The sequence below is a fragment of the Streptomyces sp. NPDC001068 genome (genome assembly GCF_042897315.1).
GTDB lineage: Bacteria > Actinomycetota > Actinomycetes > Streptomycetales > Streptomycetaceae > Streptomyces.
The window spans coordinates 1-56,864 of record NZ_JBIAYD010000024.1; the positions used below are offsets into that span (position 1 = coordinate 1).

Annotated in this window: 52 protein-coding genes and 1 pseudogene (1 of these 53 running past the window's edge); 22 read left to right on the forward strand and 31 right to left on the reverse strand. The window is 69.6% G+C overall.

What is annotated here, in order from left to right; all coding sequences use genetic code 11:
• Positions 1-123 (forward strand): LuxR C-terminal-related transcriptional regulator (locus tag ACFY3I_RS41245; RefSeq protein WP_390866153.1); only part of this gene is annotated, 123 nt, incomplete at its 5' end.
• 24 nt (positions 124-147) lie between these two features.
• On the opposite strand, the gene ACFY3I_RS41250 is transcribed toward ACFY3I_RS41245, so the two are convergent.
• A complete protein-coding gene (locus tag ACFY3I_RS41250) occupies positions 148-945 on the reverse strand; it encodes an alpha/beta hydrolase (protein ID WP_390866099.1) in 798 nt (265 codons plus the stop codon).
• Positions 946-1,267: 322 nt separating this feature from the next.
• Here ACFY3I_RS41250 and ACFY3I_RS41255 point away from each other — a divergent pair, with 322 nt between their 5' ends.
• The gene (locus tag ACFY3I_RS41255; RefSeq protein ID WP_390866100.1) at positions 1,268-1,738 is read left to right on the forward strand and encodes an SsgA family sporulation/cell division regulator; all 471 of its coding nucleotides are present in this window, start codon (positions 1,268-1,270) and stop codon (positions 1,736-1,738) included.
• A gap of 139 nt (positions 1,739-1,877) precedes the next feature.
• On the opposite strand, the gene ACFY3I_RS41260 is transcribed toward ACFY3I_RS41255, so the two are convergent.
• The 3 genes from ACFY3I_RS41260 to ACFY3I_RS41270 form a co-directional block, all read right to left on the reverse strand.
• The gene (locus ACFY3I_RS41260) at positions 1,878-2,837 is read right to left on the reverse strand and encodes a class I SAM-dependent methyltransferase (RefSeq protein WP_390866101.1); all 960 of its coding nucleotides are present in this window, start codon (positions 2,835-2,837) and stop codon (positions 1,878-1,880) included.
• A gap of 132 nt (positions 2,838-2,969) precedes the next feature.
• Complete coding sequence (locus tag ACFY3I_RS41265; RefSeq protein ID WP_390866102.1) at positions 2,970-3,995, reverse strand: M28 family peptidase; 1,026 nt, start codon at positions 3,993-3,995, stop codon at positions 2,970-2,972.
• 739 nt (positions 3,996-4,734) lie between these two features.
• Positions 4,735-5,349: a hypothetical protein gene (locus ACFY3I_RS41270; protein WP_390866103.1), complete on the reverse strand. Its 615-nt coding sequence runs from the start codon at positions 5,347-5,349 to the stop codon at positions 4,735-4,737.
• A gap of 954 nt (positions 5,350-6,303) precedes the next feature.
• Here ACFY3I_RS41270 and ACFY3I_RS41275 point away from each other — a divergent pair.
• Positions 6,304-8,391 (forward strand): BTAD domain-containing putative transcriptional regulator, encoded by a 2,088-nt coding sequence (locus ACFY3I_RS41275; protein WP_390866104.1) that lies wholly within the window; start codon positions 6,304-6,306, stop codon positions 8,389-8,391.
• A gap of 52 nt (positions 8,392-8,443) precedes the next feature.
• Here ACFY3I_RS41275 and ACFY3I_RS41280 read toward each other — a convergent pair whose 3' ends face one another.
• The 4 genes from ACFY3I_RS41280 to ACFY3I_RS41295 form a co-directional block, all read right to left on the reverse strand.
• Positions 8,444-9,139 (reverse strand): hypothetical protein, encoded by a 696-nt coding sequence (locus ACFY3I_RS41280; protein ID WP_390866105.1) that lies wholly within the window; start codon positions 9,137-9,139, stop codon positions 8,444-8,446.
• 58 nt (positions 9,140-9,197) lie between these two features.
• Entirely contained in the window at positions 9,198-9,683 is a 486-nt protein-coding gene (locus ACFY3I_RS41285) for a hypothetical protein (protein WP_390866106.1), read from the reverse strand.
• Positions 9,684-9,692: 9 nt separating this feature from the next.
• Positions 9,693-10,169 carry a hypothetical protein gene (locus tag ACFY3I_RS41290; RefSeq protein ID WP_390866107.1) on the reverse strand — a complete coding sequence of 159 codons (477 nt, stop codon included), beginning with the start codon at positions 10,167-10,169 and terminating at the stop codon, positions 9,693-9,695.
• 265 nt (positions 10,170-10,434) lie between these two features.
• Complete coding sequence (locus ACFY3I_RS41295) at positions 10,435-10,932, reverse strand: sigma-70 family RNA polymerase sigma factor (protein WP_390866108.1); 498 nt, start codon at positions 10,930-10,932, stop codon at positions 10,435-10,437.
• A 679-nt stretch (positions 10,933-11,611) separates the two neighbouring features.
• Here ACFY3I_RS41295 and ACFY3I_RS41300 point away from each other — a divergent pair.
• Positions 11,612-15,706 carry a discoidin domain-containing protein gene (locus ACFY3I_RS41300; protein WP_390866109.1) on the forward strand — a complete coding sequence of 1,365 codons (4,095 nt, stop codon included), beginning with the start codon at positions 11,612-11,614 and terminating at the stop codon, positions 15,704-15,706.
• 62 nt (positions 15,707-15,768) lie between these two features.
• Here ACFY3I_RS41300 and ACFY3I_RS41305 read toward each other — a convergent pair whose 3' ends face one another.
• Positions 15,769-16,167 (reverse strand): 6-pyruvoyl tetrahydropterin synthase family protein, encoded by a 399-nt coding sequence (locus ACFY3I_RS41305; protein WP_390866110.1) that lies wholly within the window; start codon positions 16,165-16,167, stop codon positions 15,769-15,771.
• A 443-nt stretch (positions 16,168-16,610) separates the two neighbouring features.
• Here ACFY3I_RS41305 and ACFY3I_RS41310 point away from each other — a divergent pair, with 443 nt between their 5' ends.
• The 3 genes from ACFY3I_RS41310 (at position 16,611) to ACFY3I_RS41320 (ending at position 19,192) form a co-directional block, all read left to right on the forward strand.
• A complete protein-coding gene (locus ACFY3I_RS41310; protein WP_390866111.1) occupies positions 16,611-17,339 on the forward strand; it encodes a YbaB/EbfC family nucleoid-associated protein in 729 nt (242 codons plus the stop codon).
• 260 nt (positions 17,340-17,599) lie between these two features.
• Positions 17,600-18,364 carry an MBL fold metallo-hydrolase gene (locus ACFY3I_RS41315; protein ID WP_390866112.1) on the forward strand — a complete coding sequence of 255 codons (765 nt, stop codon included), beginning with the start codon at positions 17,600-17,602 and terminating at the stop codon, positions 18,362-18,364.
• 285 nt (positions 18,365-18,649) lie between these two features.
• Positions 18,650-19,192 carry a hypothetical protein gene (locus ACFY3I_RS41320; protein ID WP_390866113.1) on the forward strand — a complete coding sequence of 181 codons (543 nt, stop codon included), beginning with the start codon at positions 18,650-18,652 and terminating at the stop codon, positions 19,190-19,192.
• 142 nt (positions 19,193-19,334) lie between these two features.
• On the opposite strand, the gene ACFY3I_RS41325 is transcribed toward ACFY3I_RS41320, so the two are convergent.
• The 5 genes from ACFY3I_RS41325 to ACFY3I_RS41345 all read right to left on the reverse strand — a co-directional run bounded on the left by ACFY3I_RS41325 (position 19,335) and on the right by ACFY3I_RS41345 (position 24,214).
• On the reverse strand, positions 19,335-20,189 hold the full coding sequence (locus ACFY3I_RS41325; protein WP_390866114.1) for an LLM class flavin-dependent oxidoreductase: 855 nt from the start codon (positions 20,187-20,189) through the stop codon (positions 19,335-19,337).
• A gap of 113 nt (positions 20,190-20,302) precedes the next feature.
• Entirely contained in the window at positions 20,303-21,349 is a 1,047-nt protein-coding gene (locus ACFY3I_RS41330) for a hypothetical protein (RefSeq protein ID WP_390866115.1), read from the reverse strand.
• A gap of 240 nt (positions 21,350-21,589) precedes the next feature.
• Positions 21,590-22,192: a GPP34 family phosphoprotein gene (locus ACFY3I_RS41335; RefSeq protein WP_390866116.1), complete on the reverse strand. Its 603-nt coding sequence runs from the start codon at positions 22,190-22,192 to the stop codon at positions 21,590-21,592.
• Positions 22,189-23,634: a dihydrolipoyl dehydrogenase family protein gene (locus ACFY3I_RS41340; RefSeq protein WP_390866117.1), complete on the reverse strand. Its 1,446-nt coding sequence runs from the start codon at positions 23,632-23,634 to the stop codon at positions 22,189-22,191. Before ACFY3I_RS41340 ends, ACFY3I_RS41335 begins: the two co-directional genes overlap by 4 nt.
• A 133-nt stretch (positions 23,635-23,767) precedes the next feature.
• Positions 23,768-24,214, reverse strand: a complete 447-nt coding sequence (locus ACFY3I_RS41345) for a VOC family protein (RefSeq protein WP_390866118.1) — start codon at positions 24,212-24,214, stop codon at positions 23,768-23,770.
• A gap of 321 nt (positions 24,215-24,535) precedes the next feature.
• On the opposite strand from ACFY3I_RS41345, the gene ACFY3I_RS41350 reads away from it, so the two are divergent.
• A complete protein-coding gene (locus ACFY3I_RS41350) occupies positions 24,536-25,447 on the forward strand; it encodes an SGNH/GDSL hydrolase family protein (protein ID WP_390866119.1) in 912 nt (303 codons plus the stop codon).
• A gap of 116 nt (positions 25,448-25,563) precedes the next feature.
• Here the strand turns inward: ACFY3I_RS41350 and ACFY3I_RS41355 are convergent, their stop codons facing one another.
• From ACFY3I_RS41355 to ACFY3I_RS41380, 6 genes are all read right to left on the reverse strand, one after another.
• The gene (locus tag ACFY3I_RS41355; protein WP_390866120.1) at positions 25,564-25,758 is read right to left on the reverse strand and encodes a hypothetical protein; all 195 of its coding nucleotides are present in this window, start codon (positions 25,756-25,758) and stop codon (positions 25,564-25,566) included.
• A gap of 29 nt (positions 25,759-25,787) precedes the next feature.
• Complete coding sequence (locus ACFY3I_RS41360) at positions 25,788-26,213, reverse strand: Ohr family peroxiredoxin (protein ID WP_390866121.1); 426 nt, start codon at positions 26,211-26,213, stop codon at positions 25,788-25,790.
• 874 nt (positions 26,214-27,087) lie between these two features.
• Positions 27,088-27,399: a replication initiation protein, RepL2 gene (locus tag ACFY3I_RS41365; RefSeq protein WP_046730236.1), complete on the reverse strand. Its 312-nt coding sequence runs from the start codon at positions 27,397-27,399 to the stop codon at positions 27,088-27,090.
• Positions 27,396-27,848, reverse strand: a complete 453-nt coding sequence (locus ACFY3I_RS41370; RefSeq protein ID WP_390866122.1) for a MarR family transcriptional regulator — start codon at positions 27,846-27,848, stop codon at positions 27,396-27,398. Before ACFY3I_RS41370 ends, ACFY3I_RS41365 begins: the two co-directional genes overlap by 4 nt.
• 746 nt (positions 27,849-28,594) lie before the next feature.
• Positions 28,595-29,800: a ParB/RepB/Spo0J family partition protein gene (locus tag ACFY3I_RS41375; RefSeq protein ID WP_390866123.1), complete on the reverse strand. Its 1,206-nt coding sequence runs from the start codon at positions 29,798-29,800 to the stop codon at positions 28,595-28,597.
• Positions 29,797-31,062, reverse strand: coding sequence for an AAA family ATPase (locus ACFY3I_RS41380; RefSeq protein WP_390866124.1), 1,266 nt, complete (start codon positions 31,060-31,062; stop codon positions 29,797-29,799). The genes ACFY3I_RS41375 and ACFY3I_RS41380 overlap by 4 nt, the downstream gene beginning before the upstream one ends.
• A 910-nt stretch (positions 31,063-31,972) precedes the next feature.
• On the opposite strand from ACFY3I_RS41380, the gene ACFY3I_RS41385 reads away from it, so the two are divergent.
• The 3 genes and pseudogenes from ACFY3I_RS41385 to ACFY3I_RS41395 all read left to right on the forward strand — a co-directional run.
• Entirely contained in the window at positions 31,973-32,584 is a 612-nt protein-coding gene (locus ACFY3I_RS41385) for a transposase family protein (RefSeq protein WP_390866125.1), read from the forward strand.
• A complete protein-coding gene (locus ACFY3I_RS41390) occupies positions 32,509-32,826 on the forward strand; it encodes a hypothetical protein (RefSeq protein ID WP_390866126.1) in 318 nt (105 codons plus the stop codon). The genes ACFY3I_RS41385 and ACFY3I_RS41390 overlap by 76 nt, the downstream gene beginning before the upstream one ends.
• Positions 32,827-32,860: 34 nt before the next feature.
• Positions 32,861-33,409, forward strand: a pseudogene (locus ACFY3I_RS41395) (transposase); the annotation flags it as partial.
• 186 nt (positions 33,410-33,595) lie between these two features.
• Here ACFY3I_RS41395 and ACFY3I_RS41400 read toward each other — a convergent pair.
• Entirely contained in the window at positions 33,596-34,417 is an 822-nt protein-coding gene (locus ACFY3I_RS41400) for a hypothetical protein (RefSeq protein WP_390866127.1), read from the reverse strand.
• Positions 34,418-34,894: 477 nt separating this feature from the next.
• Here ACFY3I_RS41400 and ACFY3I_RS41405 point away from each other — a divergent pair, with 477 nt between their 5' ends.
• A complete protein-coding gene (locus tag ACFY3I_RS41405) occupies positions 34,895-35,440 on the forward strand; it encodes a hypothetical protein (protein WP_390866128.1) in 546 nt (181 codons plus the stop codon).
• 463 nt (positions 35,441-35,903) lie between these two features.
• Positions 35,904-36,119 carry a hypothetical protein gene (locus tag ACFY3I_RS41410; protein ID WP_390866129.1) on the forward strand — a complete coding sequence of 72 codons (216 nt, stop codon included), beginning with the start codon at positions 35,904-35,906 and terminating at the stop codon, positions 36,117-36,119.
• A 109-nt stretch (positions 36,120-36,228) separates the two neighbouring features.
• Here the strand turns inward: ACFY3I_RS41410 and ACFY3I_RS41415 are convergent, their stop codons facing one another.
• The 3 genes from ACFY3I_RS41415 to ACFY3I_RS41425 form a co-directional block, all read right to left on the reverse strand.
• Positions 36,229-36,411, reverse strand: coding sequence for a hypothetical protein (locus ACFY3I_RS41415; protein WP_390866130.1), 183 nt, complete (start codon positions 36,409-36,411; stop codon positions 36,229-36,231).
• A 61-nt stretch (positions 36,412-36,472) separates the two neighbouring features.
• Complete coding sequence (locus ACFY3I_RS41420) at positions 36,473-36,646, reverse strand: hypothetical protein (RefSeq protein WP_390866131.1); 174 nt, start codon at positions 36,644-36,646, stop codon at positions 36,473-36,475.
• Positions 36,647-36,740: 94 nt separating this feature from the next.
• A complete protein-coding gene (locus ACFY3I_RS41425; protein WP_390866132.1) occupies positions 36,741-36,923 on the reverse strand; it encodes a hypothetical protein in 183 nt (60 codons plus the stop codon).
• Between the two features lie 998 nt (positions 36,924-37,921).
• On the opposite strand from ACFY3I_RS41425, the gene ACFY3I_RS41430 reads away from it, so the two are divergent.
• The 3 genes from ACFY3I_RS41430 to ACFY3I_RS41440 all read left to right on the forward strand — a co-directional run bounded on the left by ACFY3I_RS41430 (position 37,922) and on the right by ACFY3I_RS41440 (position 41,074).
• Positions 37,922-38,941, forward strand: a complete 1,020-nt coding sequence (locus ACFY3I_RS41430) for a bifunctional DNA primase/polymerase (protein ID WP_390866154.1) — start codon at positions 37,922-37,924, stop codon at positions 38,939-38,941.
• A complete protein-coding gene (locus ACFY3I_RS41435) occupies positions 38,938-40,491 on the forward strand; it encodes a phage/plasmid primase, P4 family (protein ID WP_390866133.1) in 1,554 nt (517 codons plus the stop codon). The genes ACFY3I_RS41430 and ACFY3I_RS41435 overlap by 4 nt, the downstream gene beginning before the upstream one ends.
• Before the next feature lie 202 nt (positions 40,492-40,693).
• A complete protein-coding gene (locus ACFY3I_RS41440) occupies positions 40,694-41,074 on the forward strand; it encodes a DUF6009 family protein (RefSeq protein ID WP_390866134.1) in 381 nt (126 codons plus the stop codon).
• 169 nt (positions 41,075-41,243) lie between these two features.
• On the opposite strand, the gene ACFY3I_RS41445 is transcribed toward ACFY3I_RS41440, so the two are convergent.
• From ACFY3I_RS41445 to ACFY3I_RS41455, 3 genes are all read right to left on the reverse strand, one after another.
• On the reverse strand, positions 41,244-42,164 hold the full coding sequence (locus tag ACFY3I_RS41445; RefSeq protein ID WP_390866135.1) for an alpha/beta fold hydrolase: 921 nt from the start codon (positions 42,162-42,164) through the stop codon (positions 41,244-41,246).
• A 125-nt stretch (positions 42,165-42,289) separates the two neighbouring features.
• A complete protein-coding gene (locus ACFY3I_RS41450) occupies positions 42,290-43,240 on the reverse strand; it encodes an RNA polymerase sigma factor (protein WP_390866136.1) in 951 nt (316 codons plus the stop codon).
• A gap of 43 nt (positions 43,241-43,283) precedes the next feature.
• The gene (locus ACFY3I_RS41455) at positions 43,284-43,976 is read right to left on the reverse strand and encodes a lytic transglycosylase domain-containing protein (protein WP_390866137.1); all 693 of its coding nucleotides are present in this window, start codon (positions 43,974-43,976) and stop codon (positions 43,284-43,286) included.
• A 296-nt stretch (positions 43,977-44,272) separates the two neighbouring features.
• Between ACFY3I_RS41455 and ACFY3I_RS41460 the strand changes: the two genes are divergently transcribed.
• Positions 44,273-44,959, forward strand: a complete 687-nt coding sequence (locus tag ACFY3I_RS41460; protein ID WP_390866138.1) for a hemerythrin domain-containing protein — start codon at positions 44,273-44,275, stop codon at positions 44,957-44,959.
• Between the two features lie 38 nt (positions 44,960-44,997).
• Here the strand turns inward: ACFY3I_RS41460 and ACFY3I_RS41465 are convergent, their stop codons facing one another.
• The 3 genes from ACFY3I_RS41465 to abc-f all read right to left on the reverse strand — a co-directional run bounded on the left by ACFY3I_RS41465 (position 44,998) and on the right by abc-f (position 49,033).
• Positions 44,998-45,561, reverse strand: a complete 564-nt coding sequence (locus tag ACFY3I_RS41465) for a CGNR zinc finger domain-containing protein (protein WP_390866139.1) — start codon at positions 45,559-45,561, stop codon at positions 44,998-45,000.
• 117 nt (positions 45,562-45,678) lie between these two features.
• Positions 45,679-47,319, reverse strand: coding sequence for an ABC-F family ATP-binding cassette domain-containing protein (locus ACFY3I_RS41470; RefSeq protein WP_390866140.1), 1,641 nt, complete (start codon positions 47,317-47,319; stop codon positions 45,679-45,681).
• Positions 47,320-47,398: 79 nt separating this feature from the next.
• A complete protein-coding gene (abc-f, locus tag ACFY3I_RS41475) occupies positions 47,399-49,033 on the reverse strand; it encodes a ribosomal protection-like ABC-F family protein (protein ID WP_390866141.1) in 1,635 nt (544 codons plus the stop codon).
• 428 nt (positions 49,034-49,461) lie between these two features.
• Here abc-f and ACFY3I_RS41480 point away from each other — a divergent pair, with 428 nt between their 5' ends.
• From ACFY3I_RS41480 to ACFY3I_RS41500, 5 genes are all read left to right on the forward strand, one after another.
• Positions 49,462-50,184, forward strand: a complete 723-nt coding sequence (locus ACFY3I_RS41480) for a molybdopterin-dependent oxidoreductase (RefSeq protein ID WP_390866142.1) — start codon at positions 49,462-49,464, stop codon at positions 50,182-50,184.
• Complete coding sequence (locus ACFY3I_RS41485) at positions 50,132-50,824, forward strand: cytochrome b/b6 domain-containing protein (protein WP_390866143.1); 693 nt, start codon at positions 50,132-50,134, stop codon at positions 50,822-50,824. The genes ACFY3I_RS41480 and ACFY3I_RS41485 overlap by 53 nt, the downstream gene beginning before the upstream one ends.
• A 40-nt stretch (positions 50,825-50,864) precedes the next feature.
• A complete protein-coding gene (locus ACFY3I_RS41490; RefSeq protein WP_390866145.1) occupies positions 50,865-53,180 on the forward strand; it encodes a SpoIIE family protein phosphatase in 2,316 nt (771 codons plus the stop codon).
• 338 nt (positions 53,181-53,518) lie between these two features.
• Positions 53,519-55,132, forward strand: coding sequence for a tannase/feruloyl esterase family alpha/beta hydrolase (locus tag ACFY3I_RS41495; RefSeq protein WP_390866146.1), 1,614 nt, complete (start codon positions 53,519-53,521; stop codon positions 55,130-55,132).
• Positions 55,133-55,176: 44 nt separating this feature from the next.
• The gene (locus ACFY3I_RS41500; protein WP_390866147.1) at positions 55,177-55,761 is read left to right on the forward strand and encodes a DUF308 domain-containing protein; all 585 of its coding nucleotides are present in this window, start codon (positions 55,177-55,179) and stop codon (positions 55,759-55,761) included.
• 95 nt (positions 55,762-55,856) lie between these two features.
• On the opposite strand, the gene ACFY3I_RS41505 is transcribed toward ACFY3I_RS41500, so the two are convergent.
• Positions 55,857-56,864 carry the 3' portion of a cytochrome P450 gene (locus ACFY3I_RS41505; protein ID WP_390866148.1) on the reverse strand. The gene runs 225 nt beyond the window's last position, so the window shows 1,008 of its 1,233 coding nt (coding positions 226-1,233); its start codon lies beyond the right edge, outside the window; the stop codon is at positions 55,857-55,859.

Sequence of the window (56,864 nt, forward strand, 5' to 3'; positions counted from 1 at the left end):
ATGCACCTGTCCCCCCGCACCGTCAGCTCACACCTGTACCGGGTCTTCCCCAAACTCGGCATCACCTCACGCGCCGCCCTGCGCGACGCACTGGGGAAGGCTCCCGGCGACCTGACCGCGTGACGGTGCGGGCCGGCGGGTCGCGGCCTACTCCGAATGGGCGCGCAGGCCGCGTTCGTCCAGCCAGCCGAGCACGTAGTCGGCGACGTACCGCCATCCCGCGTCGATGACCAGGGAGTGCGCGCGGTCCGCGAACTGCTTCAGATCGGTCACGGCCGTGGAGTCGCCGTACTGCTTGTACACGGCGCGTGTCACGGCGTCGGGTACGAGCAGGTCTTCCTGGCCGGAGATCAGGAGCAGCGGGCCACGGTCCGCGTTCCCGACGTCCACCGCGGCGCGTGTGCTGCGTACGCCGCGCCCGCAGCCGAGGTCGGCGAGCAGCCGTCGGGGGGCGGGCACGGCGTAGCGGTCGAAGAGCCGCGTGGCCTCGGTCTTCCCGACGGTGTTGGCGAAGCACTGCTCGAACCGGGCCGGGGACAGGGCGGCCAGTGCGCCGCCGTCCCGGCCGGGGGTCCACAGCGGGTCGGGGGAGGCCGGCAGCGGGACGTCGTTGACCGGGGCGGGGGCGATGGCCACCGCGGCCCGTCCGATGTTGGCGCCGATCAGGTGCTGGGCGATCAGCCCGCCCACGGAGTGGCCGACGATCACCGGCGCGATGTCGAAGGAGCGCACGATGTCGGCGTAGTGGTCCGTCAGCATGTCCAGGCCGATGCCCGCGAACATCCCGGAGGGAGAGGTCCGGACCTCCTGGACGGCGGCGGCCTCCCCCGGCCATCCCGGTGTGAAGGCGAGAAAGCCGCGGCTGGCGAAGCGCTCGGCCCAGGACTCCCAGGAAAGCGCGTGCAGCCACGCACCATGGATGAAGACGACGGGAGTACGGTTCACGGCTGGCTCCTCCGGACATGACGGCCACCCGGCACCGGCACACGGGCGACGGTTTCAGGATGGTTCAGGCACGGTTCGGGGGGCGACAGTCGAATTACTTAATGTTGGCCGCCCGAGGCCGCCGAGGACCGCCGGAGCCGTGTCCGGCACCGCGCCGCACAGGCGGCTCCGAGGTGGACAGCGGTCCGCCTGCCGGGCTCCGGTCGTCCCCTGCACGTCGACGACCGTGATGTTGGACGGTCAAGTTACTTATGTACGACTGCGGCGCGGGGACGAGAGTAAGTCGGGCCAGCATCCGCCGGAGAGTAAGGACTCACTCGTCATGAGCGGCAACCGACCGGACGTACAGGCCCGCCGGGCAGGGTCGTACGACAGCCTTGAGCTGACCTTGGACATCGAGCGCGTGCTGGACGTCTCCGCCCGCCAGCCCATCAGGGCGGAGTTCCGGTTCGACCCGGGATCCCCGCTGGTCGTGTGCGTGGAGTTCCTCGTCGAGAACGGCCCGCGTGTCCTGTGGCGGATCGGCCGCGACCTGCTCCAGCAGGGGCTCTACTCGGTGAGCGGCCTCGGCGACGTCCAGATCTGGCCGTCGCACCCGGAGGACCGGGCGACCGTGCTGCTCCAGCTGGCCTCCCGGGACATGGCGGCCCTGTTCGAGCTGCCCGTGCCGCCGCTGTCGCAGTGGCTGGAACACACCTACGAGGTGGTGCCCGCCGGTCACGAGCTCGCGGAGATCGACTGGGATGTCGCCACCGCGGACCTGCTTCAGGGGCCCAGGGCGCAGTCCGACTGACGGCGCACGGACCGTGCCATGTCCGCCGCGCCGGGCCCGAGGACGTCCGCTGTTCCCGGTTCCCGCCCTGGTCCTGTCCCGCGGGACAACCGGGCGGGCGGCTGTCCCGCGGGACAACCGGGCGGGCGATGCCTCCGGCTCAGCGCTCGGGGCGCCGGACCGCGACGAGCACCGGACCGCCCGGAACCGTCGGGAAGGTATGGGACTCCACCAGCCCGAGGGCCGCCAGCTCCTCACCCATCCGCACCGTGTCGAAGGAGTTGCCGCCACCGCGCACCGCCGTCCACCGGCCGACGGAGCGGCGCAGCGCGTCCTCGGGGACCGGGTTGGTCCCCGCCACCAGCCACGCTCCCGGCGCCAGCGCCTCGGCGAGGCGGGGCAGAGCCGCTCGCAGCGCCTCCTCCGACAGGAACGGCGCCGGCAGCCAGATCAACTGGTAGGTCTTCTTCTCCGACACGTCCGCCGCGTTCCGCAGCCGCAGGAGGACCCGGTCGGCCACGACCGGATTCGCCGCGGCCAGTTCGGTCCGTCCGAGGTCCAGCGCCCGCTCCAGTACGTCGATGCCCTCCACCCGCGCGCCGGGGAAGGCCTCGGCGAGCGCCAGGGCCAGGGCGCCGACACCGGTGCCCACGTCGAGCACGCGGCTGCCCTCGGCCGCCAGTGACTCGGCGCACCCGGTGAGCCGCGGCACGATCTTCCCGGCGAGCGCGCGTCCGGTCGCCGCGGAGGCCCGCCCCTGGTTGAGGAGCACCTCGTCGCTCTGCGCGCCCCAGCCGCCCTCCGAGGTGTCCGTGTCGGCGGCTGCGGAGACGGCCTGCCTCAGCGAGCTGAGCTTCGCCTCCACCGCGCTGCGTGCCGTCGCCGCGTCCGGACGGCCGAGCGAGGGATGGGTGACGTATCCGTCGGGACCCCGGCGGACCAGACCCACGCTCTCCAGTACGGCTGTGCGCTGCGAGTCCCGCCGGAGCACGTCCTCCAGAGGCTCGGACAGGGCCTGCCGCTGGGTGCTCACGAACGCGGCCATCGCCCAGACGGCGGCGTCCAGAACGGCCACGGGATCGTCACCGAGCGGCAGAACGGGCTCGGCGGAAGACGTCACGGGTTCGGACGATGCGGACATGAGGGCCTCCGGCGGAGCGCTGCTACGACATATGTGTCGTACTTGTACACACACATGTTGCCACAGGTAGGTGTGAGTCCGGTCCGCACGGTCGGCCTCGGCCGTACCCGATCACGGCGTGGCCCCGGTGTCGGGCCAGGTCACGGCGGTCACGGCAGTGGCCGCCGTGACCGAGGCCAGACGTTGGTAGTCGAGCGTGTCCGGCAGGTCCGTGGACCGGTGGTAGTGCGGGTTGCGGAAGTTCGCCGTGTCCGTGAGCATCAGCGCGGGGATCCCCCGGTTCCAGTACGGCGCGTGGTCACTGCGTCCCAGATGGCCGGCGGGCGGCACGGCCAGCCCGATGAGCAGGCCCAGCGGACCGTCGGGCCGAGGATCCCGCAACAGCAGACCCGTCATCGTGGCCGCCGCTGCGGCCCGCCGCCAGGCTTCGGCGGCGTCGGCCGAGGAGCGCCGGTGCACGACGAGGGTGAAGTCGCCCCGGCCGCCGTCGGCCCGCACCGCGGCCGACGCCTCCGGGAAGAGTTTCTCGAAACCGGCGGGGAGCCGCTGGGTACCTGGGAGGTCCGAGAAGTATCCGACGGACTCCAGGCAGATCATGCCCCGCACACCCGGGTTCCGGCTCAGTTCGCCGGCCGCCTGACGGGCACCGATCAGTCCGAGTTCCTCCATGTCGAACACGGCGAGGACGACACCTGGGGGCGTGGGCGCCCCGGCCAGCAGACGCGCCGTCTCCAGGACGACCGCCACCCCGGAGGCGTTGTCGTCCGCCCCGGGACTGCCGCTGACGCTGTCCAGATGGGCTCCCACCACGACGACCGGGCCGGTGGGGGCGCCGGGCAGCGAGGCGATGAGATTCGCGCCGCGCAGCCGCCGGTGGAGGCGGGGTTTGAGGGCGAGCGCCCGGTGCCCGTGCCGGTCCGTCGAGCCGATCTGCCAGCGCGCGTCGAAGGGCTGCCGTCGCACGAGCCAGCCCGCGGCGGTCAGTTCGTCCCGGACGTACGCCTCGGCACGCTCCATCGCCGCCGGTGCCCGGAGCCGGCCGCGTGGCTCACGGGCGAGGAACTCCACGTGCCTCCGCAGCCGGGCGGCGTCCGGAAGGATTTCTCGACCAGGCTCCGCCGTCGGGCCGTTCGTCATTCGAGACTCCGGTCTGCGCGGGTGTGGGAACGTCGGACAACCTAACAGGCCTCTCACCTCGACGGATGGGACGGGATGCGGGGTGGCGGCCAGGTCCCGGCCCGGCCCGGCCCGGCCCGGCGCATGGTGGCCGCGCATCCGGCGCGATTGCCGGTGTCGATCCGTGAACCCGCCATGCCCCCAGACCCGTTGCCCCAGAGAAGACTCCTGCGTCCAGTGTGTTCATTGGCTGGCCTGGTCGCAGGACGGGACGGCCGTCCTCATACTCTTCCCCGATGTGAGGACGGCCGTTCCACCTATCGCAGGGGCCGGGCCCGGTTCGCTGGGCGGCGCGGTCCCCCGTGGGCCTGCCGGCCTCCCACTTCGCTGTGACGCCCCGCGGTCCGCCTCCGTCACAGGGATACGGAAGCGGACCGCGACCGGCCGGGCCCCGGGGCAGGTGGGGCCTCCCCGCGACGAGCCGTCTCATGGCCGGCGCCGCGGCGCGGACTCCAGTGCGGACCGGCGCCCCGGGTGCACTCGGCCGCCGGTCCGGGGACGGGACTCGACCACTCGCGGTGTGGCTGGACTCCGAATCCCGTCACGGCTCCGCCGCCCGCGTGTCCGACGGCGAAGCCTTCCAACCGGACAAGCACATCCGAGAGGTTCATCACCACCCGCGCGCCGGCCCGTCCGGAGCCGGTCGCGGCACCGGAGATCACGGAGACACATGTCCCGCCGCGGGTTCGGAGGCACGGGGCTAGAGATACATGGCGCGATGGCTGCGGAAGGCGAACGGGTCGCCCGAGCTCAGGATGGCCACGAACTGCTCGCAGAACTCCCAGTACTCCGCCTCCTGTCGCTCCGAAAGGGTCACGGAGACGACGTGGTCCTGAGGCACGACATGCCTCAGGGCGTCCAGCAGGTCCTGCGGCGGCGGCAGCAGCAGCACTTCCATGACCCGCCGGAAGCCGTCGGCGAGGTCCTGTTCCTCCGACGGCTCGGCACCGGCCGCTGCGCGCCGGACTCGCCCCGCCTCCACGAACAGATCGAGGCAAGCCGTCAGGTGCCCCAGGTCGGTCGCGGCCAGCTCGGTCGGGTACAGGCTCGTCAGCTGCCCGCCCTGCGCGCCGTACAGGGCGTACCGGGGCCGGTCGGCCGCGAGATCGACGGACGTGTCGCCGTTGTGCCAACGGGACCACAGCGGCAGCGTCAGAAGCACCTGCACCCAGCTGTCGTAGGCATCCGAGATGACCCGCTCGTCGTCGGAGTCGAGCCCTTCGCGGTGCAGCCGGTACAGGTGACGGAGGAGGGGTTCTTCCAGCGTCTGGAATTTCGCGAAGAACACCGGATCGTCGGGGACCAGGACGTACAAGGGGGTCTCCTCCTCTCACCGGTAAGGCGGCCCGTGCCCGTTGGCCGTCGGCCGGACCGTTGTCACCCGGCCGGGTGCGCGCCGGGGCCCGGCCCGGCGTCCCCCGTCCGCTCTCTGCGGGGCATCGCCCGCGAACCGGCCCGCCGGTGAGGCGGATGCTCGCTCCGTACGGCCGGCCGGCGAAGGCGCTCATGAGGATGAACGGAACGGGCCACGACGGGGTTCACCATCCCCGGGTGAGACACCTGTGCCGGTTCCGGTGGCCGGGGCTCCGGTGACGTGTCACCAGCTCGTTGTCCCCCACCCGGCCGTACTGGTGGACATCGGCATGGGCCCGGCAGAGGTCGGCACCAGCCTTCCGAGTAACCCTCTTGACTGGTGACGCTCCATCGTGAAATGGTCTCGCTGAACGTCACCTGTTGAATCGGTTACTCGCGTGATGAGGAGAGATACATGTCGTGTGCGCGGCACGTATCAACTCGACCGTCATATGACTCATCGCGAACGCGAACTCGGCAGATGTGCCAAGTCAGCGAACCGATTCCGGGATGTCCACCGGCTGACAGCCTGGTGGCCGTGCCCGGAACGACCGGGCGCCGGGTCGGCGGTCCCGGCACGGAGCCGGTCCCCCGGCAGCCGCGTATCGGTCCCGTCGGCCCTGCACGCACCCCGAGACACCCCACAAGCCCGTGAGGTCCATGACATGTCACCCCGTGCCAAGTGCATGCCTGACATCGGCGACGCCCCTCCAGGGACACCGCTCGGCTGCGGAGACATGTCACCCGACATGACTACACTTCCCCGTCTTGGCAACAAGCTCCTCGGCAGGAGACGGCCTGGCCCCCCACCGACGCTGTGATGACAGACCGGACGGGCAACCAGCAGCACCAGATGAGAATCAGCGAGGCCAGCCGCGAGATGGACGCGACAGTGCGCTACTCAATCCTCGGTACCGTGCGTGCGATACGTGGGCACACCGAGATCGACCTGGGGCCCCCGAAACGGCTCGCCCTGCTCGCCCTGCTGCTCCTGCGCGCCCCTGGCCCGCTCACCCTGAGTGAGGCGGTCGACATCCTGTGGGACGACGAACCGCCGACCAGCGCCGTCAACGTGGTGCACCGGCACATCGGCGCGCTGCGCAGGACACTCGAACCCGAGCTGCGCAGCCGGACCCACGCGGAACACCTGGTCCGCGCCGCCGACGGGTACCGCCTGCTGGTCGACACCTCGACCTCCGACCTGCTGCGTTTTCGCGATCTGCGGGCCCAGGCACAGCTCGCGGTCAAGGGCGGCGCCCCGGCCGAGGCAGCGCAGGACTTCGTGGAGGCCCTGAGGCTGTGGCGCGGACCCGTCGTCGCCGCCGGCACCTCGGTCGCCCGCCACCCGGTCTTCACCTCGGTCGGCCACGAGTTCGTCGCGGTGGTGAAGGAAGCCGCCGACACCGTCCTGACCGCGGCACCCTCGCTGACGGAGGAGGTACTCACGATCCTGCGGCAGGCCGTGGACAGCCACCCCTTCGACGAGGCACTGCACTCCCGGTTAATCGCCGCACTCGCCGTGACCGGCCGCCAGGCCGAAGCCCTGCATCAGTTCGAGAGCATCCGCGCCGCCCTCGCCGAGGAACTCGGCGTCGAGCCCGGTCCCGAACTGCGTGCCGCCCAGCGACATCTCCTGCAGCGCAGGGTCCCCCGGGACCCGGTGGCTCCGGCGTCCCTGCCCGGGGAGGCCGGAAGGCCCGCCCAACTGCCCGCGGACTGCCTCTCCTTCACCGGCCGCCAGCACCCGCTCAGCCAGTGCCTGGAACTGCTGCCCATGCAGGGCGAGAGCCAGCCGCCGACGATGACCGCGGCCATCTGCGGCATGGCGGGCGTCGGCAAGACGACGCTTGCCGTGCACTGGGGGCATCGGGTCGCCGACCACTTCCCCGACGGACAGATCTACGTCGACCTCCAGGGCCACCACGCTTCCCGGTCCCCGCTCGAACCGGCCGAAGCCATCGCCGAGGTGCTCGGCGCTCTGGGTGTGAAGACCGACTGTTCGCACTCCAGTGCCGCCGCACTCGCCGCCGCCTATCGCACCGCGCTGGGCGGGCGTCGGCTGCTGCTCGTCCTGGACGACGCGGAGGACTGCGAACAGGTACGTCCACTGCTGCCCGCCACGCCGGGCTGTCTGGCCATCGTCACGAGCCGACGGCAGATGGACGGTCTGGCGGTCACGGACAACGCACGGATCATCACGCTGGAGCCGATGTCCCGTGAGGAAGGACTCGACCTGCTCGACCGCCGCCTGGGCACCGACCGGACCAGAGCCGAGTACGCCGCGGCGGTGGAGATCGTGGAGCTGTGCGGAGGGCTCCCGCTGGCCCTGGCGGTCGCCGCCACCCGTAGCCTGCTGCAGCCCCGTTTTCCTCTGGCCTCGCTGGCGGCCCGCCTCAAAGACCCCGACGACTGTCTGGACGCCCTGTCGGGCCACGACGCCCGTACGAACACCCGCAGCGCTTTCCACGGCTCCTATGAGGTGCTGAGCAGCAGCGCCGCGCGGCTGTTCCGGCTGCTCAGCCTGCACCCCTCACACGACATCGCCATGCCGGCCGCCGCCAGTCTGGCGGGCAGCGACCTGCGCAGGACCCGCCAGGACGTGGCCGAGCTGATGGACCACTGCCTGCTCGTCGAACTGTCCGCGGGCAGGTACACCTGTCACGAGCTGTTGCGTACCTATGCGAGGGAACTCAGTGCGCTCCTCGACTCTCCCAGCGCGCGGTCGGAAGCCCTGTCCCGGATGTTCGAGCACTACCTGTACAGTGCCGACGCCGCCACGGCATTGCTGGCCCCGCACCGGTCCACGGTGATCCTGCCGCCGCCGAGGCCGGGGGTGCGGCCGCAGCGGTTCGGTGGCCGCGCGGATGCCGCCGAGTGGATCGTCGCCGAGCAGTATCTGTTGCCGGAACTCGTCCGCTCGATCAGCCACCACCCTCGTGGTGAGCCCTTCCGGCGTCAGCTGACGTCGGCACTGGAGACGTGCCTGAACTCGACCGGCTTCTGACCGGGGCCGATCCGGGCCCCGGGAGGCCGGCGCGTCCCGCTCCTCGTCCGCGTCACGGACCGGTCAGCTGTCTGTAGGCCCCTTCCCCCAGGTCGTCCGGGGACAGGTCGAGGAAACTCTCACCGGGCCCCGGAGAGTCGGCGTCCGGGGACAGGTCCAGGAAACTCTCGTAGGGACCTGGGGAGCCGCGGCCGAGACCGAGAGGGCCTTCGTCCGTGAAGTGGCTGTCCGCGGACCCCGGCAACGGGGGCACGGGAGTCGAGGTGGTCGTTCCCTGGGCGGACCTGGACGGCTCATGAAGCGTCGCCAGACAGTGGTCGAGGAACTCCTCCGCATGCTCCGCGGGTGAGAGCGCGAAGCGCCCCGCGGGGTTGTGGGCGTTGTGACGAGCCCCCCAGACGGCGTTGAAGGAGCCGTTGGCCGCACCCGCGACCCAGTCCCCCGACAGACCGTAGACGCTGTCCTGAGCCGCGGCCTCCGCCATACCCGTGAGTGCCCAGTAACCGGCGTTGAAGGCGACCACCGTGCCGAACCGGGTGAGGGACTGGGTGTTCTTCGACAGGCCGGCGAAGGCGGGTTTCGCGGCGAGTTTCCTGAGCCCGCCCATGGCGGCGCCGCCGATCAGCCCCATGCCGAAACCGACGGGCGCGCCGACCGCGCCGTTGATGGCGGCGACCTCCAGTTCGTGCCCGTCGACCGAGTGCCGGTGGCCCTCGCCCAGTTCGATGATCTGGGCGAGCAGAGCCATGCCGACCATCGCGATCACGGATTCGGTCAGGCCGTGTCACCACGTGTGCCGCGGCCTGTCACACGAAGGCGAGGCACAGCACCCTGGTCGCCACGATGTCGGCCGCTGCCTTCTCCGCTCCGCCGAACAGCCACAGCGCCGAGTCGATGGCGAGCTGGAGGAACAGCACCACCAGCGCGCCGATGATCTCTATGCGCAGCGTCTCGATCTGGAGTGCCTCCTCCTCCAGCGCCTCCGCCGCCGCTTCGGCGGCCTCGATCAGCAACGGCAGCACGGCGTCCTGGGACCGCGCATCGGCACCGCCGCCCGCCAGCCGGGCCAGATACGTGTCGGCGGCTCGGGCCACGTCACCGGCGACGGCCCGGTCCATCAGCGCCCTGATCGTCTCGACGTGCTCGACGAGGGATTCGAGCTCCTCCTTGGTCTGACGGCAGGCCTCCGCCTCGGCTCGGAGCGCGGCCTCGTCCCCGGTCGGCCAGCGGTTGCCGGTAGTGATCAGCAGCAGATTCTGGAGGGCGGGCGGAACGTGATGGGCGTCTGCCATGGCGCGCGGTCAGTCCTGCACGGGCTCGGCCTGCGGCCCTACGGCTGCGACGCGGGTGAGTGTCTCCTCCTGGGCGCCGTGGAAACCGGAGTTCGTTTCGGCGAGTTTCCCGGCGATGTTCTCGAACACGTGGGGCAGTGCCGAGACGGATCGGACCAGCACGTCACGTGATCCGGAGAAGGCCTCACCGAAGGGAAGGCCGAGCGCGGGATCGTCTCCCCAGGGGGCCGGCCCGGACCGGCGGACCGCACTCGTCAGTATGGCGGAAGCACGGGCCGCGACCTCGACGGCGTTCCCGGCTTCCTCTATCGCACGGTTCAGCATCGGAAAGTCGACGGCGGTGATGTCACCGTCGGGGAAGGCGTCGTCGCGAGTGCCGGGAACATGGAGGTCCGGTTCGGGCGCTGCTACCGGTACGTTGCGGTAGCCGTCCGGAAGGGACGGTACGGAGACGCCCTCACCTGGCGACGGCGGTGTGTTGGACATGGCTTCGGTCCTTCGTTGGATGCGCCTCCGCGCAGGAGACGGTTCATGCCATCACGGACCGAAGTGGTGGGTGTGTGCTCGTTCACGACTTCTCGACGTCGCGAAGCCGCTTGCTGACGCGAAGTTGACGGAGGCACATGTGTTTCCCTCGCCGAACGGGCGGACCGACGCAGGAGCGATCCGGGCGTACGACCTGAGAGTTGACGCTCGCCCGTCACCGCCCGCTGTCCACCGGCGGCACCTGAACGCGACGGAAAGCCGCAGGCTAGGCGGCCTCCGGCCGGACGGCGTTACGGAGCTTGCGCAGGGCGTTGTGCTGACGGCTCTTGACCGTGCCCGCGGGTACGCCCAGGATGCCGGCGGTCTCCTGGATGCTCCGGTCGCACAGGTATATGTGGACCAGCACGGCCCGGTGTTCCGGCGAAAGCTGACGCAACAGCGGCCGTGCCACCAGTGCGTCGTGCACTGCCTCGGTGCTGTCGATGCCGACGACGGGATCGCTGTAGGTGACTCCGACGACCTCCCTGCGCGCATGGGGCTTGCGTACCCAGTCGATGACCAGGTGCCGGGTCACGGTGAAGAGCCAGCCCCGGACCGACCCCTCCATCCCGAGCAGACGGTCGATGTTCCGCCACGCCCGGATGATGGCCTCCTGGACGATGTCTTCGGCGAGTCCGCGGTCACCCAGCATCTTCTCGGCATACGAGACGAGACCGTCCCGGTGCTCCCTCATGATCGTGCCGAGTAGATCGGTTCGGGACATGGCTGTGAGGGGGGTAGCCATAGTGTTCTGGACCATCCTGGTTCTCTTGGAGCGGCGACCGGAGGCCGGATGCAACCTCCGCGTTCGCACTGTAGGCAGCGCCGGGTGCCGGAAAGATGCTGCAATTGTGCCGCCCTAGTGCCGCGCCCCGGCACAGTGAGCACATATGCCGGTGATCCGGTCAGGCGGAACCGGGAAACCCACTCTCACCTGGGAGTTGTGGTTCTACGGCGTCGATTCCCCGCCTTGACAGGATCCAAACAGTCGCCGAGATGTGAGTTGTATGTCACACGTGCCGAGCCGCCATGCGTTCGCCGGCGGCGTGCACCCCAAGAGAACACATGTGATGGTCGTGGAGCAAATGCGCGAAGCATGTGTATGCCGGAGCGGACAGAGGCAGTCACGAGTCACATGTTTCTTCGTCCGGTACGCGGGACAGTCCTGGGTGTGACCACGCGGAGACGGTGGTCCGCGCCGTCCGGGCGCCAACGGCCCCGCCGTTCCCGGCAGTCGGCGCACGAGGGCTCCGGGATGGGTCGGGGCTTCGGCCCCGCCGCGAGCCTTGACAGGGAAGCACTCGCCGCAACAGCCTATGGCAACGTTGTCAGATGACGGGAGCCGCTCGTACCCGGCAACGCACCGCTTCCCACCCACCCGCCTGTGATTGGACGACTCACCCATGGCCGATCAGCCGAGTCCATCGCACCTTCCTTCCCGGCGTACCGTCGTCGCCACCGGTTCGACACTGCTGGCCGGGTTCGGCCTCGGCTCCGTGTTCGCACCGGCGGCCGACGCGGCCGGGAGCACCGCGGGCACGACCGGTCACGCCTCTTCCGCCCCGGTCGAGATCGCCGCCTACCGCCCGGTCCGGGTCTCCTCGCAGGCCTACGCCCCGGCCCCCGCCGAGTTCGCCGTGGACGCGCTCCCCTCGCGCGGCGTCCGCGGCACCGGCTGGAGGGCCGGGGCGGGCGACCCACAGTGGATCGAGGTCGACCTGGAGGCGGACTGCCGCCTCGACCGGATCCGCCTGACGTTCGAGACGCAGGCGGGCGACCCGGTGTTCACCCCGCCGGACAGCGGGAACCCGCGCCAGGACACCACCGGCCAGGAGCTGTTGTCGAGCTACGCGACCGAGTTCGTCGTCGAGACGTCCCGTGACCGGCACTCCTGGAGCAGCGTGTACCGCACCACCGCCGGAACCGGCGGGGTGGTGGACATCCAACCGTCCGAGCCCGTCACGGCCCGCTGGGTCCGGATGACGGCCCAGCGGCGTTCCAGCCCCAACCCCCTCGGTCTCAACGGCTTCGAGGTGTACGGCGTCGCGCCGGGCCGCCGTCCGCAGGCCACCGGCTGGACCGACTGGGGCACCCGTCACGACGCGGCCCCGCGCCTCGCCGTGGCCGCCGACGGCACGGTGCCGCTGGAGTCGGGCTGGACGCTCACGCTGGACGACTGGGCGGACGGCGATGGCGCCGCCCTGTCTCAGGCGGGTGTGGACACCAGCCGCTGGCTGCCGGCGACCGTGCCGGGCACCGTGCTGGGCTCTCTCGTCGACCAGGGCAGGCTGCCCGACCCGGTCGCGGGCCTGAACAACCTGCGCGTCCCGGAGGCGCTGTCCCGGCACTCCTGGTGGTACAGGCGGGACTTCGCGCTGCCCAGCGGTCTGGGCACCGGCAAGGGACGGCACGTCTGGCTGGAGTTCGACGGCGTCAACCACCGGGCCGAGATCTGGCTCAACGGACACGGAGTGGGCGAGGTGACGTTTCCCTTCGCCCGCTCCGCCCACGACGTCACCGGCTTCCTGACCGCCGACGGCGGAGGCAACGCGCTCGCCGTCCGCATATCCCCCATGCCGATACCCGGCAGCCCCGGTGACAAGGGCCCGGCGGGCGAGTCGTGGGTGGACGCGGGCGCCAACACCATGAACCGCAACTCACCGACGTACCTGGCCTCCTCGGGCTGGGACTGGATGCCGGCCGTCCGTGACCGCGCCGCCGGCATCTGGAATCACGTGCGGCTGAGATCGACCGGCCACATCGTGATCGGCGATCCGCGGGTGGACACGGTGCTGCCGGGGCTGCCGGATCTGTCGGTGGCCGAACTGACCGTGACGGTCCCGGTGCGCAACGCCGACTCCGCCGGCCACGAGGCCACCGTCTCCGCCGCCTTCGGCGACGTCCGAGTCTCCCGCACGGTCACCGTCCCGGCGGGCGGGGACGTCGACGTCGTCTTCTCCCCCGGCGCGTTCGGCGCCCTGCGGGTGCGCGACCCCGCGCTGTGGTGGCCGAACGGTATGGGAGAGGCCGCCCTGCACGACCTCACCCTGACCGCGGTGAGCGGCGGCACGGAGAGCGACCGGCGCACCACCCGGTTCGGGATCCGGCAGTTCGGCTACGAGTACGACACCCCGCTGGCCTTCACCCCGTCCTCGGACGCGTACACCCAGAACGTGCCGCTCGGTGACCGGCAGGCCCGGTACGTGCGGGTGCGCTGTCTCACCCGGGCCACCGGCTGGGGCAGTTCGCTGTGGGGGCTGTCGGTCTTCGACAGCACCCGGCCGGGTACCGACCTCGCCCTGCACGCGACGGCCGACGCGTCCAGCAGCGACGAGGACGACCACGGCGCGGCCAACGTCACCGACGGCGACCCGAACACCCGCTGGTCCTCCGCATACGAGGACGACCAGTGGATCCAGGTCGACCTCGGTTCGGCGCAGTCCTTCGACCGGGTCGACCTGGTGTGGGAGCAGGCCTACGCGCGCACGTTCGTCGTCCAGGTCTCGGCGGACGGCGAAGGGTGGACGGACGCCGCGTCCGTGGACAACACGGCCGTGCCGCTGCCGTTCAACAGCGGTGACGCGAGCCTGCGGGTGACCGACTTCGAACCCCGCACCGCGCGCTACGTCCGCCTGTCCTGCGGGATCCGCAACACCAGCTGGGGCAATTCGCTGTGGTCGCTCGCGGTCGTGGACAACGCCGAGCCGGGCACCGACCTCGCCCTGCGCCGGACGGCCACCGCCTCCAGCACGGAGGACGGCCACCCGGCCGGGCACGCCACCGACGGCGACCCGAACACCCGCTGGTCCTCCGCATACGAGGACGACCAGTGGATCCAGGTCGATCTCGGGGAGGCCCGGCGCTTCGACCGGGTGGCGGTGCTCTGGGAGCAGGCGTACCCGAAGACGTACACGATCCAGGTGTCCGACGACGGCGACGCCTGGACGGACGTCACGACCGTCTCCAACACGCCCGATCCGCTGAAGATCAGCGTCAACGGCGTACGGGTGCTGGTGCGCGGCGGCAACTGGGGCTGGGACGAACTGCTGCGCCGGATGCCGGCCGAGCGAATGGACGCGGCGGTGCGGATGCATCGCGGCATGAACTTCACGATGATCCGCAACTGGGTCGGCAGCAGCAACCGCGAGGAGTTCTACGCCGCCTGCGACGCCCACGGCATCCTGGTGTGGAACGACTTCCCCAACGCCTGGAGCATGGATCCGCCGGACCACGAGGCGTTCCTGTCCGTGGCGCGCGACACCGTGCTGCGCTACCGGATCCACCCGAGTGTGGCGGTGTGGTGCGGTGCCAACGAGGGCAATCCGCCCGCCGCGGTCGACGACGGCATGCGCGAGGCGGTCGAGAGCCAGGTGCCGGGGGTGCTGTACCAGAACAACTCGGCGAGCGGCATCGTCACCGGCGGCGGCCCCTACGGCTGGGTGGAGCCGGAGCGTTACTTCGACCCGTCGACGTACGGCAGCAAGGACTTCGGCTTCCACACCGAGATCGGCATGCCGGTGGTCTCCACCGCCGCGAGCACCCGTGCCATGGTCGGCACGGACGGGCCGGAGTGGCCGATCGGCGGCGCCTGGTACCACCACGACTGGAGCGAGCACGGCAACCAGGCACCGCAGAACTACAAGGCCGCCGTCGAGACCCGGCTGGGCACCGCCCGTGACCTGGACGACTTCACCCGCAAGGCGCAGTTCGTCAACTACGAGAACTTCCGCGCCATGTTCGAGGCCTGGAACGCCCATCTGTGGGACAACGCCAGCGGTCTGATGCTGTGGATGTCCCACCCCGCCTGGCACAGCACGGTCTGGCAGACCTACGACTACGACTTCGACGTCAACGGCGCCTACTTCGGCTGCCGCACCGCCTGCGAGCCGCTGCACGTCCAGGCCGACCCGGTGAAGTGGGAGGTCATCGCGGTCAACCACACCCCCACGGCGCTCAAGGGCGCAACGGTCACCGCCGAGGTGTACGACCTGTCCGGCCGACGGCTCGAAGGCACCCGGCACGCGCGCGTGGACGTGGACCCCGCGTCCTCGGCCAGGGCCTTCGCCGCGGCCCCTGCGGACGACCTGCCTGACCTGCATCTGCTGCGGCTGACCCTCACGGACGGGCGCGGGGGCGTGCTGTCGCGCAACACCTACTGGCGGTGCCGCACTCCCGAGGCGCTGCGCGCCCTCGACCAGGTACGGCAGGCCGGGCTGTCGGCCTCCCTGACGCGGGTGACGCGGGAGGGGAACCGTTGCGTGTCGACGGCCACGGTGCGCAACCGCGGCTCCATGGTCGCGGTGATGGTCCGGCTCTCGCTGCTCGGCGAGGATGGTGCCCGTGTCCTGCCGACCTTGTACGACGACAACTACCTGTGGCTGCTGCCCGGTGAGACCCGCACCGTGACGCTGTCGTGGCCCGCTTCCGCGCTGCTCTCGGGGCGACCGCGGCTGCGGGTGGAGGGATACAACTCCGCTCCGGTCACCGTGCGCGGCTGAGCCGGGTCCGGACGGAGCCCGGTGTCCGCGTCGCCCGGTCGGGCGACGCGGACACTCGTATGTCAGACGCCTCGCTCGTAACTCGCCCAGGCGATGTGCGACTCGTGGAGGGTCACGGCCACCTCGCGGATCCCCCGGGCGCCCTCTCCGAGCGTTCCCGCGTGGATCGCGTCCACCAGCCGGTCGGCGATCACCTTGGCCAGGTACTCCGTGGAGGTGTTGATCTGCTCGAACTGCTTCTCGTCGTCGAGGTTGCGGTAGTTGAAGTCGCCGATCACCTTGCCGAGCTCCGTGGTCGCCAGACCGATGTCGACGACGATGTTGTCGTCGTCCAACTCCGGCCGCTGGAACGTCGCGTCCACCACGAACGTGGCTCCGTGGAGCCGCTGGGCGGGCCCGAACACCTCGCCGCGGAAGCTGTGGGCGACCATCATATGGTCACGTACCGTGATGCTGAACAAGAGTCCTCCAGGTGGGGGCGGTGCGGCGCGACGACCGAATGCGATCCACGAACCGCACGGCAGCGCGCGACGGCCAGGACACAGCCGCAGTGGCGTGGGGCCCGGCACGGAGCATACCCGGCACAGGTGTGCGGGAGACGGCACGCTGCGTGGCACCGGATCCGGTGTTCGTGGTTGGCCGGCACGTGAACCAAACAAGGGGTCCGCTCGTGTCCTTCATGTAGCGGAAGCACCTCATGTGCGGGCCTGCTCCTGACACAGGCATCTGCATTCCCTCCGGTCACATACGGCGAGTATGTGGGACGGGCGAGGCGGACGCCGGAAGACGGGGATCGCGCGAGCCGGACGCGAGCGGAAGCCATGAGGGGTCCGGGAGAGGGTCAGCCCGTTCGGCCGACCTGAGGCATGCCGTGTGCGGGTGGGTTCGGCGGCAGAGGAGGACGATGAACACGCCACCGGGAAGCCGTCTGGAGAGGGCTCTTGCCGATTTCGCCGAGCAGCAAGGAGTTCTGGCCAGGGCGCGGGAGCAGATGAGGGTGTTGTCGGTGACGGCACGTTCCAGGGACGGCGTCGTGGAAGTCACCGTGGACGCGGAAGGCCACCTCGTCGGGATCAGTTTCGTCGACGGGAGGTTCCGGGAGTTGAAGGCCCCGCGGCTCGGCGACAGCGTGCTGGAGGCCGTGACGACGGCCCGTGCCGAGCTCGCGGCCCGTGCGACCGCGGTGATGCTGGCCGCGGACCTCAGGCCGCCGTCGTCCGCACGCGCGCACCCGGAGGAAGCGGTCGAGCGCGAAGCGGCCGGTGACACCCCGTCGGTGTGCTGGCGCCGTCTGGTGCGCGAGGCACACGTGGTGGCTGCGGGTCCGGCACCCGTGCGTGAACTCGGCGTGGTGAGGGCCGACGGCGCGGTGGACCCATGGGAGGCCTCGCCGGGAGTGCTGGAGACGGCGAGGCCACGGCCGCAGGGGCCGCTGTGGGGCCGCAGCCGGCCCGGTGTGCGGTCTCCCGCACCGCACACCCCGCTGTCCGCGGAGCTGTTCGATGCCGTCATGGCACTGCGGGCAGCCGTGTGCGGCGCCGTGAGCGACGCCTGCCTGCCTTCGGCTTGCGGGTACGTGAGCGCGCTGGAACGGCCGAGGGCGGGCGTGGACGCGGCCGCCAAGCCCGCCTGACGGCGCCGCGGGGCCCGGAGGCCGTCGGCCGTGTTCCGGCGCGGACACAGGCACACACGGAATCTCCGAGGACGTGTGTCACATTGGGTGAAGGCATCCTACAGTGAAATAGATATCACACCCATCACACCTGTCTCGTGAGCCTCATGTGCTGTGGGTGGCGGTCCGGCACGCCCAGGTGTGATCAAAGTGTCCTTACATGTGTCGGGCGATCCTCAGGTAGGTTTCGTGACACCCACTTCGAGAGGATGGCGACAGCCATGCCCAGGCTTCTGCGCGATGACGGCATCGTCCGTGTCCGGGACGACGTCTATGCCGTGACCGGCTCCAACACCAACTGGGTCATCGTGCAGGACGGCGACAGCTGCACCCTGGTCGACACCGGTTACCCCGGCGACCGCGACGCCGTGCTGGCCTCGCTGCAGGCGGTCGGCCTCGGGCCGCATTCCGTGGCGGCCGTCCTGATCACGCACGCGCACAACGACCACATCGGCGCGGCCGAACATCTCAGGACCACGTACGGCGTGCCCGTCCTGATGCACCGGGAGGAGGTGCCGCATGCCCGCCGCGACTTCCTCGACCAGGTGTCCGTCGGGCAGGTGCTCGGACAGGCCTGGCGGCCCGGTGTGCTGCCATGGGCCGTCCACGCACTCCGGGCAGGCGGAACCACCCACGTCCCCGTCGACGAACCGCGGGCCTTCCCTGTCGAGGGCGCCCTCGACCTGCCCGGAGCTCCCGTTCCGGTACACACACCAGGACACACCAGGGGTCACTGTGCCTACCACCTGCCCGGAAGCGGCATCCTGGTCACCGGGGACGCGCTGGTGACCGCGCATCCCACGTCCCGGATCGACGGACCCCAGCTGCTGCCCGGGATGTTCCACACCGACAGGGACCGGGCTCTCGACTCCCTGAGCGCGCTCGAAGGCCTGGACGCAGACCTTCTTCTGCCTGGTCACGGCCCCGTGCACCAGGGCCTCGTGAAGGAGGCCCTGGAAACAGCTCGTCGGCATGCCGCCCGGTGACGGAGCCGCTCCACGTACACACGTCCGGCAGCCCGCAAGCGACAGCCGGGCGGTTCACCGAGACACTTACCGGGCAGTATTTTTGGGGAGCTCTCGCCCTCCGTGGCGTCATCGGCCTTGGAGGGCTGAAGAAAAGCCAGCGCACTCTGCGTGTGCGGGCACATTAGCGCTTATCGTGAAGGGTGAACATGCCCGACGAACCGTCTGGCGTCGACACTTATCCGCAGGGCACCCTCGGCGTGGGTACCATGCGCAGCGTCATCCATATCGAGGGAGTGAACGGTTGTGACCAGCCAGTCAGCCGCCACGCTCCGATCGCGGTACGTAGAACAAGCCGCATCGGACCTGGAAGAGAACCGCCGACGACAGCAGGAGCTGACGGAGCGGATCACGGCGTTGAAGCAGGAGGAGTCCCTCCTGGCGGACATCCTGAACCTTGCCGAGCAGTACGAGGGTTTCGCGGATGCTTCCCGCCTGCCCGAGCAGTTGCAGGACGAGCCTGTCGTGGCGAAGGCGAAGAAGGCCACTGCCGGTACGACCACGCGGCGCTCGACGGCGGCCGGGAGCACTGCGGCGGACACCTCGGCGAAGGCCGGCGCGAAGGGGAAGTCGCGTCAGCCTCTGCTCGGGGATCTGCTGGCGGACATGCTCGGCACGTCCGACGAGCCACGTCTGGCGAAGGAACTGCGGGACGAGCTCCTGGAGAAGTTCCCGGACCGCAACCCCACACCGCAGGTGGTGCGCAACACCCTTGAGTCCCTGGTTGCCAAGGGGCGCATCCAGCGGCACAAGCAGCAGCGCTCCGTCATGTACACCCTGGTGAAGTAGCGGGCGCCGGGCACCCACGGCTGACCTCTGCACTCGTCCCGGGCGCGGGGGTCCGGCCGGACCCCGGTGTGCGCCGTGCGCGGCACAATGCGCCATGCCGGACGGCTGGGACACCTCGGACCGGTGTGCCGGGAGGCTCTGCTTACAAGACCGCATCTGCCAGCCGGACCACCTCGTCGCGATCGTCCACGGTCGGATTGAACACGAGTTCGTCGACGCCGAGTTCCTCGAAGGCCCGGGCCGTGGCACGCACGGCAGCGGCTCCCCCGCTCGTCTCGGCCGCCCTCGCCCGGGCCCCCTCCGGTCCGGCGGGACGGTAGTAGTCGTACACGTTGGCCCGGCCCCGGTCCTCGTCGCCCAGGACGAAGTAGGCGAGAGCGACGAGGTACGGGGTGCCCTCGCGTCCCGCCGCTGTCCAGGCCGTACGGGCGCGCTCGAAGGCCGGCCCGAGGGCCGCGGGCGGCGCGGACGGTCCGATGTACCCCCGGCCCTTCCGGGCGGCCCGGTCGAACGACGCCTGCGCCGTCCCCCCGAAGAGCATCGGCACCTCACGGGTACCGGCGGGCACGGCCGGGTTCTCGCAGCCGGGCAGGGCCTCCCCGCGCCATACGGCTCGATAGGTCTCGATGTCCTGGTCCAGCCGCTTCCCGGTGCCCCGCGGGCCGCACCCCTCCACCACGAAGTCGTCGGCCCTGCCACCCAGTCCGAGGCCGAGGGTGAGCCGCCCGCCCGAGACCGCGTCGATGCCGGCCACCTCCTTGGCCAGCAGCACCGCGGGCCAGACCGGTGCGAGCAGCAGGGTGCTGATCAGAGCGATCTCACGGGTGGCGCCCGCCGCCGCCGCGAGGGCGACGGTGTCCATGACGCCGGGGTAGGCGATGCGGCCCAGTGAGGCGAGCGAGCTGAATCCGGCTTCCTCCGCCGTCCTGGCCCAGACCGGAACGGTGCCGGGCCGGACATCGCGGACCTGGTTGGGGAGCCCGATGCCGATCTTCACAAGCGTGACCTCTCCTGACGACGGCCCGACGGGCACCCCTGTTGTCCCCGGGCTTCCTGCGTTCCCCCTCCCCCTTGACGGTCCTGCGGGGGAAAAAGGTTCACGCAGAGGCGTCAGCGCGTCCGGAGGAGCCGGCGGTCGATCAGGCGCCGGGTGGTGCCATAAGTAGCCCGGCCGGCGAGGCGGCGCAGTTCCGCCGTCGCGGCGGAACTGCCGAAGCGCCCCAGCGCGGCCACAGCGGCGTTGGCGACCTTGGCGCTGCGCGGACCCACCTGACGTGAGGCCGTGTACAGGCAGGTGTCGACGAGCCGCCCCAGCGCCGGGACCGTCTCCTCCACGGAGCCGGTCAGGGAGAGCATCAGCACGAGCCCCCGCAGGAATCCCGCGTTGAACGGATCGAGATGACCGTCGGCACCGCCCGGCCCACCGCGCACCCGACCGGTCAGCGGGAGGGTCCTTTCCAGTCCGACCAGGGGCAGCCAGGACAGGATCCGTCGATGCGCTTCGGCCTCACCCAGCCGGGCGAGGAGTTCACCACCTACCCGGTCCCATCCGCTCGTGGGCCGGCCGGACCGCACGGTCCCGGCGTGCGTCACCAGAGCCTGCCAGTCCGGGCCGAGGACACCCAGCTCGGCCAGGACCTCGTCCGCCCACCGCTCCCCCACGTTGAGGAGGGGGTTCGTCAGCGGTGCGGCCAGGGCTGCCCAGCCGGGATCCGAGGTCAGCTTCGCGGACCGGCGTACCGTGGCGACGACCTCGGCCGGCAGGGCCCGGCCGGTGGCGAGTTCGGTGCGGACGAGATACAGCCGGGTGTGGTCCTTCACCGCCCAGCGGTCCCCGAGCGCGAGGATCGTCTCCCTTCGTTCGGCGGCCAGGACATCGAGCGGCAGCCCTTGTCCCAGGATCGCCGCGAGGTGCAACAGCCCAAGCCTGAGCCCGGATCCGACGGGCGCGCACGCGTGGCGGCCGGGCAGCGTCCGCAGCAGGGCCTCGCGCGTCGCGGCGGGCTGTCGGCCCAGATACTGCACCACCCCGCCCCACACCGCCAGCAGGTCGCCGGCGCTCGCCTCGTACGCGGCCACCGCCACGTCCAGAACGGCCTGCGGATCACCGCTCCGCAGGCCGGCGTCCACCCGGTGCCGATAACTCAGTCCGGCCATCCGTCCTTCTCCAGTGGATAGGTATGAGCACTTCACTCACACGTGTTTTGATCCTACCCACCCGTTACGACACGTTCGGCGACTGGTGTCCACAGGTGTCCCCGCCGTGGCGTGTGTCCGGCGCCGCATGTGCCGGCATACCCATGTGCCGCCGGCACATGCCGGTCCGCCTCGTGACGGCCGGGTCCGCGGGCTGTGAGCACGGACTGGCGGCCAGGTCCTGCGCCAGCCCGATGTTCCCTAGGCCCGCCAGATGTTGTCGAACGCGGCGTGCTCGACGTCCCGGCGCAGCCGGACCGCCTCCAGTTCCGTCACCGCGTTCCCGACGGCGGCCAGCACGGTCGTGACAGCTTCCTCCGCCGGTTCTTCGGCGTCCGGGGGTGCGTCCCAGGCTTCCAGGACTCCCGTCAGGGCGGTGAGGACGGGCTCGCCCGACACGAGCCTGTTCTCGGCTCGCCGACGCTCCGGGGTGTCGGCGAGCACGGTCTCGGTGACCCGCATCGCCGGCCTGCGGCCCCGGTGCGGGCGGACGGCGGCCCCGGCCCGTGCCAGCTCCTCCATGTAGGCCGCGGCAAGTTCCTGCCCTCGCCGCCACAGCCAGTCCTCGACCGTCTCGTACGGCTCGTGCCGGACGAGCGCGGCGGCCGCGGCGTCCAGCAGCGGGTCCCCCGTCGGTGCCCGGGTACCCGGCACCATGCGGTCGCCGTCCAGGGTCAGCGCCCCGGCCGCCAGGAGATCGACAGCCTCGGCCCCGGCCAGGGCCAGCGACAGATCGCCCTGCTCGACGATCCGTCCGGGTGGCAGCCCGAGGACGACGAGCACCAGGTCGCGCGCGGTGGTCATGAGTCCCTCCTCGTCTCCAGCAGGCGCAGCCACACCTCGCTGATGGTCGGAAAGGCGGGCACGGCGTGCCACAGGCGTTCCACGGGCACCTCGCCGGCAATCGCCACGGTGGCCGAGTACAGCAGTTCGCCGACGCCCGGTCCGACGAACGTCGCGCCCACGACGACCCGACGGTCCCGGTCGATGAGGATCCGGGCCCTGCCGCGGTAGTCGGTGCGGTACTGGAGGGCGCCGGCAAGGTGGCCTATCTCGTAGTCGACGACCTGGACGGCGCGGCCGGTGCGCTCGGCCTCGGCGGTGGTGAGCCCCACGGCGGCCACCTCGGGGTCGGTGAAGACGACACCGGGGACGGCCTCGATGTCGGCCGTGGTGCTGTGTGCGGCCCAGCGGCCGGTGTCGAGTTCCGCACCCCGGGCGCGGGCGGTGATGACGGCACCGGCGACTCGGGCCTGGTACTTGCCCTGATGGGTGAAGAGCGCCCGGCGGTTGACGTCGCCGACGGCGTACAGCCACTCTCCCGGTACCGCGGTGACGGTCAGAGTGTCGTCGGTGGTGAGCCACTGACCCGGGGTGAGCCCGACGGTGTCGAGCCCGACGTCCGCCGAGTTCGGCGCGCGGCCGGTCGCGAACAGGATCTCGTCGGCGACGAGTTCACCACCGTCCCCGAGCGTGACCCGCACCTCCCCCGGTCCCTCGCCGTCCCGGCGGACGGCGACCACCTCGGTGCCGAACCGTACGTCGGCCCCCGCCTCTCGCAGCCGTTCGGTGACGAGTTCGCCGGCGAACGGCTCCATGCGGGGCAGTAGTCCGTGCTCACGGGCGAGCAGGGTCACCTGGCTGCCCAGGCCCTGCCACGCGGTGGCCATCTCTACACCCACCACGCCCGCACCGACGACCACCAGTCGCCGCGGCGGCTCCTGGGCACTGGTCGCCTCCCGGCTGGTCCAGGGCCGCACCGTGTCGATCCCGGGCAGACTCGGCAGGGCGGCACGGCTGCCGGTGCAGAGGGCGACGGCGTGCCGGGCGCGCAGCCGGACGGTGTCGCCCTCGGGTGTCCGCACGGTCACCTCCCGCTCCCCCGCCAGCCGTCCGTGCCCGCGCACCAGCTCGATGCCGGCCGACGCGAGCCATTCGACCTGGCCGTCGTCCTTCCAGTCCGCGGACATCCGGTCGCGGTGCGCCAGGACGGCCTTGGTGTCCAGCGGGTTCGCGACGGCGGGATCGAAACCGGGCACGTGCACGGCGTCAGCTCGGAACAGAACGGGGCGCAGCAGTGCCTTGCTGGGTTCACAGGCCCAGTACGAGCATTCGCCACCGACCAGTTCGCTCTCCACGATGACGGTGCTCAGGCCTGCGGCGACGGTACGGTCCGCCACGTTCTCGCCGACCGGCCCGGCGCCGATCACGATGACGTCGTAGGTGCGGGTGTCGTCGGTCGTCATGTGTCCTCCGGTGGATGGATTGCGGCCGGACGGCCGGACGGCGGCCGGATGGACGCCGGTGGGACGGGGGTGACCCGGCTGGCGGGTACGGTCCCGGCGCGGCGGGGGGGGGCGACCGTGCCGGGACCGGGTCTCAGCGGCCGGGCGCGCGCTCGGTGACCTCCTGGAGGAACCACTCGTTGCCGTCGAGGTCCTTGAAGGAAGCGAAGGTGCCGTAGCTGGCGCGCTCGGGGTGCGCTCCGGGCACCCGATGGGTGCCGTCCGCGTGGTGGAAGGCACCGGTCTCGTCACGGAAGGGGCCGTCGACCTCGACGCCGTGGGACTCCAGTTCCTTCTGCGCCCCGACGATGTCGGTGACGGTGAGCTGAAGGCCGTGCAGCGTGCCCGGTTCCTGTCCGGTGAGCCCCTGCCCGAAGATGATGGAGCACTCGGAGCCGGGCGGGGTCACCTGCACGATCCGGTAGCCGTCGTTGATAGGGAAGTCGGCGTCGAGGCGCCAGCCGAGCCGCTCCACGTAGAAGCCCTTGGCACGGTCCACGTCGGACACCGGGAGAATGACGACTTCGAGCTTCATGTCCATGGCGATGCTCTCGCTTTCGTTGGTTCGTTCGTTCAGTCCTGGGCCTTGGCCCACCCTCGGGCTCGGGTGACACGTCCGGCATCAGTCACCTGACGGTGTGTTTCCGGGACCCGGGGCCCGGGGGCCCGGGGGCCTTGAGCAGGATTCACCGATTCGTTACCGGCACCTTCGGCACCGGAACGACTTGGGATACGTGTGAAGGATGGGTGCTCTGAGTCAACTGGCTCTCGGTGTACGGCAGTCCGGGCATCGGCACACCTGCCGGGCCACCACGCAGCCGCTCCGAGCAGAGCCCCTCGACCGATCACGGAAGGACAGATCTTGAGGAAACTGCTTCCCGCCTCCCGCGCCGGACGCGCACTTACGGTGGGCGCCGCACTCCTCTCCGCCGGTGCGGTGCTCGCCCCGGCCGGAACGGCAGCGGCGAGCACGACCACGGAGAGCCGGAGCCGGGTGGACTACGTCGCCCTGGGCGACTCCTACGCCTCCGCCCCGCTCGTACCCACCCAGGTCGACGCGACCTGCCTGCGTTCCAGCCAGAACTACCCCTCGCTGGTGGCACAGTCGCGGGGCGCGACGCTGACGGACGTCAGCTGCTCGGGTGCGACGACCGCCGACATGCGGTCTTCCCAGACCGACGGTGTCGCGGCTCAGCTTGATGCCCTCGGACGGGGAACCGACCTGGTCACCGTCACCGTCGGCGGCAACGACATCGGTTTCTCGACCGTGCTGGGCACGTGTGCCCAGCTGACGGCCACCGACCCGACCGGCACCCCCTGCCAGACCCACTACACGGGTACCGGGGCGGACCAGATCTCGGACGCGATCGACCAGACCGCGCCCAAGGTCGCGCGGGTGCTGCGCGGCATCAAGCACCGCGCCCCGCACGCCGAGGTCGTCGTTGTCGGTTACCCCGACCTCTTCCCCGACGACGGCGTGGGCTGCACCAGCAAGACCGTGCCGCTGGCCATGGGCGACTTCGCCTGGGTCCGCGACAAGGAGAAGGAGCTCAACGCGATGCTGGCCGGCCAGGCCCGTAAGAGCGGAGCGCGGTACGTGAACACGTACACGCCGACGATCGGTCACGACCTCTGCAAGCCCACCGGCGAGCGTTGGATCGAGACCTTCGCCCCCGAGACGCCGGCCGCGCCGGTGCACCCCAACGCCGCGGGTGAGAGCGCGATGGCCACCGCCGTCGAGAGCGCTCTCGCACGTCACACCTGGCACCGCTGACCTTCCTGGCGCAGCGCGAGCGCCTGGTACCCGGGCCGGTCCGGCACGTTCCCGTGCCGGGTCGGCCCTCTCGCGTGTCCGCGACAGGCGGGGCGCCCCTTCCGGCCCGGGACGGGTCAGAGAAAGCGGGCCGGCCCTGGGCCGTAGCCCGAGAGCACCACGCTCTCCGCCCAGTTCCACACCTGGGCGTCGGTGGGTACCCGAGTGTCGGTGGACCGGTCCCGCTCCGCGTGGCTCCAGGTCTCCCCGGAGGCCTGCTCCTCGGATACGGCTTGGACACGGCCGGATTTCCGTACGTGGGTGTGTGTCATGGCGGCCATGTCCTGTGTTCGTTCCGTGCTCAGGCGGCGCTGGCGTTGATGACGACCGGGATGTTGTCGCGCGTGGCCTTGGAGTACGGGCAGATCTGGTGGGCCGCGTGCGCCAGCTCCTCGGCGGTGGCCTGGTCGACGCCGCCGAGAACGGGGTTGAGTACCGCGGAGAGCGAGAACTCGCCGTCGTCACCGTGGGTGAGAGTGATCTCGGCCGTGATCGTGGTGCTGGTCAGCCGCACCTTGCGAAGGGCGGCAGCACGGCGGAGGGCACCGAGGAAGCAGGCCGCCCAACCCGCGGCAAGGAGCTGCTCGGGGTTGGTCGCGGTGCCCGCGCCGCCGAGTTCCTTCGGGAGGGCGAGGCCGGTCTCCAGCAGACCGTCGGAGGAACGGGCGTGACCGCCGTTCCGGCCTTCTCCGTCGACGTCGACAACGGCGGTGTAGCTGACTGCCATGGCTGTGCTCCCCTTCGGAATCAAATGATCTTGGACCCCTCCCACCGTGCATTTCACATGTCACCGGTTGAGGTGGTGATGAGATCATGGCAGCAGCATCCGTCACCCGTCAAGGTGGTGATTAATTTCTGCACGGATCGGCCCGGCCGGATCACGTCCGGCCGCCGCACCCTGAATGGCGAACGGCCGCACCGGGGTTGTGCCCCGATGCGGCCGGAGGTCCCGCGCGGGAACGCGGGTGCCCGGCTCCTACTACGGCAGCGGGAATCCGAGTTGTCCGGCGGCCAAGGCCGGCCCGTCGGAGCCGCCCCACCGTTCGTCTGGCCTTCCGGGGCGTGGGCAACATGTGATGACAGGCACACGTTACGCGATCTGTGCTGCCGCTCACACCTACGCAAGAAACACACGTTTTCGAGGTGACCCCAGAAAACATGTGTCTGGTGTACGGTACTGATGGGTCAGGCGCCGAAGAGGTGCGCCACACGCGCCGCGAGTAGGCAAGGGACCGAAGGGACCGTAGTTCAGGAACATCGCCGCCCTCGGCGCTTCCCTGGCGTTCCTTCGTGGCTCACCGGGGGCTCCGGGAGCCGCTCGTGCGACGTTCAGATGTTCATATCGCCTTGGTGCCGCAGAGCCGGCTTCCGGGAGAATCGTTCTGAGCGAAGAATCGAACTGTTCGAACAGGCGCTAGATATAGCGTAGATGTCTGATTCGTTCCATTCCGTTGAGCAGTGACCTCCTCACGCCAGCAGAAGGTTCAACCTCCGCAGGGACGCCCCACTTGCCGGGAGTCATGACCCGGGTGGCAAGCATGGCGTCTCATGGATCGCCCCTCATTGACCTGACGTACATGAGGGGCGATCAGCAGGACGCGTCAGGTGGCCCGACGGAGAGGGACGACGACCCGCTCCCCCAGGCGTCCCGGGGTCAGTCGGTAGTATCTGATGTGCCCGATCTTCTCGGACTCCTCCAGCCAGCCGAGCCCGATGACCTGTTTGCGGGTTCTGGAGAAGACGGGCGGCGCCATGCCGACCAGTTTGGCCAGTTGAGCCGCCGTCTCCAGAACGGCACCCGAGCGGTCAGTCGGGTGCAGAGCGTAGAGCATGACGACGAGACGCTGATTGGCCGTCATCCCGGCCGTGGCCTCCAGCAGCCTCAGGTTCTGCTGCTTGTCGTCACTGGTCACTTTGCCTCCCACCGTGCTGGGGTGTTCTCGTCAAAGCCCGGGATGTCCGGTGGATTACATGCTTTCACCGCTTCACGCTGTTCCAAGCCTGTTCCATGGAACGCGATGTAGGGGCTGATGCGATAGAGGTTGTAGTTCCCGATACGTCCACGGACAACCAGAACCCGGTGCTTGGTCAGCTTCCTGTTGATCTTCCCGACGGCGTCGGTCGACATGCCCACCCTTCTGGCCATGTCGGCTCCGGTGGCCCGCAACGGTTCCATCCCCTCCGGGGACACCCCGATCCACCAGAGGACGAGGAACTTCTGGCTGGGGGTGAAGGCTTTCGACTCGGTGATGGCTTCCACCCTGGCCTTGTCCACCTGAGTGTGCCTACCGGAGAAGGCGTACGGGGCATAGGGAACCGGCTCACCCGTGTCGGCGTCGACCAGTCTGCGTACTGCTCCCAACAGGCCCTCCGTGCATGGTTGTTGCCGCACTGTTCCTTGGGGACGGTCATTGAGCCACCTTGATGAACTTAACGTACATGAGCAGGAAGTCAATGAACTCCGCCTGTCGGCCGTGTCGCGTGCCGTCAGAAGCATCGGCGAGCCCTGACGGGCCGTAGCAGTGTCCCGGGGAAAAGGGGATCGCCACCCGGGAAAGACATGTACGTGACGTCAATGTACCGCTGTCGTAGAACAGTGGTACTCAGTCCTCTCGGACTGAGTACCGGGTTCCTGGGATCTGCCTCCGCTGCCACAGAAACTGCCTGGCAGTTCTGCCGAACTGGGTCACGACTCCTGTTTCCGCAGGTCAGAGACGCTTTCACGCTGTCGCTCTCTTACCCTTCCCACAGCGCCGTCCCGGGCTCTCCGTGCTGCCTCGGCTCGCTGTTCCCCCCGATGCATGCCCCTTCGACGACTCCCTCTCCCCCACGGCTCCCGCACCACAGAAAGCCCGCCACGACGTGCCGGCACGGAGGCACGGGGCGCGCGTGTGCCTCGGTCAGCCCCCAGGGAGCCCAGCCACGTCTCTTGCTTGTCATCGCCCAGCGGGAGCGGCGGCCGCTGCAGCCCTGAGTCGCGCGTCGGGGCGCCGGAACCTCGCCAGCGCGGAGAGACGTGCGTACGAGAACGCCTGTGGCCGACGCGAGCCATCGCTCGCGTCGGCCACAGGTGCACGGTTCAGTACCCGGTAATGGGCTACGGCTGAGTCAGGGAGTCGTTGTCTGCGATCCTCGACGCTCGCTCTGGTGCTTGTTGAGGATGCTCAGCATCTTGTCGAACTCGGTGTCGTTCATCTTCTTGATGAGATGCATCGCGATGTACCAGCCGTCGTCATAGGGAAGTTGCCGGGCAATCCGTGACTGTCCCTGGCTCTGCTCGGTGTCCGCTGACGGCGGCGAATCATGCGATGCCGACTCGGCCGTCTCCGGGGTCTCGACCGCGGAGACGGGGACACCGGAGGACCGAGGGGGCGCTTCACGTTCGGGCGCGCGGGTCGGCGGCACCGAGACCTCAGGGCGTGGAGTAACCGGGAGAACCGGGGAGACCTCCAGCTCAGGGGAATCGGGGAAGTCGATCCCCTCCCCCAGCTCCCGGGCCAGGTTCTCCTCGGGAACGCTTTCCTGAACCGGAGGCTCCTGAACCGGGTTGCGGTCCGGTGCGGACTCATCGTCGGGAGCAGCGGGCACGGGAGGCCGCCGCTCGGCTTCCTTGCGCGCCCGTTCGGCCTTGAGTTCCTGAAGGCCGGATTCCTGAAGGTCCTGGGGGAGCTTCGCGATCGAGCGCAGGAGCTCAACGGGCTCTTCTCCGACCACGGCCTGGAGTTCGGGTGCCAGGTTGAGCAGGGCAATACGCTGCGAGACCCATCCCTGGGACTTGCGGAGCCGCTTGGCCAGCTTGACCTGGGAGCCATGAATGGCGAGTAGCCGTTGCAGAGCGCGCGCCTCGTCCAGGGGGTCGAGGTCATTACGGTGAATATTCGCGACGAGCGCGGATTCGAGGATGGCGTCGCCGTCACTCCCCTGCTCGTCGTCGACCATGACGTTGAGATGGGTGAGACCCGCCTCGCGCGCGGCTGCCAGTCGGCTGCTGCCGTCCACCACCACATGGGTGGTGTCGGGTTCGAGGTCACCCGCACGGCTCGGGTTGGCCCTGAGGTAGGCGTCACGGTTCATCACCGTGATGGCCGCCTTCTGACCGTGCTCCTGGAGGCTGCCAACGAGTTCAGTGAGATCGCCCGTGCTGGTGCGTGGGTTCTCGGGATTGGGACTGATCCGCTTGACCGGCAGCCGAGTCGGAGGAGCCACCCCGTCGGTGGGAACCCCGGTCGCGGCACCGATGGCAGCCCGTCGGGCACTGACGGGTCGAGCACCTCCTCCGAAGCGTCCGGCTCCCAACTGGTCGGCCTTGCTCATGAAATCTCCCGGGCCAGTGCGCGCATGGCTACAGCCTGCTGTGAGGAGGGCGCGTAACTCAGCAGAGGCTGCTTCATGCGAACGGCCTCCTTCTGCTCCTTGAGGTCGCTGATGAGACCGACGACCTTCGGATCCTTTATGTCGACCCAGCCCTGCAAGGACGACGTGGCGATGTAGCCGCGACGGCTGTCGTAGAGGTTGACGACGATGCCCAGGTAGTCGATGTCGAGGGCCAGGTCGTTCCGGAGATCCTCTATCTGGTTCGTGAGCAGGTCGTAGGCATCCGCGGAACTGTCCTCCGCTTGAACGACGATGAGGGCTCCGGACTGCCCCGGCCCCTCGCTTTCGCGTCGCCGGCCGTAGTAGGCAGCCGCGTCCATGCTCAAGCCGAGGCTCGGCGGGCAGTCCACGATGATGACGTCGTAATCGGCTTCGAGCGGCAACAGAGCCCGCTCCAGCGCGCTCTCGCGAGCACGTACCGCCGACAGACGGACGTCGAGAAGAAAGGCGTCGTGGCAGGCGGGCAGGAGGTGCAGTCGTCCACCGAAGTGCTCTTCGTCGACGGAGACGATGAGCTCGCGCAGTTCGCCTTTGGCCTCGCCGGCCATGTGATTGGTGAGGCTGTCACCATGCATCGCCAGGGGAGCGGCACCCAGTTGGTTGGTGAGGTGACACTGGGGGTCGAAGTCGACGAGAAGGACGCGCAGTCCGTGTCCGGGCAGCTTCTCGACATCGAGCGGATCGTTGTCCGTCTCGACCGTGCCGTTCTGGCTCTCGCTGTCGCGAATCGCTGCGGTCAGAGCCTTGGCTACGCGGACCGGAAACAGTCGGTGGGGGTCTTCGGACAGTGCCTCCCCCACGCCTGCGGTGATGGCGGTCTTGCCCACCCCACCCTTCTGATTACAGACGATGACGCGGCGGGTGACTTCCGAACGCTGCACATCCGGTGCCGGGTTCGTGTCCAGCCAGAGCTGGACGGACTGGGCGAGTCCCTGGATGAGAGAGACACGTCGGTCCTCGCTGATGCCTCGGAACTCCTCCCACTGCCCGGGGGGCAGAAAGGTGGAGAAGGACTCAGCCCCACCGGTGTCCACGGAGGCGGTCGCGGAGGCGAGATCGCACCAGGCGGCAATGCCCTGCTCGACGGCAGTCTGGATGTCGATACCGAGTTGGGCGGTTCTGACCTTGAGGTTCTGCCGGAGCCATCCCGGCAGTTTGGAAACGACCTTGGCTCGGTCGCTCGAGGTGGCTGGCATACTCATGGCGCTACCTTACTAACGTCTTGGGTTTTCTGTTGCACCGACACGTTAGTTAGTACATCTCGGTGTTGGCGAGGGCCCTCCTCTCGCTATTACGGCGTAATAGGTCCGGTAAGTTCACTCGCTTCCCGGTTGACCTACTCCCCCACGTCCCGCACGCGCTCCGGCCAGGACGCCACAGCAACGGCACGCGCCTCACGAGCGGGCGTCAGAGCTATTACGCCGTAATAGGTCTGACGGCTCTCACCCTCCACCCGTTCACACCTCACATCAAGCACAACCTCCGTATCAGACCGGGGACTGTCCCCAAGAGTCATGATTTTCTGCTTGCGGCGTCCCGGTGGAGTCGGGCTCCCCAGGACACGGACATGCCCCGACAGGACCTGGAGGGTCTCGTCCTGCTCCCCTCGATCACCTGCGCACGATGCAGCCAGGTACTGATGCGCGCCCAGACCGGAGAGAGCTCGGGAGTTCTCACCTGCGAGTCAGTGTCCGGCCCATACAGCGCCGGCGCACGACCTGGTCCCAGAACGGGCCGAGAGCCTTGGCCTCCAAGGGGCCGCGTCCTTTCCGCTGCTCGGTGACAAGCTGTTCGCCGTGCTCGAGCAGAAGTTGACCAGGGGGCCGGGGGCGTACGGCTGACCTGCCAGAGGCCGGCCCGCCAGGCAGTGGAACGCGACGACGCGGCGGGGCGGCGGGGCGGGGGAAGGAGACCTGGCCAAGCGTAGATAGACCGCGGCGGCGCTCGCGGCGGCCTCGTCTACGAGGACAAGGCCCGATTCTCGATGGGATCAGCCGAGATTTTCGTGAAGCGGTAACGGAGCGGCTTGCGCCGCCGGTGCGCTTGGCCTGTGCTGCCCTGCGCCGGTGACCCGTCAGTTGAGGCAGGAGGACGCTGCAATGGTGTGAAGCGATGTTGCAGCAGCTCTTTCCCTACCTGGCCGCGGTGCTCGTGGAGCAAGTGCGGGTGGAGGACGGAAAGGTACTGCTTGTTGCCCGGACCCGGGATGGCAGGGCCGTGCCCTGTCCCGAGTGCGGTACTCCGGCTCGGCGGGTGTACAGCCGCTATCGACGGAGCCTGGCCGACGTCGGCGTCGGCGGGCGCCCGGTAGTCATCGACCCGTGTGTCCGGCGCTTGTTCTGCGACGCCGGACGCCGCGCCCGTCGGACCTTCGCGGAGCAGGTGGCAGAGCTGACCGTGAGGTACGGCCGCCGCACCGTCGCCCCCGCCGAGATTGTGCAGGCGATCGCTCTGGCCCTGGCAGGGCGGGCAGGTGCCCGGCTCGCGGCTGTCCTCAACATCCTGATCAGCCGGACCACCCTGCTCAATGTGGTGATGGCGATACGGGATCCTCCCCGGCCTGTGCTGCGCGTACTCGGCGTCGACGACTTCGCGACCCGACGGGCCGGCGATACGGGACCGTGCTCGTCGACCAGGATTCGCACCGCGTGCTGGACCTGCTTCCTGGCCGCGAGAAAGCACCTCTGGTCCCCTGGCTGTCCGATCACCCCGGCATCGAAATGATCTGCCGGGACCGGGCCGGCGCCTATGCCGAGGCAGCGCGCGCCGGAGCACCCCAGGCCCAACAAGTCGCCACCGCGTGGCACCTCTGGGACAACCTGGCCCACGCAGGCGGCAGCTCCCGATGTCGCCCTCAACCCGGACACCGGCGCCGAGAAGTGGCTGGTCACCCGCACGCGGGGACGCTACCGGGCGGTCCAGGACCTGCTGGCCCAGGGATGGACGATCAGCGTGATCGGACGTGAGCTGGGACTGGCCCGCCACACCGCCCGCCGCTACGTGCGCTGCGAGAACCCCGACGCCCTCGCCGACCGCGCCATCCGGCTGGCCGCCTACCGCCCCTACCTGATCAACCGCTGGAACCAGGGCTGCACCAACGCTTCCACGCTCTTCCGTGAGATCCAGGCCCGGGGTTCCCCAGGCCGCACTCCCCAAGCAGTCCCCCGGCCAAAAACCCAGGACCTCAGCGCGTGGATCACGAGTCATCCCGGACACCTACGAGCCGAGGAGGAACAACAACTCGACGGCCTTCGCTCCCGCTGCCCGCAGTTGGCCACGCTCCGCAGCCACGTCCACGCTTTCGCGCGCATGATGTGCGAGCGCACCGGTTCCGATCTCCCGGCATGGATCCGCGCCGTCCGCACAAACGGACTGCCACACCTGCACACCTTCAGCGACGGACTCAAGCGAGACCTGGACGCCGTCATTGCAGGTCTCACCCTGCCTTGGAGCAGCGGCCCCGTCGAAGGACACGTCAACCGGATCAAAATGCTGAAACGACAGAGGTATGGACGGGCCTCGCTCCCACTCCTGCGCAAACGAGTCCTTCGTCGGGTCAACGTCCCCAGGACGGGCTGCGCCACGCGACCACATCACTGCGGCGGTGGCTGTGGACCTGGGCCGACGGCAGCAACGTCTGGGACGAAGCACTCATCCGATAACCTCCTGCCCGCGGTCTCGGCGGACTGCAACCCATCTCACTGGAGATTGCGACAACCACCCTCTGATCCACTTCTAACGGGACGCGTCGAGTTGTCTCACTTTCCGGGCGGCCGCCAGAGCCAGTAGTGCTTCCTCGCTCAAGGCGACGGGACGAGCGGTGCGCTTCTCGATCTTGGCCAGTGCTCGCAGAACGGCATCGAGATACCGACGGAGACTCACCATCTGCAACGGCGTCTGGCAATGGGGGAGTACCGCCTCGATCTCCTCCCACCAGTAGTCGATGTCTTCGTCGCTCTCGAAGGACTCCCGCTGTTCCAGCAGACGTTCCACGACAGGCACCAGGAGCTCATGCCGTAGTTGGGCAACCTCCTGCGCCTGGCGCTCAGCAGCCCGCTCGCTGGCAATGCGTCGCTCGGCACGCAGCACTGCTTCCGGGGTTCGGCGCAGCGGGCGCGCCTGGGGGGTCTCATCGGTCAGCTCGACAGCTTTGAGACGCTTGGCTTTGTTGTAGGCAGCACTCGGTGCGTTGACCGCAAGCACTGGAGCCAACTCAATCCACTGGGCACCGGCTTGGCGGGCGTCATCCACCGCGTGCATCTGGTGGACGTCGACCTGCTCCCGTACGTACTCCCACAACTGCACACGCCTCAGCGCCGCGGCACGCTGGACTTCAGGCGTCTGTCTGCGCAATGCGTGCGCGTGCTTCTCCACATACAGCAGCGCGCCGAACAGCTCGTCGTCAGCCGGCATACGTTCCACATCCGGATCCTCCGCGTCTTCATGCAGCTGCCGCAACTCACCGACGACGGCGCGTGCATCCACCGAGCCGATGCGTACAGGTGCTTTGAGCAGCGGTTTTGTGGGGCGGCCCGCACTGCCCGCGCGCTTGGTCATGCCGACATCCTGCCCCACCGGACGCGATTCACATTCTGTGAATCGCGTCCAGGCGACGGTGCCTGGGTGCCGCCTATTACGGCGTAATAGGCGGCACCCAGGCACCCACCACCTAGAAACTGCTGGTAGAAGGGGTTTCCCCCGTTACCGTCTTCATTGGCTCTGAATGAGGCCTCCGCCCTACGGGGCCAGAGTGACTGCCTCCTCCTGACGTTGATGACCCGGGAGCTGCCAACAGGCCCGGAGGCATCGACGCGCCACCAAAAGGAGGCTCAAGCACCGACGGCACCAGGGCCGGGAAGAAGCAGTTCGACAAACGCCTTCCCAAGCCCAGAACCAAGCTCCGCTGTCGGTTGTCGGCTGACCTGGCGAACGCGCACGTGATCTGTCGAGCGACGTGGTGAGTTCTCAACTCACGTGGCGAGCGGGTGACGGCAGTAGCGTTTAGTGGCTTCTGGCTGTTTCTGGAACCACTTGGTGCGCCGCGACAACGAGGCTCGGCGGCCCAAGCGGGTGTACGAGGGCCGCGCATGGTGGTGCCCCGAGTGCTGGCGGGACGATATTGCCGGCGCGTACGACCGCTTCCACAGCCTGTACGAGGTGCGGCATCAACACCATGTGGCCCGCGGGACCAGTGCCTTCTTCCCTCCGCACCTGCGCCCCGACACGACCGAGGAGGTCATCTCAGACACCATGCGGGTGATCTGGGAGGGATGGGAAGGCTTCGTTGTGCCCGAGCGCGTGAGGTACATCATCGCCTACCGCATGCTGCTTCAGCGCGTGCCCAGGGAGAATCACCCACTGATGTCACCTTTCTCCGAGTTGTCGGAAATCCTCTCCGACAAGGAGCAACGCACACAGGATGATCCCTTGATGGGTCTGGAGGAGCAGTTCTTCCTCGATGAACTCATCGCCGAACGGCCCGAGCCGCAATGCAGTTACGTGCGGGAGCGACTGTTGTCGATCAGCCGCCTACAGCTGCCCGCGGCAGGCCCTGCGAAGTCGGCTACATCTCCGGCCTGACGAAGCGGGGGATCGCCGACCTCTACCCAGATGAGTCCACGGGTGATGCGCGGGACGCGTTCATGATCGCGAGCTGGAGAAGATCGTCGGGTTCGACGACGGCCGGCTGGCGAAGCCAACAGAGTCGCCGACCGACTCCACGGCCTGCTGACCCGGATCCAGCCGTCGCTATACCGAGGCCGCGAGTTGGCATCGGGACCGGAGCGCTCATCCTGTTCGAGGCCGACGACAGCAGCATCTTCCCGAACGACGGTCACCTCGCTGTCTACGCCGGCCTCGCACCTCTCGTTCGGGGTCGTCGACCACGGCGAAACGCCCTCCGGCCAGAGAGAAAGCAGCTCAAGCGGAAACGAGCGCGAGCCAGGACCTATTACGCCGTAATAGCTCGGGGACTTGTCAGTACAGATCGCGGACGAACGAGGTCGGCGCGACAGGCCTGTCGGGTCGGTAGCGGCAGGGCTGGGTGAGGGAGAAGAGCGCGCCGACATTGATCAGGCTCCTGGCGGGCTGGCTGACTCCGGCCCTTGAGCTGAAGGCCAAGGCAGCAACGGTGGTCGGCGAGCCAGCAGGACTCGATCATCAGGTCCCAGAGCACCTGCTCGGCGGCGACGATCTCCTCGACCGGCCGGGCGGCCAGCAAGGAAGTTGCTTCGCGGGCGATCGACTCGCTGTCGCGTAGGTTGATCGCCCGGTCGCGGGCCGCCGCAATGAGCTCTCAGAACTGCTCAAGCTTCATGCGGGGAGCATGCCATCTCGAACTGACAGAAGGAGTTCTCGGCCGTTGGAGATCAGGCTGCCGCCTTCTCCGCCTCCAGGCTCGGGTTCGGGTTCGGAAAGGCGACCAGTCCATCGAAGGGAGTGCGCTCCTGGAGGCAGCGATAGAGTTGTCCGAGCATCCAGTTGAAGAGGTTACGCAGGACAGCCGCATGCCAGTCTCCGTGGACGGCACGGCGGCGCCGGTCGTTCTTCACCCTCCGTCGTATGATGCCCGACTTCTTACCGGAGGTCCTGGGGATCGGCGAGGCAGCGTCATTAGCCTTCGGACCGTGGGCGCCCGGCGAGGTTGTCAGCGGCCGTGCAGCCAGCGTCGAGCTGGATGAGGAGGGCGAGCATCTGCTTGCCGAGCGCGGTCTCGACCAGCGGCGGCTGGTGAGCACTCGGCGCGGAACACCTCGCGGAGTCGGCCAGCCTCGGTCTCGATGCCACTCTTCCCGTTCCGCCAGGTGGCGAAGGTGTCCAGGCCGGACGAACAGTACTCGCGCAGCAGGGACCGGAGCTGGTTGGAGTTCTGCTGCCGGACTCAGGGGGCGTCCTGCTGGGCGCGGGCCAGGACGGCGGCGGCGCGGGCGAGATCGCTGTCCTGTGGCAACGGCCGGTTGGCGTGCATTTTGGTGCGGCGGGTGTTCACCAGGACCAGGGCGTCGCCAGGGTCGAGCTTCCTGCGGGGGACGGAGTGGCGGTCTCGGTAACAGGCGGTTTTCATCGGCTTGGTCGCGAACACCTGGCGCCTGCCGAAAACGCAGCACGGCGACGAGCAGGCAGCGGCGGGTAGGAAGACAGAGCGTGTGGTCAACTGATCGCCGCCCAGCTGTGGGCATGCAGAAGAACTCCGTAAAGGGTTCCCGCCTCTCGGCACGGTGGAACAGTCACTGTTCCGATCCGGCAGGGGAGTGGCCGGCCAGTGCTGTCTCATCGGCGGGACCCTGCGAGGGCAGGGTACAGCACGAATCGACGCATAAGCGCTCATCGTCTGTGGAGCAATGCTTCAAGCCCGTCTTCGGGGGCTCCAGGTTCACGGGCAGGGTCTGAGTGACTCAGGGGAGGGACTGCCATCTTTGGTCCCTTGGGGTCAGTCCCTGGAATCCTTGCAGGTCAGAGCCTTGCGGGGCTCAAAAGTAGGGACTGTAGGGACCGAACTCCGCAATTATGACGTAGACAAGAGATGTTTTCGTACGCGCGGGCGTATACAACACACATATCTAGTACAGCTCATAATTGCCGAGTTAAGTCCCTACAGTCCCTGATTCGGGGAGGGGCACCCCATCTGAGCTGCGGAAACCGCGTCAGGGTCCGAGCAGGTCCGGAAAATTCAGCCCCTGAGTTCCGGTCCCTGGACCCTTTCGGTCCCTCGCTCCCGCCCGTCACCGCCCGCCACCGCCAGCTCCGGCACGCAGAGGCGAAGCCCACTGTGCTGTTCGGTCCCTTCAGCCCCTAGGGTGGGTGTCACTCACGCAGCAAGGGACCCAAGGGACCCAGGGAACTGATAGAAACGGCACGCGGGTCAGATCTGCCCGCTTTTTGGCGAGGGTGGGCCTTACACTCTTTCGCATCAGAGTCCCTTCGGTCCCTGACAACGGCAGCCCTCGCACGTCAGGTGTGCAAGCGACCGGGCAGACAGAAGAGACAAGGAAGATTCCCGTGCCACGCGAAGGTGAGAGCCGCGACAGTGCAACCACTGTCGCCCCTGGCTTGCCGAGAGCCGTGGCCCGCTGGTGTGCCGCCCAGGGCTGGCCTGTGCACCCTCTTGCTGCCGGCCGGAAGACCCCTGTCCGGAACTGCCCTCAGTGTTCCGGCAGACACCACCAGCCCGCTACGTGCCCCTGTGTGCCCGCAGGACGCCCTTGCCACGGCTTTCACGCCGCTACCACCGACCCTGCGCTCATCGCCCGCTGGTGGGCCGTCAGGCCCTCTCCAGGAGTGGGTGTGGCCTGTGGGCCGGCCTCGCTGGTGGTCATCGACATCGACGCGCACCAGGCCCCGGTCCCGCACCGGGACCTACTTCTGCCCGGGATCAGGATCCCGGCCGGGGTCCAGCTGGAGGGGCTTGCCTCGGGTTTCGACACGTTGGCGTTGCTCGCGGCCTACCGTGGTCAAACCTCCCCGGCAGATGACGAGCACACGTTGCGCGTACGTACCCCCTCGGGAGGGCTGCACGTCTGGTACCGGAATCCGGACACTTCTACCAGATACAGGTGTTCGACAGGTTCCGCCCGGCACACGGCCCTGGCCTGGCAGGTGGACGTGCGTGCCGACGGTGGCTACATCGTCGCGCCGGGGACCAGAACCGCACAGGGGGTCTACCGTGCGGAGGGTTCCGCCCGGCGCCCCGCTGTCCTGCCGGAGTGGCTCAGTGCCGAACTGCGTCGTACGGGACATGTGATCGGATCCCGGAAGGCCGCCGCTGCGGAACCGTCCCTCCCAGAGCTCCCGAGGCATCGGCCCGCTGCCGCCGAGCAGCTCGTCGATCCGCTGATCGCCCTCGTCGCGGAGTGTGCGGCGGCCTCGGAAGGGACCGGTTTCACGGAGAAGCTCAATCGGGCGGCATATACGGCCGGCGGGCTGGTCGGCGCCGGGCATCTCGACCACGCGACCATTCGGGACCGACTTGTTCGTGTCGCCCACCATGCCCGCCCCTGGCAGCAGGCACGCAATGAAAAGATCGTCGACGACGCCCTTGCCGTAGGGTCCGTCCGCCCTCTCCACCTCAAAGGACGTCCATGAGCAGCAGCGTCGAAGGCTCACCGCGTTTCGATCCGCAGGCGGCCGCTCAGCAGATGCTCGACCTGGAGACGGTGGATCTGGCGGTACCCCCTACCAAGTTTCCCGCACAGGGCTCGGCGAGCGGCGCGGGCCCGACCCCGGTGGCCGGTTCCGCGTTCTCCACCTCGATGGTGCCGCCGTCCCTGTCGGACCGCGGCAACGCCCGTCTGTTCGTGCAGCTCTACCGTGACCAGTTCCGTCACGTGGAGGGCTTGGGCTGGTTCGCCTGGGACGGCTATCGCTGGAAGCGCGCCGGTGGGGAGAAGGCCGCATTGTGGGCGGCGGGGGAGATGGCGGAGGACATGCCCGTCACCGATCCCCGCGGGGTGTTCGGCGTCCGGGACCTGGCCCAGCACAAGCGGCGCACGCTGTCCACCACCGGCCTGAAGGCCCTCCTCACCCAGGCGAAGGCGTCCCCGGACATCTCTGTGGACCCGGACAAGCTGGACGGCGACCCCTACGCCCTGTGCACGCCCGTGGGGGTGGTCGACTTGAACAGTGGATCGCTGCGCAAGGCCGACCCCACCCGTGACTTCCACTCCCGGGCCACCAGCGTGGCCCCGCAGGACATGGAGACGCCCCGCTGGCACCGGTTCCTTGCCGACACCTTCGGGGACGACGCCGAGGGCAGGGAGATGATCGGCTTCCTGCACCTGCTACTCGGGTACTCCATCACGGGGGACGTCGGAGCCCAGGTGCTGCCGTTCTTGCACGGTGAGGGGAAGAACGGCAAGTCCGTACTGCTCGACATCATGATCCAGATCCTGGGTGACTACGCGGACGCGGCCCCGCCTGGCTTCCTGATGGACCGCGGGGCGTTCTCGGAGCACTCGACCGAACTCACCGAACTGCACGGGCGGCGCCTGATCGTGTGCAGTGAACTGAAGCCGAACGACAAGTTCGACGAGGCGAGGGTGCGGCTTCTGACCGGCGGCGACAAGATCAAGGCGCGCCGGATGCGTCAGGACTACTTCTCGTTCACCCCCACCCACCATCTGTGGTTGCTGGGCAACCACCGTCCGGAGGTCTCCACCGGCGGTTTCGCCTTCTGGCGGCGTATCCGGCTGCTGCCCTTCACCCGGACGGTCCCGGCCCACCGGCGGATCGACAACCTGGCGTTCGAACTCGTTCGCGACGAAGGCCCGGGCATTCTGCACTGGCTGATCGAAGGGGCCCAGCGCTATCTGCGCACCAGAGACCCCCTGGAGGGCCCGGACAGGGTTCGGATCGCCACCACCGCGTACGCGACCACCGAGGACCACATCGGCCGATTTCTGGCCGAATGCTGCACCCGCGACGGCGACTCCGGCAAGGAACTCAGAGTCGAACAAGGGCTTCTCTACACGGAGTACAGCTCATGGTGCAATGCGGGTGAAGGGATCAGGCCGGCGACCCCGAGGGCCTTCGCCAACCGGGTCCGGCAGGAGGTCGGCGTGACCTCGCCGACCGACATGATCAAATCGAACGGGCGGAAGTACTACCCGGGTATCGCCCTCCTGGAGCACGCATGACGGCTGTCGAGGGTCGGCCGTCTCCACCACGTGCCCTACACCGTTGTCGTCGTGCGCTCTACCATGGTGGCCAGGCTCCGCGCGCGGTGGCCCCGACAGAGCGGCCCGTCACCCGGCGGTCGGCGGGCCGGAGTGACACGGACAGATGTCCGGCCATGCCCCCATGGCCGGAGAGCACGCCGACGAAGGAGGGGCTGCAGCCATGAGTTCGCTGTTGACCGGGAGCGACCTCATCCACGAGGCAGAGGTGGTGTGGCTGGAGAACCTGGACAGGCTGGACTACGTCCGGCAGGCGCTGGACAAGACCAGGCGCCGTAACACCAAGCCGCCGTACGCACGCGACGGGCGGATGGTCGGCTACGCGCTGCTGAACGAGGACGCTTCCCCTGACCCGGACAGCGGTCTGTACAAGCGACGGGTGTTCTTCCTGTTGCCGCACGACCGAGACAGCCATCCCGACGGCCTGTACCGGGAGGGCGCCCCGGGCGAGGCCGTGGACCCGCGAACGATCGCCCCCACGCAGCCGGGGGCGAAGACACCGAGATCGCAGAGCGGTTCGGTGGCCATAGCTTCGGCCCCCTGACCCCCGGCTCGCTGCAGCCCTTCCGCGCGGACCGGCTGGTTCGGAAACGGTTCTTCCGGGAGGTACGGGCTGACAGCTCTCCGGTACTAGCACGGTCCGCGCCGGGTGCCAGGTTCACATGCGCCGGCCCGGAGTGGGCCGACGCACTCCACGAAGGTGCGAGCGCCGTCTAAACGGCGTTGTCGCGTACCGCGGTGTTCCGCAGGACGAAGGCACGAACGGTGTCCGCGAACAGCTCGGGCTCCTCGATGTGCCCCATGTGCCCGCTGTTCTCCAGCATCAGCAGCTGCGAGTCGGGGATCAGCTCGTGCAGTTCGAGCGCCCAGCGCGGCCCGCAGATGACGTCGTGCCGGCCGCCGATGACCAGAGCCGGTACCCGCAGGTCCTTGAGCCCCGCGCGGTCGTCGATGACGTCGGGCTTGAGGTCCTCGGCCAGCCCTGAGATGTACACGGCCCGTAGAGCGTCGCGGAGCGGCGCCAGCCGCTCCGCGTGGCCCCAGTAGTCGGCGAAGTACGACGGCAGCACGCCGCGTGCGACCGCCAGGGTCTGCTCGTCGCTGGAGATGGCCGACATGGCGCCGAACGCGGCGAGCACGTCAGGCAGCCCCGGGTGGCCGGCATGCTTGGCGGCGAACGCCTCGACCATGCGGCCCGCCTCCGCGCCGTGCTCGGGCCCGGTGACCGGCGCGCCCTCGTACAGCACAACGCCTGCCAGCTGTCCGGAGCGGTGGAGGGCGTGGTACGCGGCCACGAACGCGCCGTGCGAGTGCCCCAGCAGATGTATGTCCGCCGCGCCGAGGTGCTCGATCAGGGTTTCCAGCGCGCGGCTGTAGCGCTCCCGGGTGTACCCGTGCGGGTGCGAGGGGAGACGGCTGTCCTCGGCGGTGCCGATGGGTTCGACGTAGACCATCGTCAGATGTTCCTCGAGGGCGGGCATGCGCAGGTAGTCCCAGGAGATGCCGGGCCCGCCGGAGTGCGCCACGCACACCGGGCCGTTGCCCTGGACGTGATAGCGCTGGAGGACTCCGTCCGCCCGGAAGGTGTGGGTTCCGGGGGAGAGGGGGCCGGTGTGTGCGTCGGAAGTGTTCATCGATGGTCTCCATCAGGTTGGTGAGTGTGCGGAACACCGACAAGACGTCGACAGGCCTGGAAGGTTGGATCGACTTCGTGTGACGTGGGACACATCTGGTTCGCCGGTGTCCCGGCGGCCGGGAGTCAGCGTGTGTTCGCGCGGCGCGCGGAATGGTGCAGCGAGACCTGGTCGAAGCGGCCGCCGTCCAGGGTGATGATCCAGGCGACGCCGGGCGGGCAGTGGTCCGGGTCGTCCGGCGGGTTGATGAGTTCCATCTCCCACACGACCAGGGACCGGCCGGCCACCACGTGCAGCGGACGCTGCCGCACGCCTGCCGCGAGGTCACCGTCCATCCCCGCCAGCAACAGCTCGGCCCCGCCGAGCCTTTCCCCTCCCGCGAGCAGCGTGACTCCGGGGGAGTAGCGGTCCTTGAGCACCTTGGCGAACTCGCCGCGCTCGGCGGCCGCGAGCGTCTCGTGCGCCTCGTGCCAGCTGTTCTCGGTCCGCCGTACCGCGTCCTCGTGCGCCGAGTCGGCGGTTCTGGCGAGGGTCTGGACGAGGGCCGCGCGCGCCTGGTTCAGCCGGCTGCGCACGGTGCGGACGGGAACCGCGCAGGCCTCGGCTATCTGCTGGTACGAGGTGATCCCGGTGGAGAAGTAACGCAGGACGAGCGGGAGCCGCACGGTGGGGGAGAGCGCCTCCACGGCCTCCCAGATCCAGTCCCGCAGCACATGGCTCTGCAGGACCTGCTCCGGTGTCGCGCCGCCCGACGGCAGGGGCGGCGACTCCACCGGTTCGACGCGCCAGGCGGTGCGCAGTACGGTTCGGCAGTGGTTGCGCACGATCATGCGCAGCCAGGGACCCACGGCCTCCGGGGCACGGACGTCCACGATGCGGCGCAGCGCCACCAGGGCGGTCTCCTGCATGACGTCGTCCACGTCGGGTCCGGGCCCCAGCAGGCTGAGCGCCACCGCACGCATCCCGGGCCGGTGCCGCTCCAGCAGCCGGGCCAGGGCAGACACGTCGCCCGCCTGTGCGGCCAGGGTCAGCGCCGCGTCCTCCGGCGTCCCGGTATCCCCCGCCAGTGCGGTCATGCGATTCCTTCCGGCCCTGTGACGTTCCTCCGGCCCCGGCCACTCAGTACCAGTGGTTGGCCTGCCAGAAGGTCCAGGCCTGGCAGGGGCTGCCGTAGCTGCTGTTCATGTAGGTGAGGCCCCACTTGATCTGGGTGGCCGGGTTGGTCTGCCAGTCGGCGCCCACGGAGGACATCTTGGAGCCGGGCAGCGCCTGGAAGAGGCCGTAGGCACCGGAGGAGGCGTTGACCGCCTGGTAGTTCCAGCCGGACTCGTGGCTCACGATGTTGCTGAAGCACTGGAACTGGCCGCCGGCCACCATCTGCTGCGCCATCGCCTGGATCTGCGACACGGAGTACGAGCTCTGGACCGCGAAGGTGACGGAGGAACGGCTGGCCGCTTCCTTCGCCTCGGCGCGCTCCTTGGCCTCCTTGGCCTCCTTCGCCGCCTGCTCGGCCTCGGCCTTCTTGGCGGTCGCGGCCTTGGCCGCCGCCACCCGGGCCGCCTGCTCGGCGTCCTTTTTGGCACTCGCGTCGGCCTGGATGGCCACGGCGTCGGCCTGCTGCGTCAGGGACGCGGTCTGCACCGTCGCCTGCTGACCCGCGGGGATGTCCGCGAGAAGCGTGGCGTCGGCTGCCGTCGCCTCAGCGTCGTTGGGCTGTGCGACGCTGCCCGAGGCAACACCGACAACGCTTCCGACGGCGGTGACCGCGGTGGCCGAGGCCACTGCGAATCCCCGGACCGAAATCCGGCTCACACGTTCTTCCTTCCGGCTCGTCGCTGGTCCATGCCGTGACCGTGGTGCGGGCATGGACCCGCTGGGTACGGCGGTCGGAACACTCTGTCGCGCGGAAGCCGGAGGTGCAATCCCGGCGGAGGTGTGGATGCTCACACCTGAGCGATGCAGGAGCCGGAGGGAGCCCCGGACCTGCAGTGACATGTTGACACATGTTTACTGTGGTACGTTCCTTGATCGGCCGGTCCTTGCGACCCGCGTGTGTCCGCCCGTTCAGGTGTGAAGGCGGCACGAATGCAGATGAGAAAGGCGCAGGGATGTCCGCCACGCAGGTGCCGGTCAGAGAAAGCACACGCCTCTTCGGGGAACTCCTCGCAGTCCACGCGGTCATGGTCCGGGGCGCGGAACTGGTGGGCGGCTCCTTCACCCGGCTGGCATGCGGTGCGGACGTCGACACGAAGACCCTGGTGGCGACAGCGCGCTGGTTGGTCGCCTTCGTGCGTCATCACCTCGACGCCGGGGGTGAGATCCTGCGCCCCGCGCTGGGGGCTTGCTTCCCCGGCCTGGTCCACCGGTTCGACCGGCTGGCCGAGGAGGACCACACGCTGGTCTGCCTGCTCGACGACCTGGAGCGCGTGCTCCTGCGGATCGCCCAGGAGCGCAAGGTCGGCGGATCGGTGGACTGGGGGCATGCCATGAAGGAGGGGACGCTCGCCTCGCATCGGATCCAGGACGAGTTGGCCCGGCACCGCGCGGCCGAGGAACCCCAGCTGAGGTGGCTGTTCGCCAAAGCCCCGGACGAGGATCTTCCGGGGCTGCGCAAGGCGGTCACGGACGGCCTTCCGCGGAGCGGGGCACACCTGGTCTTCGGTCTCCTGGCACATCCCGAGCCGCTGCCCGGCGCGGACCGGGTGTGCGCCCGTTTCCCGGCGCCGGTGCATCTGACCCGGGGAATGCTCGTGAGCAGGTTCCGCCGGACTCTCAGAGATCTGGCCGCCGAGTGAGCCCCGTCCTTGCGGCGCCGGACCGCGGCATCGCGGGGTCAGTGCGCGGACACCGCGGGTGACGTCTTCTTGCGGGCGCGGTAGGCGGCGGCCTTGATCTTGTTGCCGCACGACTCCATGCCGCACCACTGGCGCCGCGTGCCCCGGGAACGGTCGATGTAGACGCGCGTGCACTCGGGATTGCCGCACTCCTTCATGAGCGGGACGTCCGGGCCGCTGAGCAGTTCGACGGCCTGCCGGGCCACGGTCGCCAGCGCCTGTGCGGAGGTCGCCACGGTGAGCCGTCCGTTCTCGGTGAGCTGGGGCGTGACCGGTGGCCTGCGCGCGGCGGCGTTGACCGTGTCCAGGGCCTCCGCGTCGAACCCCTCGCCGAGGCGGCGGTCGGTGACCAGTCGGTAGATGGCCTCCCGGACGGCGGTGGCCTCCCGGACGTCGTCCTCGTCGCCCGGTGTGACGGAGTCCACCAGCCCGGACTCCAGGTACCAGGCATTCAGCCGCTCGGGCGTCACGAACATTTCGAACCGGGTCGAGCGACGGGCGCGGAGCGTGGCGGCGAAGTCAAGGGCCGGATGCCCGCATACGAACACATGGTTAAGATTCACATCACCATTTTGACAGGTGACTTCTTTCGATGCAAGGTTCGTCACCGTCCCAGATGGTGCCCGCTCGCCTCGGCATGACCGGGATCCCAGGGCAGCCGAGGCGCTTCGCGCAGGTCGTCACTCCTGCGGCCGGCCCCATTCCGGCGTAAGCCGAAGTTCGCGGCCGTGCCACCGCCGGCGCAGCCAGCGGTCGTGGCTCGCCAGGACGATCGCGCCGGGGCCGGACCCCAGGGCGTCCTCCAGCTCGTCGCACAGGGCGGGGGAGAGGTGGTTGGTGGGCTCGTCGAGCAGGAGCAGCTGGGGCGGGCGGGCGACCAGCAGGGCCAGTGCCAGGCGCCTGCGCTGTCCCACCGACAGTTGCCCCACCGGTCTGTCGATGTCCGCGTCGTGCATCAGCCCGAGAGAGCCAAGTGGCACCTTCTGCGCCCGTGCCGCTCCCAGCGACAGTTCGTAGACCTCCCCGACCATACGGTCGGACCGGTCGAAGACCGTGTCCTGGGTGAGCAGTCCCACCGTCAGCCCACGCCGCCGATGTACCTCGCCCTGCGCGGTGAGACGTCCGGCGAGTACGGCGAGCAGGGTCGACTTGCCCGCCCCGTTGCCGCCTGTGACCAGAAGCCGGTCCGTCGCCGGCACGGCCAGCTCCGCCAGGGTGAGTCGGCCGGGCACCTTGACGTCCCGCAGCGACACCAGGGGCCGCGTGCCCTCTTCGGCCCGCGCGGCCAGGTCCGCGCCCGAGAACCGCAGCGGACGGGGCGGTTCGGCCACCTGGGCGCGCTCCAGTTCCTCCAGTCGTCGCGCGGCGTCGCGTACTCGGCGGGATACCGAGTTCTGCACTCGGCCCGCCCGGTGCCCGTACCCCATCTTCTCGTTGTCGGTACGGCCCCTGTTCGGCGCGACCCGGTGCGCGGTCACACCCGCCGACACCCGCAGTTCCGCCAGTTCCTCCTGTTCCTCGGTGTACCGCTGTTCCCAGCGCTGTCGGTCGGCGCGCTTCTGCGACAGGTAGGCGCTGTAGTTGCCGCCGTAGCGGACCGGGCCGTCCACCGCGGGGTCGAGGTCGAGCAGATCGGTGCAGACGGCATCCAGGAACGCTCGGTCGTGGCTGGCCATCACCACGACCCCGGGCAGACCGCGGATCTGCTCCTCCAGGAAGCCGGCGGCGGCGTCGTCCAGGTGGTTGGTCGGCTCGTCCAGGAGCAGCGCCGACGGCCGCCCCACCAGGAGCGCGGCCAGTGCCAGCCGGCCGCGCTGCCCGCCGGAGAGCGAGCCGAGAGTACGTTCGTGCCCGAAGGCACCCAGGCCCAGGCCGTCCAGCACCAGGTCGGCGCGGCGGTCAGCGTCCCAGGACTCCCGGGCCTCGGCCTGCTCCAGACGCCTGCCGTAGGCGTCGAGGAGTTGTGCGTGGCCGGGGTCGTCCTCCGGTGTGCGGGCCATCCGCTCTGCGAGGCGGTCCAGCTCGGCGAGATCCTCACGGGCCTCGCGCAGCGCTTCGTCCAGCACCGCGGCGATGGTCGAGGCGGCGTCGAACGGCATCTCCTGGTGGAGGAAGCCGAGGTCGGCGGGGCGCGTGACGCTGCCCGCGTCGGGTTCGTCGACGCCGGCGAGCACCCGCAGCAGGGTGGATTTGCCGACGCCGTTCTCTCCGATGAGGCCGATGCGGTGACCGGGCGACGCGGTCAGGGAGACGCCGTCGAGCACTCGGCGGCCGCCCGGGGCGCGGACGAGGTCGTGGGCGAGCAGAGCGGGCTGGGGCACAGGGACCGTCCAACGTCAGAGGGTGGTCGGCCCGCGGGGCACGGGGCCTCGGACGCGGGCCATGTCGCGCGCCCGCAGGTCACACCGCGGGGGCCGCTGTCTCCTTGAGTGATCCGTCGGCCAGCAGCAGCCAGCGGTTCACCCCGATCTCCGCGAGGAAGCGCTCGTCGTGGCTGACCACCATGAAGGCGCCCTGGTAGGAGTTGAGCGCGCTCTCCAACTGGCCCGCGCTGACGAGGTCGAGGTTGTTGGTGGGCTCGTCGAGCAGCAGCAGGTGCGGGGCCGGTTCGGCGCACAGCACGCAGGCGAGGGTCGCGCGCAGCCGCTCGCCGCCGGAGAGCACGCCGACGGGCAGGTGTGCGCGTGCGCCTCGGAAGAGGAAGCGGGCGAGCAGGTTCATGCGCTCCGCCTCCGGACGCTCGGGGGCGAACGCGGCGAAGTTCTCGGCGACGGTGCGGTTCAGGTCCAGCAGGTCCAGGCGCTGCGAGAGGTAGGCGACCCGGCCGCCGTTGCGTGTGATCTCCCCACCCTCCGAGGTCAGTTCGCCGGTGACCAGACGCATCAGGGTGGTCTTGCCGGCGCCGTTGGGACCGGTCAGGGCGATCCGCTCGGGGCCCCGGACGGTCAGATCGACACCGCCCGCGCCGAATACGTCCTTGCTGCCGAGGCGGACCTGCATGCCCTTGCCGAGGAAGAGGTTCCGTCCGGCCGGCACTTGGGTGTCGGGCAGCTCCAGGGTGAGGCGCTGCTCGTCGCGCACAGCGCGTCCGGCCTCGTCGAGGCGGGCCTTGGCCTCGCTGACCCGGGAGGCGTGCATGGTGCCGGCCTTGCCCGCGGCCTCCTGTGCGCCGCGCTTCATGTTTCCGGCGAAGATCTTGGGCAGACCGGCGTTCTTGAGGTTCTTGGCGGCGTTGCTGGCGCGGCGCTCGGCGCGCTCGCGGGCCTGCTGCATTTCCCGCTTCTCCCGTTTCAGCTCTGCCTCGGCGTTGCGTACGTTCTTCTCGGCGACCTCCTGCTCGGCGCGCACCGCCTCTTCGTACTCGGTGAAGTTACCGCCGTACAGGCGGAGTTCGTCGCTTCCCAGTTCGGCGATGCGTTCCATGCGGTCGAGCAGCGCGCGGTCGTGGCTGACCAGCAGCAGACACCCGGTGAAGTCGGAGAGCACGTCGTAGAGCTTGTGCCGGGCTTGGAGGTCGAGGTTGTTGGTGGGTTCGTCGAGGAGCAGGACGTCGGGGCGGCGCAGGAGCTGGGCGGCGAGGCCGAGGGAGACCACCTGTCCGCCGCTGAGGGTGCTCAGGGTGCGGTCGAGGGCGATGTCGGCGAGACCGAGGCGGTCGAGCTGAGCGCGGGTGCGCTCCTCGATGTCCCAGTCGTCGCCGATGGTGGTGAAGTGCTCCTCGCCGACGTCGCCGGATTCCACGGCGTCCAGGGCGCGGATCACCGCGGCCACGCCGAGTACCTCGGCGACCGTGAGGTTCCCGGTGAGCGGCAGGCTCTGCGGGAGATAGCCGAGCGTGCCGCCGACGGACACCGAGCCGGTGGCGGGTTTCAGCTCTCCGGCGACCAGCTTGAGCAGGGTGCTCTTGCCGGAGCCGTTGGGGGCGACCAGGCCGGTTCGGCCGGTGGTCACGGTGAAGGACAGGTCCCGGAAGACGGGGGTGTCGTCGGGCCAGGCGAAGGACAGGTTGGAGCAGACGACGGAGGCGTCGGACATGGAGGCGACCTCGGACCGGTGAGGGGCAGAGAGAGCTCTGCCCTGGGCAGACGTGGGAAAAGGGGTACGACGAAACGGACCACTGCGGCGGCGCTTCCGAGCGCCGGCCGGTGGCCGTCAGGTCCGGGTCTCACCCGGAGATGTCGTCGTCACCCGCCACGTCTGCGTCTCCTCGATACACGATCAACGTTCCCTGAAGCCTAGCATCCGACGCTCCCTCGGCCGGCGTCCGTCCGGGAACGGGAGACATCCGTACATGTGTGCCCTGTCTTACATGTCGTGTTGTTGACAGTGCGAGCGCGGCCGTGTCACCATCGTCACCAGTTTAACTGGTGACGCAATCGTGTGTGCGTAGCCGACAGGGCTCACACGTGTGGGCCCAACCGTCACCGCCGGGATCGCCGCCGCTTAGAAGGAGCACGCTGACCATGGCAGGAAAGCCGAAACGGGGGGCCGAGGGCGCACCGGTGGGCCGTCGGGCGATGCTGGGCATGCTCGGCGCCGGCGCTGCCGGACTCGCCGCTGCGCCCTACCTCCAGCGCGGCTGGGAGAACGTCCTCGCCGCCGCCTCCCAGGTCGATGCCACGGGCCTGACCGGCCTGCTGCCGAACCCGGGCGGCTTCCGGTACTACAGCGTCGTCGGTTCGGTACCGCGCAAGGACGAGACGAACTACGCGCTGCGGATCACCGGACTGGTGGAGCGGTCCAAGAGCTACACCCTCGACCAGCTGCGGGCGATGCCGCAGAGCCGGGTCGTGCACGACGTGGTGTGTACCGACGGATGGCGTGTGGAGAAGACACCTTTCGACGGTGTGCGGCTGGCGGACATCCTCGACGACGCCGGAGTGCGTTCCCCGGGCGCGGCGGTCCGCTTCACCTGCTTCGACGGCGCCTACAGCGAGAGCCTCACCCTTGAACAGGCCCGCCGCTCGGACGTCCTGGTCGCCCTAAACATGCAGGACAAGCCCATCACGCACGAGCACGGAGGGCCCGTCCGTCTGTACGTGGCCCCCATGTACTTCTACAAGTCGGCCAAGTGGCTGTCCGGAATCTCGGTCACCGACAAGGTCGTCCCCGGCTACTGGGAGGAGCGCGGATATGCGGTCGACGGCTGGCTCGACGACGCGGACCGGCACGATGACGCGGCCTGAGGCGGCCGGCCGGGTCCGCCGCTTCACCGCCGCCGAACGCTGGGTCCACCGGAGCACCGGCCTGCTGATGCTGGTGTGCCTGGTCACCGCCGCCTGTCTGTACCTCGGGCCGCTGGCCCAGCTCGTCGGACGGCGGCACCTGATGGTCACGCTGCACGAATGGTCCGGCATCTCGTTGCCGTTGCCCTTCCTGCTGGGGCTGTTCTCGCCCGCCTTCCGCGCGGACCTGCGCAGGATCAACCGCTTCGCGGTGTACGACCGGCAGTGGCTGCGCGCGGTCCGCAAGCGGCGCAACCGGCCAGAGGCGCGCCCGGCCGGCAAGTTCAACGCGGGCCAGAAGCTCTACGCGGGCTGGATCGCCGGTGCCGTGCTGGTGATGATGTTCACCGGCCTGCTGATGTGGTTCATGGGGCTGTTGCCCTTCGTCTCCCGTACCAGTGCGATCTTCGTCCACGACATCCTGGCCTGGGCGATCGCTTTCGTCCTGCTCGGACACATGCGCAAGGCCTACGAGGACCCGGAGGCGCGGCTCGGTATGCGGACGGGATATGTCAGCCGGTCCTGGGCCGAGCGGTACCACTCGCGGTGGCTCGGGGAGGGCCGTACGGGTACGGTGTCCAAGAAGGCGGACAAGGTGTGAAATGTCTCGTAATGAGAGGCAGGTTCGGCCGGAAGGGCTCATGGACGACCGCAGCACGCCCGACGCGGCGGACCCCCAGCCGGACGACCGGGGCCACGTGCCTGCCGGAGTACCCGGCGGCGAGCTGACGACGGCGCTGTGCCGCGCCGTGCGGGAGGCCGCCGACCGTCTGCACGCGGTGGCCGCCGCCGTCTACCTGCTGGCTCCCGGCGGCGGGGAACTGCGCGCCGCCATGATCGGTGGCAGTCCGCCGTCCGTCTTCACCCTGCCCGGCCGGATGCCGCTGGACTCCCCGTATGCCTCCGCGCGCGCCCTGGTCTCAGGCTGCCCTGCGCTCCTCGCGGACCCCGATCCTCTCGCCGACCCGCAGACCGGCGCCCTGGCCTATCCCTACACCGTGGCCTCGGTGCCCCTGGACCGGGACGGCCATCGCTTCGGTTCCCTCACCGTGTTGCGCACCGAGGACCGCGCCGGATATGACGACGCGGACTGCCGGCGTCTCGCCCAGGCGGGCGAGCGCCTGTCCGCCGTGCTGTCCGGCCTGCGCGAGCGTGGCGTGGCGGTGGCGCCGGGGGCCCTTCCCGTGCTGGTGCCGGTCTTCGGAACCGAGCCGGAGTCCGAGCCCGGGGACCCGTGCCCCCGGGGCGTCCCCGGAGCACCCGGCTCCACCGGGATGACCCTGCTGTACGCCCTTCAGCGGCTGACCGAGATGCTGAACCGGGCGACCACCGTGGAGGACGTCGTCGGCGCTGCGGAGTTCTGCGTCATGGCTCCCCTGGGCGCACGGGCGCTGGCACTGGCTTCTGCCGGCGGAGGCAGACTGTGGGTCCTGGGCCACAGCGGATACTCCACGGCGCTGGTGGGACGGTTGCACGGTGCCGCCCTGCACGGGGACACTCCCGCCGCGCGGGCGCTGCGGGAGCGGGCGCTGTTCGACTCCGGAGCGGTGGTACCGGCCGGCAAGGGTTCCGACACCGACACCGACACCGGGTCCGATGCCGGAGACGGTCCCGGCGGTGCCGCGACGTATCTGCCGCTCGCAGGCAGCCGGCATGTCGCGGACCTGCCGATGGCCGCCGAGGCCGAGCCGGTCGTCGGCGTGTGCTGTCTGTCGTTCGACGGGCCCCGGGCGTTCCCGCCCGAGGAACGGGCCGTGCTGACGATGATGGCCGGCCGCCTCGGCTCGGCCGTCCAGCGCATCCAGCTGAGCACGGGTCGGCAGGCACTCGTCGAGGGCATGCAGAAGCGGCTGCTGCCCGTCTCCCTCGCGGACACCCCGCGCCTGACCACCACTGCCCGCTACCGGCCCGCCCCGACGGCGGGCGAGGCGGGCGGCGACTGGTACGACGTGATCACGATGCCGGACGACCGGGTGGTCCTGGTGCTCGGGGACGTGGAGGGGCACACGTTGGAGAGCGCCGCCGTCATGGGCCAGCTGCGTACGGCGGTGGCCGCCTATGCCACCGAGGGGCACGGGCCGGCTGCGCTGCTCGAACGCACCGGATGGCTGCTGTCCCAACTCGGCACCGAGCTGCTCGCCACCTGCTGCGTGGTGGCCGTCGACACCGGCACCGGTGCGGCCGAGGTCGCGCTGGCCGGGCACCCGGCACCACTGGCCCGGCTTTCCGACGGCACCGTCCGCCGGCTGTGGTCGCCGTCCAACGTGCCGCTCGGTGTGCATGTGCGCGAGCCCTACGAGGCCCGGGAGCACCCCCTCCCGCCCGGGACGGTGCTGGTGCTCTACTCGGACGGCCTGTACGACCGGGACCGCGACGACGTTCGGGCCCGGCTGGACGCCGTGGGGCCGTCGACGGACACCGGTCTGGAGCACCTTGCGGACCGCCTGCTCCAGGACACACCTGGCAGGTGTGACGACGCCGCGCTGCTGCTGGCCCGGTATGAGGGAGCCGACGGCGGCGGGGCCCCGCGGGTCGCACGGCTGCATGTCCACCGGCGCGATCTGCGGGCGGTCCGGGAGGCCCGCGCATTCGTCCGCGAACGCCTGTGCGCCTGGGGTCTGGTGGACCTGTCGGACGATCTCGCGCTCATCACGTCGGAACTGGTGACGAACGCCCTCATCCACGCGGGCAGCGACGTGGACCTGCGGTTGCGGGTGACCGGCGGCCGGGTCCGGCTGGAGGTGCGGGACTCGGACACCGACCCGCCGGTGCCCACCGCCTACTCGCTCAGCGAGGAGGGCAGCGCACGGGCCGAGCACGGGCGCGGGCTGTATCTGGTCGACGCGCTGGCGTGCACCTGGAACACCTCGCCGAGCGGACGGGGCAAGACCGTGTGGCTGGAGATGGAGATCCCCGGGGCGGACGTCGGGACGGCGGCCCGCCCGGCCGGCGGCTGATCTGAGGCGTCCCCGGCTGTGGCTGGGCTGTGTGCTGACCGTCAACTGACTGATGCGCCCGTGCCCGGGTGCGGCCAGAGTGGGGGCCGGGCCGAGGTGTTCGGACGGTCCGCACACCTGAATTCGACACACCCTCTTCCGTCACCGCCTTAACCGGTGATAAGGTCTGGCTCAGTCTTCGGCGGACCCGAGGTCGTCTCGGGACGCCTGCGAGGCGCAGCGCTGCAGCGGATGCCGTCCGCGGTGAGCCTGCCGGCCCGTTTCCACCGTTCTTCTCGTGTGACGTGCACATGTGTTGTCGCAGCCAGGCACACACCTACTTCTTGGATGGGAAAGCAATGAAGAAAGTTCTCACTGTCCTCGCGGCCGGCGTGCCGCTGGCTGCGGCGGTGTACCTGCCGACCGCCTCGGCGGAACCGCTGACCTCGGTCTCCGCGCCCCCGGTCTGCGCCGCGCCGTCGGTGAAGGCTCCGTCCGGCACCAAGGTGGAGTCCGTGACCGTGGTCCGCCAGGCCGGCGGCACCATCCACGGCACCGGTTTCCTCGGCGGCGACGTATCCGACGTCCCGGCCTTCTGCCAGGTGACGGTGACTCTCACCCACCCGGGCGACAACGACCACGCCAAGGTGCAGACCTGGCTTCCCCTGACGAAGTGGAACGGCCGTTTCCAGGCCATCGGCGGCAGCGCCTACAGCGCCGGTGACAACGGCGTCGGCCTGGCCACCGCGGTCAAGAGCGGCTACGCGGCCACCACCACGGACGCCGGCATCGGCGACGTCCTCGACACCAGCTGGGTCCTCAACAGCAAGAACCAGGTCAACACGGCACTGCTGAAGAACTTCGCCTCCCGGTCCCAGCACGAGGCCGCGGTCGTCGGCAAGGAGGTCGTGGACGGGGTCTACGGCAGGCGCGCCGCCTTCTCCTACTTCACCGGCTGCTCCACCGGCGGACGCGAGGGTTACGCGGAGGCCCAGCAGTACCCCGACGACTACGACGGCATCCTCGCGGACGCGCCCGGCATCAACTGGGACGAGTTCGAGGTCGCCACCCTGTGGCCGCAGGTGGTCATGAACAACGAGAAGACCTTCCCGACCGACTGCGAGTTCAAGGCCTTCACCAACGCCGCCGTCAAGGCCTGCGACAAGCTCGACGGGGTCCAGGACGGTCTGGTCAACGACGCGTCCCGTTGCGACTTCGACCCGCGCCGCCTGATCGGCACCAAGGTCGTGTGCGACGGCAAGGAGCTGACCATCACGGCGGCCGACGCCGACGTGGTCCGCAAGATCTGGGACGGCCCGCGCACCGCCTCGGGCAAGAAGCTGTGGTCCGGTGTTCCGGTCGGCGCCAACCTGAGCGGTCTGGCCGGCAGCACGACGGGTACCGACGGCCAGACCGTCGGCGCGCCCTTCCCGGTGCCCGCCCTGTGGGTCCAGCTCTTCCTGAAGAAGGACCCCTCCTTCGACGTCTCGAAGATCACCTACGGTGACTTCACCAAGCTGTTCAAGCAGTCCGAGGCCGAGTACGACAAGGTCATCGGGACCGACGATCCGGACCTGTCCGACTTCCGCAAGTCCGGCGGCAAGCTGATCACCTGGCACGGCAGCGCCGACGAGTACATTCCCACCGACGGCACCGTGCAGTACCACCAGCAGGTCGTGCGGAAGATCGGCAGCGCCAAGAAGACCGACGACTTCTACCGTCTCTTCCTCGCCCCGAACACCTCGCACTGCGGTCTCAACGGCACCGACGGCTCGACCGACGGCCTGGCCGCGCTGACCTCCTGGGTCGAGCACGGCAAGGCACCCCGGACGCTGCCCGCCACCCTGATCAACGCCGACGGCAAGCAGGTCGAGCACGACCTGTGCAGCTACCCCGCGGTGTCCCGCTACAAGGGCCACGGTGACCCGGCCCTCGCCTCCAGCTTCCGGTGCGTCTCCCCGGCCAAGCACTGACCGGGCCGGCGACGACCCTCTGACCTGAGAAAGGCCGAACCAACATGAGCACGCAGACAGCCACGCCGGCGAAGGCCGCGGGCGAACGTTCCTCCCTGCTGAGGCTGTACCTGGGCCGCGGTGTCCTGGCCGTGGTGTGGGCCCTGGTGTTCGCCGGCGCCCACGAGGACGTCGACGCCGTGGCGATCACCCTGCTGGTCGTCTACCCGTTGATCGACGCGGTGTCCTCGCTGATCGACCACCGCGCCACCCCCGACGGATCCGAGCGCCGTGTCATCGCGTTCAACGGGGTGCTCAGCACGCTGGCCGTCATCGCGCTGGGTGTGGCCGGCGCCGGAGGTGTGGCACCCGTGCTCCACGTGTTCGGTGCCTGGGCCCTCGTCTCCGGGGCCGCCCAGGTGGTCGTCGGCATACGGCGGCGCGGTCCCGAACTGGGCAAGCAGTGGCCGACCCTGATCTCGGGCGGCCTGTCCTTCCTGGTCGGCATCACCTACAACATCCAGGCCGCGGGCGACAACCCCTCGCTGGACGTGCTGTCCGTGTACGCCACGGGCGGCGGGGTGTGGTTCATCCTCCAGGCCCTGCTGCTGGGCTGGAAGTCCCGCCAGCTGCGCACCCGGACCGTCTGACGGTCCCACGCACCCGGCTCCCGTCCCGGCCCGCGCCTCCACGGCGCGGGCCGGGACGTATCCGTGCGGAGGCCACCCTTGGCGCGCGGCGGTCGTCAGCCGACGCGGTAGCGCACCGGGAGGGACAGCACGCCCCGGATGATGCCGGAGCCGATCCACTCCAACGACTCCACCGGTACGGCGAGTTCGAGTTCGGGGACGCGGGACAGCAGCACCCGCAGGGCTGTCGTGGCCTCCAGGCGGGCCAGCGGGGCGCCCAGGCAGTAGTGGACGCCGTGCCCGAAGGCGAGGTGGCGGGCGTCAGGGCGGGTCACGTCCAGTACGGCGGGGTCGCCGACTCCATCCTGCGGGGCGTCCCGGCCCGCCGCGCCGAGCGCGACGACGACCATGCCGCCCCGGGGGACGCGGACGCCGCCCAGCTCGATGTCCTCGGCCGCGTAGCGGCTGGTGGAGCGCTCGACCGAAGTGTCGTAGCGCAGGAACTCCTCCACCGCGCCGGGCATCAGCTCTGGACGCCGGCGCAACAGCCCTAGCTGGGCCGGGTGTCGCAGCAGGGCCAGTACGGCGTTGCCCAGCAGGTTCACGGTGCTCTCGTGGCCGGCGACGACCAGCATCAGAGCCGTGCCGACGAGTTCCTCCTCGGAGAGCCGCCCGTCCTTCTCGTCGCGCACGGCGACCAGGGCCGACAGCAGGTCGTCCCGCGGATGGTGCCGCTTGTCCGCGACCAGGTCCGCCAGCAGCCCGTGCAAGCCGGCGAGTGCCGTGCGGTGTCCGGGTGAGGCCACCCGCAGCGCCTCGGCGGACCAGCGGCGGAAATCCAGGCGGTGCTCCTCGGGGATGCCGAGGAGTTCGGCGATGACTGTGGCCGGCAGCGGGGCGTTGAACGCCTCGACCAGGTCGGTCTCGCCCGCCTGCGGCAGCGCGTCGATCAGGTCGTGGGCGATCTGCTCGACGCGGGGTGCCAGCGCGGCCGTACGGCGCGGGGTGAAGGCGGCGGCGGCCAGCCGGCGCAGCCGGGTGTGCTCGGGCGGATCGGCCTCCATCATCTGCGCGCCGAGCCCGACCGAGGGCTTGTTCAGCACGTAACCGGCCTCGGCCAGGGC

Excerpts from the sequence above, each read along its gene's own strand:
- ACFY3I_RS41385 (WP_390866125.1), top strand. The coding sequence starts at position 31,973 with ATGTTGCAGCAGCTCTTTCCCTACCTGGCCGCGGTGCTCGTGGAGCAA.
- ACFY3I_RS41435 (WP_390866133.1), top strand. The coding sequence starts at position 38,938 with ATGAGCAGCAGCGTCGAAGGCTCACCGCGTTTCGATCCGCAGGCGGCC.
- ACFY3I_RS41290 (WP_390866107.1), bottom strand. The coding sequence starts at position 10,169 with ATGTCCAACACACCGCCGTCGCCAGGTGAGGGCGTCTCCGTACCGTCC.
- ACFY3I_RS41500 (WP_390866147.1), top strand. The coding sequence starts at position 55,177 with ATGAGCACGCAGACAGCCACGCCGGCGAAGGCCGCGGGCGAACGTTCC.
- ACFY3I_RS41450 (WP_390866136.1), bottom strand. The coding sequence starts at position 43,240 with ATGACCGCACTGGCGGGGGATACCGGGACGCCGGAGGACGCGGCGCTG.
- ACFY3I_RS41300 (WP_390866109.1), top strand. The coding sequence starts at position 11,612 with ATGGCCGATCAGCCGAGTCCATCGCACCTTCCTTCCCGGCGTACCGTC.
- ACFY3I_RS41255 (WP_390866100.1), top strand. The coding sequence starts at position 1,268 with ATGAGCGGCAACCGACCGGACGTACAGGCCCGCCGGGCAGGGTCGTAC.
- ACFY3I_RS41355 (WP_390866120.1), bottom strand. The coding sequence starts at position 25,758 with ATGACACACACCCACGTACGGAAATCCGGCCGTGTCCAAGCCGTATCC.
- ACFY3I_RS41480 (WP_390866142.1), top strand. The coding sequence starts at position 49,462 with ATGGCAGGAAAGCCGAAACGGGGGGCCGAGGGCGCACCGGTGGGCCGT.
- ACFY3I_RS41485 (WP_390866143.1), top strand. The coding sequence starts at position 50,132 with ATGCGGTCGACGGCTGGCTCGACGACGCGGACCGGCACGATGACGCGG.
- ACFY3I_RS41295 (WP_390866108.1), bottom strand. The coding sequence starts at position 10,932 with ATGTCCCGAACCGATCTACTCGGCACGATCATGAGGGAGCACCGGGAC.
- ACFY3I_RS41330 (WP_390866115.1), bottom strand. The coding sequence starts at position 21,349 with ATGGCCGGACTGAGTTATCGGCACCGGGTGGACGCCGGCCTGCGGAGC.
- ACFY3I_RS41380 (WP_390866124.1), bottom strand. The coding sequence starts at position 31,062 with ATGAGTATGCCAGCCACCTCGAGCGACCGAGCCAAGGTCGTTTCCAAA.
- ACFY3I_RS41285 (WP_390866106.1), bottom strand. The coding sequence starts at position 9,683 with ATGGCAGACGCCCATCACGTTCCGCCCGCCCTCCAGAATCTGCTGCTG.
- ACFY3I_RS41280 (WP_390866105.1), bottom strand. The coding sequence starts at position 9,139 with ATGGCTCTGCTCGCCCAGATCATCGAACTGGGCGAGGGCCACCGGCAC.
- ACFY3I_RS41360 (WP_390866121.1), bottom strand. The coding sequence starts at position 26,213 with ATGGCAGTCAGCTACACCGCCGTTGTCGACGTCGACGGAGAAGGCCGG.
- ACFY3I_RS41495 (WP_390866146.1), top strand. The coding sequence starts at position 53,519 with ATGAAGAAAGTTCTCACTGTCCTCGCGGCCGGCGTGCCGCTGGCTGCG.
- ACFY3I_RS41265 (WP_390866102.1), bottom strand. The coding sequence starts at position 3,995 with ATGACGAACGGCCCGACGGCGGAGCCTGGTCGAGAAATCCTTCCGGAC.
- ACFY3I_RS41315 (WP_390866112.1), top strand. The coding sequence starts at position 17,600 with ATGCCCAGGCTTCTGCGCGATGACGGCATCGTCCGTGTCCGGGACGAC.
- ACFY3I_RS41440 (WP_390866134.1), top strand. The coding sequence starts at position 40,694 with ATGAGTTCGCTGTTGACCGGGAGCGACCTCATCCACGAGGCAGAGGTG.
- ACFY3I_RS41445 (WP_390866135.1), bottom strand. The coding sequence starts at position 42,164 with ATGAACACTTCCGACGCACACACCGGCCCCCTCTCCCCCGGAACCCAC.
- ACFY3I_RS41310 (WP_390866111.1), top strand. The coding sequence starts at position 16,611 with ATGAACACGCCACCGGGAAGCCGTCTGGAGAGGGCTCTTGCCGATTTC.
- ACFY3I_RS41345 (WP_390866118.1), bottom strand. The coding sequence starts at position 24,214 with ATGGACATGAAGCTCGAAGTCGTCATTCTCCCGGTGTCCGACGTGGAC.
- ACFY3I_RS41400 (WP_390866127.1), bottom strand. The coding sequence starts at position 34,417 with ATGACCAAGCGCGCGGGCAGTGCGGGCCGCCCCACAAAACCGCTGCTC.
- ACFY3I_RS41490 (WP_390866145.1), top strand. The coding sequence starts at position 50,865 with ATGGACGACCGCAGCACGCCCGACGCGGCGGACCCCCAGCCGGACGAC.
- ACFY3I_RS41335 (WP_390866116.1), bottom strand. The coding sequence starts at position 22,192 with ATGACCACCGCGCGCGACCTGGTGCTCGTCGTCCTCGGGCTGCCACCC.
- abc-f (WP_390866141.1), bottom strand. The coding sequence starts at position 49,033 with ATGTCCGACGCCTCCGTCGTCTGCTCCAACCTGTCCTTCGCCTGGCCC.
- ACFY3I_RS41425 (WP_390866132.1), bottom strand. The coding sequence starts at position 36,923 with ATGAAAACCGCCTGTTACCGAGACCGCCACTCCGTCCCCCGCAGGAAG.
- ACFY3I_RS41375 (WP_390866123.1), bottom strand. The coding sequence starts at position 29,800 with ATGAGCAAGGCCGACCAGTTGGGAGCCGGACGCTTCGGAGGAGGTGCT.
- ACFY3I_RS41340 (WP_390866117.1), bottom strand. The coding sequence starts at position 23,634 with ATGACGACCGACGACACCCGCACCTACGACGTCATCGTGATCGGCGCC.
- ACFY3I_RS41460 (WP_390866138.1), top strand. The coding sequence starts at position 44,273 with ATGTCCGCCACGCAGGTGCCGGTCAGAGAAAGCACACGCCTCTTCGGG.